The sequence below is a fragment of the Acinetobacter brisouioides genome, from assembly GCF_004331075.1.
GTDB lineage: Bacteria > Pseudomonadota > Gammaproteobacteria > Pseudomonadales > Moraxellaceae > Acinetobacter.
This window is the reverse complement of the sequence record NZ_SJNX01000009.1, coordinates 1-57,671: the sequence shown is the minus strand read 5'-3', so window position 1 is coordinate 57,671 and position 57,671 is coordinate 1. Positions and strand designations below refer to the sequence as shown.

Annotated in this window: 56 protein-coding genes (1 of these 56 running past the window's edge); 36 read left to right on the top strand and 20 right to left on the bottom strand. The window is 40.9% G+C overall.

What is annotated here, in order from left to right:
• From dnaX to E0H77_RS12275, 7 genes are all read left to right on the top strand, one after another.
• Positions 1-44, top strand: partial view of a DNA polymerase III subunit gamma/tau gene (gene dnaX, locus E0H77_RS12305; protein ID WP_131378395.1) — the 3' portion only. It extends 1,924 nt beyond the left edge of the window; only the last 44 of its 1,968 coding nucleotides appear in the window; its start codon lies off the left edge, out of view; it ends in the stop codon at positions 42-44.
• A gap of 149 nt (positions 45-193) precedes the next feature.
• Complete coding sequence (locus E0H77_RS12300) at positions 194-697, top strand: low molecular weight protein-tyrosine-phosphatase (RefSeq protein WP_131378393.1); 504 nt, start codon at positions 194-196, stop codon at positions 695-697.
• Positions 698-712: 15 nt separating this feature from the next.
• A complete protein-coding gene (gene murB, locus E0H77_RS12295; RefSeq protein ID WP_171478351.1) occupies positions 713-1,750 on the top strand; it encodes a UDP-N-acetylmuramate dehydrogenase in 1,038 nt (345 codons plus the stop codon).
• Positions 1,751-1,752: 2 nt separating this feature from the next.
• A complete protein-coding gene (locus E0H77_RS12290) occupies positions 1,753-2,883 on the top strand; it encodes a YdcF family protein (RefSeq protein WP_131378389.1) in 1,131 nt (376 codons plus the stop codon).
• On the top strand, positions 2,883-3,914 hold the full coding sequence (locus E0H77_RS12285; RefSeq protein ID WP_045793082.1) for an alpha/beta hydrolase: 1,032 nt from the start codon (positions 2,883-2,885) through the stop codon (positions 3,912-3,914). Before E0H77_RS12290 ends, E0H77_RS12285 begins: the two co-directional genes overlap by 1 nt.
• Before the next feature lie 345 nt (positions 3,915-4,259).
• Positions 4,260-4,979, top strand: a complete 720-nt coding sequence (locus tag E0H77_RS12280; RefSeq protein ID WP_131378387.1) for a hypothetical protein — start codon at positions 4,260-4,262, stop codon at positions 4,977-4,979.
• 72 nt (positions 4,980-5,051) lie between these two features.
• Positions 5,052-5,636 carry a hypothetical protein gene (locus E0H77_RS12275; protein WP_228258335.1) on the top strand — a complete coding sequence of 195 codons (585 nt, stop codon included), beginning with the start codon at positions 5,052-5,054 and terminating at the stop codon, positions 5,634-5,636.
• Between the two features lie 45 nt (positions 5,637-5,681).
• Here the strand turns inward: E0H77_RS12275 and E0H77_RS12270 are convergent, their stop codons facing one another.
• Genes E0H77_RS12270 through E0H77_RS12260 form a run of 3 tightly spaced genes read right to left on the bottom strand, consistent with a single transcriptional unit; the run spans position 5,682 to position 7,846 of the window.
• The gene (locus tag E0H77_RS12270; protein WP_131378383.1) at positions 5,682-6,851 is read right to left on the bottom strand and encodes a ribosomal protein uL16 3-hydroxylase; all 1,170 of its coding nucleotides are present in this window, start codon (positions 6,849-6,851) and stop codon (positions 5,682-5,684) included.
• A gap of 18 nt (positions 6,852-6,869) precedes the next feature.
• Entirely contained in the window at positions 6,870-7,463 is a 594-nt protein-coding gene (locus E0H77_RS12265; RefSeq protein ID WP_131378381.1) for a Maf family protein, read from the bottom strand.
• Positions 7,463-7,846, bottom strand: a complete 384-nt coding sequence (locus tag E0H77_RS12260) for a DUF2237 family protein (RefSeq protein WP_131378379.1) — start codon at positions 7,844-7,846, stop codon at positions 7,463-7,465. The genes E0H77_RS12265 and E0H77_RS12260 overlap by 1 nt, the downstream gene beginning before the upstream one ends.
• A 146-nt stretch (positions 7,847-7,992) precedes the next feature.
• Between E0H77_RS12260 and E0H77_RS12255 the strand changes: the two genes are divergently transcribed.
• The 4 genes from E0H77_RS12255 to E0H77_RS12240 all read left to right on the top strand — a co-directional run bounded on the left by E0H77_RS12255 (position 7,993) and on the right by E0H77_RS12240 (position 12,035).
• Positions 7,993-9,180, top strand: a complete 1,188-nt coding sequence (locus tag E0H77_RS12255; protein ID WP_131378377.1) for a phosphoglycerate kinase — start codon at positions 7,993-7,995, stop codon at positions 9,178-9,180.
• Between the two features lie 18 nt (positions 9,181-9,198).
• Positions 9,199-9,432, top strand: coding sequence for a hypothetical protein (locus E0H77_RS12250; RefSeq protein WP_131378375.1), 234 nt, complete (start codon positions 9,199-9,201; stop codon positions 9,430-9,432).
• Positions 9,433-9,552: 120 nt separating this feature from the next.
• Positions 9,553-10,587, top strand: coding sequence for a class II fructose-bisphosphate aldolase (fba, locus tag E0H77_RS12245; protein WP_131314664.1), 1,035 nt, complete (start codon positions 9,553-9,555; stop codon positions 10,585-10,587).
• Positions 10,588-11,180: 593 nt separating this feature from the next.
• A complete protein-coding gene (locus tag E0H77_RS12240) occupies positions 11,181-12,035 on the top strand; it encodes a DMT family transporter (protein WP_131378373.1) in 855 nt (284 codons plus the stop codon).
• Between the two features lie 45 nt (positions 12,036-12,080).
• On the opposite strand, the gene nfsB is transcribed toward E0H77_RS12240, so the two are convergent.
• On the bottom strand, positions 12,081-12,734 hold the full coding sequence (gene nfsB, locus E0H77_RS12235; RefSeq protein ID WP_131378371.1) for an oxygen-insensitive NAD(P)H nitroreductase: 654 nt from the start codon (positions 12,732-12,734) through the stop codon (positions 12,081-12,083).
• Between the two features lie 394 nt (positions 12,735-13,128).
• On the opposite strand from nfsB, the gene cysD reads away from it, so the two are divergent.
• Entirely contained in the window at positions 13,129-14,037 is a 909-nt protein-coding gene (gene cysD / locus E0H77_RS12230; RefSeq protein ID WP_131314998.1) for a sulfate adenylyltransferase subunit CysD, read from the top strand.
• A 39-nt stretch (positions 14,038-14,076) separates the two neighbouring features.
• Positions 14,077-15,693: a sulfate adenylyltransferase subunit CysN gene (gene cysN / locus E0H77_RS12225; protein ID WP_131378369.1), complete on the top strand. Its 1,617-nt coding sequence runs from the start codon at positions 14,077-14,079 to the stop codon at positions 15,691-15,693.
• Between the two features lie 267 nt (positions 15,694-15,960).
• Here the strand turns inward: cysN and E0H77_RS12220 are convergent, their stop codons facing one another.
• The 7 genes from E0H77_RS12220 to E0H77_RS12190 form a co-directional block, all read right to left on the bottom strand.
• A complete protein-coding gene (locus E0H77_RS12220) occupies positions 15,961-16,818 on the bottom strand; it encodes an ABUW_2363 family tetratricopeptide repeat lipoprotein (protein ID WP_131378367.1) in 858 nt (285 codons plus the stop codon).
• 102 nt (positions 16,819-16,920) lie between these two features.
• Positions 16,921-17,730 carry a serine O-acetyltransferase gene (gene cysE, locus E0H77_RS12215; protein WP_131378365.1) on the bottom strand — a complete coding sequence of 270 codons (810 nt, stop codon included), beginning with the start codon at positions 17,728-17,730 and terminating at the stop codon, positions 16,921-16,923.
• Entirely contained in the window at positions 17,723-18,565 is an 843-nt protein-coding gene (locus E0H77_RS12210) for an RNA methyltransferase (RefSeq protein WP_131378363.1), read from the bottom strand. Before E0H77_RS12210 ends, cysE begins: the two co-directional genes overlap by 8 nt.
• A gap of 15 nt (positions 18,566-18,580) precedes the next feature.
• The gene (gene dnaE / locus E0H77_RS12205) at positions 18,581-22,153 is read right to left on the bottom strand and encodes a DNA polymerase III subunit alpha (protein ID WP_131378361.1); all 3,573 of its coding nucleotides are present in this window, start codon (positions 22,151-22,153) and stop codon (positions 18,581-18,583) included.
• 223 nt (positions 22,154-22,376) lie between these two features.
• Complete coding sequence (locus tag E0H77_RS12200; protein WP_131378359.1) at positions 22,377-23,441, bottom strand: type II asparaginase; 1,065 nt, start codon at positions 23,439-23,441, stop codon at positions 22,377-22,379.
• Positions 23,442-24,179: 738 nt separating this feature from the next.
• Complete coding sequence (locus E0H77_RS12195; protein WP_131378357.1) at positions 24,180-25,481, bottom strand: dicarboxylate/amino acid:cation symporter; 1,302 nt, start codon at positions 25,479-25,481, stop codon at positions 24,180-24,182.
• 485 nt (positions 25,482-25,966) lie between these two features.
• Positions 25,967-27,397: a pyridoxal phosphate-dependent aminotransferase gene (locus E0H77_RS12190; RefSeq protein WP_131378355.1), complete on the bottom strand. Its 1,431-nt coding sequence runs from the start codon at positions 27,395-27,397 to the stop codon at positions 25,967-25,969.
• Positions 27,398-27,626: 229 nt separating this feature from the next.
• On the opposite strand from E0H77_RS12190, the gene msrB reads away from it, so the two are divergent.
• Genes msrB through E0H77_RS12170 form a run of 4 tightly spaced genes read left to right on the top strand, consistent with a single transcriptional unit; the run spans position 27,627 to position 30,026 of the window.
• Entirely contained in the window at positions 27,627-28,046 is a 420-nt protein-coding gene (gene msrB, locus E0H77_RS12185) for a peptide-methionine (R)-S-oxide reductase MsrB (RefSeq protein WP_131314989.1), read from the top strand.
• The gene (locus E0H77_RS12180; protein ID WP_131378353.1) at positions 28,043-28,540 is read left to right on the top strand and encodes a glutathione peroxidase; all 498 of its coding nucleotides are present in this window, start codon (positions 28,043-28,045) and stop codon (positions 28,538-28,540) included. The genes msrB and E0H77_RS12180 overlap by 4 nt, the downstream gene beginning before the upstream one ends.
• Positions 28,541-28,559: 19 nt before the next feature.
• Positions 28,560-29,366 carry an AraC family transcriptional regulator gene (locus tag E0H77_RS12175; RefSeq protein ID WP_131378351.1) on the top strand — a complete coding sequence of 269 codons (807 nt, stop codon included), beginning with the start codon at positions 28,560-28,562 and terminating at the stop codon, positions 29,364-29,366.
• 51 nt (positions 29,367-29,417) lie between these two features.
• Positions 29,418-30,026: a LysE family translocator gene (locus E0H77_RS12170; protein WP_131378349.1), complete on the top strand. Its 609-nt coding sequence runs from the start codon at positions 29,418-29,420 to the stop codon at positions 30,024-30,026.
• Positions 30,027-30,071: 45 nt separating this feature from the next.
• Here E0H77_RS12170 and E0H77_RS12165 read toward each other — a convergent pair whose 3' ends face one another.
• The 6 genes from E0H77_RS12165 to E0H77_RS12140 form a co-directional block, all read right to left on the bottom strand.
• A complete protein-coding gene (locus E0H77_RS12165) occupies positions 30,072-30,806 on the bottom strand; it encodes a COG4705 family protein (protein ID WP_131378347.1) in 735 nt (244 codons plus the stop codon).
• A 204-nt stretch (positions 30,807-31,010) separates the two neighbouring features.
• Entirely contained in the window at positions 31,011-31,760 is a 750-nt protein-coding gene (locus E0H77_RS12160) for a YebC/PmpR family DNA-binding transcriptional regulator (protein WP_004752261.1), read from the bottom strand.
• A gap of 108 nt (positions 31,761-31,868) precedes the next feature.
• Positions 31,869-32,432 carry a 1-acyl-sn-glycerol-3-phosphate acyltransferase gene (locus tag E0H77_RS12155; RefSeq protein WP_131378345.1) on the bottom strand — a complete coding sequence of 188 codons (564 nt, stop codon included), beginning with the start codon at positions 32,430-32,432 and terminating at the stop codon, positions 31,869-31,871.
• Between the two features lie 109 nt (positions 32,433-32,541).
• Positions 32,542-33,177, bottom strand: coding sequence for an OB-fold-containig protein (locus E0H77_RS12150; RefSeq protein WP_165491524.1), 636 nt, complete (start codon positions 33,175-33,177; stop codon positions 32,542-32,544).
• 7 nt (positions 33,178-33,184) lie between these two features.
• Entirely contained in the window at positions 33,185-33,490 is a 306-nt protein-coding gene (locus tag E0H77_RS12145; protein WP_165491531.1) for a Rieske (2Fe-2S) protein, read from the bottom strand.
• Between the two features lie 17 nt (positions 33,491-33,507).
• The gene (locus E0H77_RS12140; protein WP_131378340.1) at positions 33,508-34,512 is read right to left on the bottom strand and encodes an adenosine kinase; all 1,005 of its coding nucleotides are present in this window, start codon (positions 34,510-34,512) and stop codon (positions 33,508-33,510) included.
• On the opposite strand from E0H77_RS12140, the gene E0H77_RS12135 reads away from it, so the two are divergent.
• Positions 34,488-34,793: a hypothetical protein gene (locus tag E0H77_RS12135; RefSeq protein ID WP_131378338.1), complete on the top strand. Its 306-nt coding sequence runs from the start codon at positions 34,488-34,490 to the stop codon at positions 34,791-34,793. The two genes, E0H77_RS12140 and E0H77_RS12135, sit on opposite strands and share 25 nt — an antisense overlap.
• 227 nt (positions 34,794-35,020) lie before the next feature.
• On the opposite strand, the gene E0H77_RS12130 is transcribed toward E0H77_RS12135, so the two are convergent.
• Positions 35,021-35,383 carry a hypothetical protein gene (locus tag E0H77_RS12130; RefSeq protein WP_131378336.1) on the bottom strand — a complete coding sequence of 121 codons (363 nt, stop codon included), beginning with the start codon at positions 35,381-35,383 and terminating at the stop codon, positions 35,021-35,023.
• Between the two features lie 173 nt (positions 35,384-35,556).
• Here E0H77_RS12130 and E0H77_RS12125 point away from each other — a divergent pair, with 173 nt between their 5' ends.
• Entirely contained in the window at positions 35,557-38,499 is a 2,943-nt protein-coding gene (locus tag E0H77_RS12125) for an insulinase family protein (protein ID WP_131378334.1), read from the top strand.
• Positions 38,500-38,518: 19 nt separating this feature from the next.
• Positions 38,519-39,715 carry a phospholipase A gene (locus tag E0H77_RS12120; protein WP_131378332.1) on the top strand — a complete coding sequence of 399 codons (1,197 nt, stop codon included), beginning with the start codon at positions 38,519-38,521 and terminating at the stop codon, positions 39,713-39,715.
• 446 nt (positions 39,716-40,161) lie between these two features.
• On the opposite strand, the gene ilvA is transcribed toward E0H77_RS12120, so the two are convergent.
• On the bottom strand, positions 40,162-41,706 hold the full coding sequence (ilvA, locus tag E0H77_RS12115; protein WP_171478349.1) for a threonine ammonia-lyase, biosynthetic: 1,545 nt from the start codon (positions 41,704-41,706) through the stop codon (positions 40,162-40,164).
• A gap of 110 nt (positions 41,707-41,816) precedes the next feature.
• On the opposite strand from ilvA, the gene rpiA reads away from it, so the two are divergent.
• The 7 genes from rpiA (at position 41,817) to E0H77_RS12080 (ending at position 48,241) form a co-directional block, all read left to right on the top strand.
• Complete coding sequence (rpiA, locus tag E0H77_RS12110; RefSeq protein WP_131378327.1) at positions 41,817-42,503, top strand: ribose-5-phosphate isomerase RpiA; 687 nt, start codon at positions 41,817-41,819, stop codon at positions 42,501-42,503.
• A gap of 2 nt (positions 42,504-42,505) precedes the next feature.
• Entirely contained in the window at positions 42,506-43,174 is a 669-nt protein-coding gene (locus E0H77_RS12105) for a M48 family metallopeptidase (RefSeq protein WP_131378325.1), read from the top strand.
• A gap of 120 nt (positions 43,175-43,294) precedes the next feature.
• Positions 43,295-44,344: an N-acetyl-gamma-glutamyl-phosphate reductase gene (gene argC / locus E0H77_RS12100; RefSeq protein ID WP_004905015.1), complete on the top strand. Its 1,050-nt coding sequence runs from the start codon at positions 43,295-43,297 to the stop codon at positions 44,342-44,344.
• A gap of 63 nt (positions 44,345-44,407) precedes the next feature.
• Positions 44,408-45,163 carry a DUF6776 family protein gene (locus tag E0H77_RS12095; RefSeq protein WP_131378323.1) on the top strand — a complete coding sequence of 252 codons (756 nt, stop codon included), beginning with the start codon at positions 44,408-44,410 and terminating at the stop codon, positions 45,161-45,163.
• Positions 45,164-45,189: 26 nt separating this feature from the next.
• Positions 45,190-45,594, top strand: a complete 405-nt coding sequence (gene clpS / locus E0H77_RS12090) for an ATP-dependent Clp protease adapter ClpS (protein ID WP_165491530.1) — start codon at positions 45,190-45,192, stop codon at positions 45,592-45,594.
• Positions 45,595-45,607: 13 nt separating this feature from the next.
• Positions 45,608-47,878, top strand: coding sequence for an ATP-dependent Clp protease ATP-binding subunit ClpA (gene clpA, locus E0H77_RS12085; protein ID WP_131378321.1), 2,271 nt, complete (start codon positions 45,608-45,610; stop codon positions 47,876-47,878).
• 3 nt (positions 47,879-47,881) lie between these two features.
• On the top strand, positions 47,882-48,241 hold the full coding sequence (locus E0H77_RS12080; protein WP_131378319.1) for a YnfA family protein: 360 nt from the start codon (positions 47,882-47,884) through the stop codon (positions 48,239-48,241).
• A 316-nt stretch (positions 48,242-48,557) separates the two neighbouring features.
• Here E0H77_RS12080 and E0H77_RS12075 read toward each other — a convergent pair whose 3' ends face one another.
• A complete protein-coding gene (locus E0H77_RS12075) occupies positions 48,558-49,484 on the bottom strand; it encodes a LysR family transcriptional regulator (protein WP_131378317.1) in 927 nt (308 codons plus the stop codon).
• Positions 49,485-49,596: 112 nt separating this feature from the next.
• Here E0H77_RS12075 and E0H77_RS12070 point away from each other — a divergent pair, with 112 nt between their 5' ends.
• The 9 genes from E0H77_RS12070 to E0H77_RS12030 form a co-directional block, all read left to right on the top strand.
• Positions 49,597-50,706: a muconate/chloromuconate family cycloisomerase gene (locus E0H77_RS12070; RefSeq protein ID WP_131378315.1), complete on the top strand. Its 1,110-nt coding sequence runs from the start codon at positions 49,597-49,599 to the stop codon at positions 50,704-50,706.
• 20 nt (positions 50,707-50,726) lie between these two features.
• Positions 50,727-51,017 carry a muconolactone Delta-isomerase gene (gene catC / locus E0H77_RS12065; RefSeq protein ID WP_131314966.1) on the top strand — a complete coding sequence of 97 codons (291 nt, stop codon included), beginning with the start codon at positions 50,727-50,729 and terminating at the stop codon, positions 51,015-51,017.
• Between the two features lie 117 nt (positions 51,018-51,134).
• Positions 51,135-52,055 (top strand): catechol 1,2-dioxygenase, encoded by a 921-nt coding sequence (catA, locus tag E0H77_RS12060; RefSeq protein WP_131378314.1) that lies wholly within the window; start codon positions 51,135-51,137, stop codon positions 52,053-52,055.
• An 89-nt stretch (positions 52,056-52,144) separates the two neighbouring features.
• Complete coding sequence (benA, locus tag E0H77_RS12055; RefSeq protein ID WP_004752223.1) at positions 52,145-53,530, top strand: benzoate 1,2-dioxygenase large subunit; 1,386 nt, start codon at positions 52,145-52,147, stop codon at positions 53,528-53,530.
• Complete coding sequence (gene benB, locus E0H77_RS12050) at positions 53,527-54,018, top strand: benzoate 1,2-dioxygenase small subunit (protein WP_131378312.1); 492 nt, start codon at positions 53,527-53,529, stop codon at positions 54,016-54,018. Before benA ends, benB begins: the two co-directional genes overlap by 4 nt.
• A gap of 90 nt (positions 54,019-54,108) precedes the next feature.
• Positions 54,109-55,125, top strand: a complete 1,017-nt coding sequence (gene benC / locus E0H77_RS12045) for a benzoate 1,2-dioxygenase electron transfer component BenC (protein ID WP_131378310.1) — start codon at positions 54,109-54,111, stop codon at positions 55,123-55,125.
• Between the two features lie 40 nt (positions 55,126-55,165).
• Positions 55,166-55,948, top strand: coding sequence for a 1,6-dihydroxycyclohexa-2,4-diene-1-carboxylate dehydrogenase (locus tag E0H77_RS12040; RefSeq protein WP_131314962.1), 783 nt, complete (start codon positions 55,166-55,168; stop codon positions 55,946-55,948).
• Between the two features lie 40 nt (positions 55,949-55,988).
• Positions 55,989-57,200: a benzoate/H(+) symporter BenE family transporter gene (locus tag E0H77_RS12035; protein ID WP_131378308.1), complete on the top strand. Its 1,212-nt coding sequence runs from the start codon at positions 55,989-55,991 to the stop codon at positions 57,198-57,200.
• Positions 57,201-57,212: 12 nt separating this feature from the next.
• Positions 57,213-57,671, top strand: a 459-nt coding sequence (locus E0H77_RS12030; RefSeq protein ID WP_131378306.1) for a 3-oxoacid CoA-transferase subunit A, incomplete at its 3' end; no start/stop codon positions are given.

Genomic DNA, 57,671 nt, shown 5'->3' with positions numbered 1-57,671 from the left:
CTTTCGACGGTGATATTCAACAGATTCAACTCAAACATGAATAGTAGTTTGTCGGTTTTTACGGCCATGAGATGCAGCACTGTTGATTTTTTGACAAGAAATAGCATTTGTTTAAATAAAGTCTATCGAGTTGTATTTCATCGTAGAAATGAAAAGAATACAATTGATATTTAAGCCATTATTGAGGTCTGACATGTCTTCGCAACAACCTTATAAGGTTTTGTGTGTGTGCTTGGGAAATATTTGTCGTTCTCCCACTGCCGAAGCTGTATTGCGGCATTTTTGCCAACTGCACCAATTGAATGTACATGTCGATTCTGCTGGAACGGCAGCCTACCATATTGGCGAAGCACCTGATGCACGTAGCCAGCAACATGCACATCAGCGCGGTTATGATTTGTCGGTGTTACGTGCGCGTCAGTTATCTCTCAACGATTTTCTGGATTTTGATTTAATTCTGGCAATGGATGAACAAAATTTAAAAAATATTCAGAAAATTGAATATCAAGCTCAACAAGAGTTTACTCAGCTTCGTGCACAGATTTATATGATGACCGAGCATGCAACTGAGTTGCAGCGTCAAGCGATTGCCGATCCGTATTATGGTGGTGCAGAAGGGTTTGAACATGTGCTCGATCAGTGTGAAACTGCCAGTCAAGCATGGGTAAATGTATTTAAATCTTCACAAAAACAATAAGGTTCTGTGTCAGTGATTCAAATTCAACAAGAGTTTCAACTGCAAGCATTCAATACATTGCATTTACAGGCTGTTGCTTCGCATTATGTCAAAGTGACTTCTGTACAAGCGTTACAGGAAGCATTGAATTACGCCAACTCACAGCAGCTAAATGTGCTGATTTTGTCTGGTGGTAGTAATATTTTATTGCCTGAATATGTACATGCCTTGATTATTCATATGGATATTCAAGGAATAGAGGTGCTTGCAGAGACCGATTCGCATGTTTCGGTACATGTCGGAGCAGGGCAAAACTGGCATGAGTTTGTATTGTATAGCACAGCGCATCACTGGTTTGGCTTACAAAATCTAGCGTTGATTCCAGGACTAGTCGGTGCATGTCCTGTGCAGAATATTGGCGCATATGGGGTTGAAGTTGGAGAGTTTATTGAGCAGGTACATGTCTATGACCGTGAGTTGCAACAGTTAACGCAACTTGCTGCCGAGCAATGTCATTTTTCTTATCGTCACAGTATTTTTAAACAACAGCCAAACCGTTATGTGATTGTTGGCGTGACATTTAAGCTACGTAAAACACCAGATTTACAATTGGCATACGGTGATTTACGTCATGCAGTGGGTGAAGAACTAACCGCAGAAAATCTACAGAAACAGGTTATTGCCATTCGCCAAAGTAAGCTGCCAGATCCAGCAGAGTTTCCAAATGTGGGGAGTTTCTTTAAAAATCCACTCATTTCACAAACGCAATATCAGCAGCTTGCTCAGTTATATCCTAACTTGCCCCATTATCTGCAAAAAAATGGTGCAGTCAAAATTGCAGCAGGTTGGTTGATTGATCAGGCAGGTTGGAAAGGTAAGCGTTTGGGTGCTGTCGGTATGTTTGCCCGTCAGGCACTAGTTTTAGTCAATTATGAATCGACTAGTTTGACCGATGTACAACAGACTTATCGTGCTGTTCAGGCGGCGGTTCAACAAAAATTTAATATTGTTCTTGAGCCAGAGCCTGTATTGTTTAATGAATCTGGTTTAATTCAATCGCATGTGAGCGTGTAGCGATGACTAACAAACAACATTGGATGATCAGCTTTGTGCGGATAGCTGCTGTGCTATTTGCGCTGTTGGCATGTCTGACAGTGTTGATATACACTCCGTTTTATTCCAAATTTATTGTTTTCCTGTTGAATCGCTTTGCCCCTGTTGAAGTCAATACTGTGGCAGCACGTAGTCAGCAAATGGCGGCCTTGAGTGAGCATGATGATTTAGAACCTGGTTCTGACTTATGGGTTGCTCGACAAGCATATTTAAAAGTCATGCAAGAAGCAGCACGGCGGCAAGATGCAGCAAGCCTGAATCTGATTCAGGCACGTTATGATCTATTGCAGTCAGAGATTAAGCGTAATCAGGAACACGAAGATAGCTTACAACCTGATCAGCAGATTGAGCAGGTACTCAAGCATAAAAAACATGAGTTACGTGAGGAGCTTGAAGCCGATAACACCAAACTTGCCAGCGAAATAGCGAGTTTGGATATGCCTGATAATTTGGCACTCATGGACAAATACATTCATTTTTTAAAAACTTTCCCTGTCAATACCAGTGCAAGTCAAGCTGTAAATCAACAGATGTATAGTGAGTTACAGCAGGAAAATAACAGCCAATCTCGCCGCATAGATACAACGCAACCCTCGGCAATTGTTGTTTTGGGTGGTGGTTTAACTTTAGCGAAAAACCGTAAAGATATTGTAGTCAATGATTATACGCGGTTGCGTTTAGAAACAACCTTAGCATTAGAAAAACAAAATAATTTACCGATTGTACTGAGTGGTGTAGAAGCTCCTTATATGCAAACTTGGCTCAACCAGCATGGTGTTTCTGCGAAACTATTAGAAAATCGTAGTATGAATACCTGCGAAAACACTCGGTTTAGTTCACTATTATTACAAAAGAAAGGCGGAGCACCCAAAGTGATGCTAGTCACTGATGAATATCATATGCCGCGAACTCGGCGTTTATTTGCCATGAATGGGATTGCGACGATTCCAGTCAATGCACCCATGCCGATGCCATTGACCACTTGGAAACCATCGGTACAAAACTATGACCATAGCCGCCGTGCCAACTATGAATTACTTGCTACCATTCGTGATGCAGTGTTTGGGGTGAGTGATTGTCGGGAGGTACCCTAATGGCTGACATTCCATTTTTAACGCCATCAATTTTAAAACAGCTCAAACTGCCTGTACCGAGTCGGGAAGTCACATCAAGTTTATTACCTGCGCTCAATTTAAATCGTCCTTATGAGCCTTCGGATGATTTGCTGGCTTATCAGAAACTGTATGGTTTAGACCAACTACAATGTAATCACTGGCAGGGGTATATTGAAATGCCTTTGTTTAAATTACATACTCAGGTTTTTGAGCCAAAAATAACACCTGTACGCGGTACGGTATTTTTGCTACATGGTTATTTGGAACATAGCGGAATTTATCAGCCGATTATTCAGGAAATTTTATCGCAAGGCTTTAGTGTTCTGGTGTTCGATTTACCTGGTCATGGCTTAAGCAGTGGTTCACCTGCGAGTATTCAAAATTTTGACCATTATCAGGATGTACTTAGTGCTGTTTATCATTATGTAAAAAATGCTGATCAACTTCCAAAACCGTGGTTGGGTATTGGGCAAAGTACGGGTGGTGCAATTTTTATGCATCATTTACTAGTATATGCTGAGCAGCGTAAAAACCCATTTGTTGATCGAGTCCTGTTGCTGTCGCCATTGGTTCGACCTGCTAAAACGGCATGGTGGCATAACCCTGTTGGGCTGGGTATTATTCGCCGCGTGCGCCGTCAAGTGCCGCGCCATTTTCGTCGCAATAACCATAACCCAGAATTTTTGCGTTTTATCCGTTTAACTGACCCATTGCAACCACGCATCATGGGTATGGACTGGATTTTAGCCATGTCGAAATGGATGCAAGAAATGGAGGATCGCCCAGCTTGTCGTATTCCTGTATGGCTGGCACAAGGTGCGCTCGATCAGACCGTGGACTGGAAATACAATATTGAATTTGTTCGTAAAAAATTCCGCCTACAGACTTTATTGATGCTTGAAGAAGGTTCGCATCAATTAATCAATGAGCGTGCTGATATTCGTGCTGCACTCACAGGTCTAATTCCTGCTTTTTTACATGCCAGTCATAGCCAACTTTACTTTGAATAATCAAAAGTGATTAATATTTATAAGATGCTGAGTTCTAAAAGGATTCGGCATTTTTCATGAAGAAACCAACATGCGCCATAATTAGATAATTTCTTAAAATTGAATGGCGAAAGAAAGAGCTGTTGAGTCAATGCTGTCGAATGGTTTGTGCTGTGCTTGCCATTGTTTTTTAACCAGTGAAAATATCAGTTAACTTGCCAATAAGAGTAGGAGATACGCTCTAACTTGTTATTGATGAGAAAATTTCTAAATCACTTGAAATTAATATTTTATATATTGTGTTTTTGTATTTTTATTTATGTTAATGTTTTGTAACCAATAATAACACTATATATTCATTGACTTATGCGAAATTTATTTTTAATTGTCGGCGTGATTTTTGCGATTTTTTATGGATTAAATCGCTTTTCACAATCAAACTCAGATCAAATGCCTCAAAATAACCCGATTGCACAACGTGAGCAAAAGCTCGGTCAGTTGGTACTGTTACAACCATTGAAGCAGCATGATGCTAAGTATTATGAAGAAGCCTTGCAAATTGCCAATTCGGCACAGTCAAAGGAAGCCGATACGGCGGTAGCGAGTTCATTGTGGTGGTCGTTGCGCCGTGTGATTGAGCAACAGGCAGATGATCAAGGACAATATCTTTGGGCGCAAGCCTATGTACAACAATTATATGATGCTCGACAAGCAGATCGTTGCTTTTCGATCTCATTTCCTTTGTATAGCAAAAATACACCACAGCAATTGCATGAATTTATTGCAGAATCAACCCAAAAGCAGTCTGCTGATGCCTTGACTTATATATTGACTCATTCGGGGTCACGGTCTGTGGTTGAGCGTATGCAAACCCCAGATGCATGGTTGGGTATTGCTCAGCATTTGCGTCAAGAATATGGTGCAGACGCAGACATGATTAATCAGGGCGAAGTGGCTACAGATAAGCGCAAGCAATGTGATGTGGTGATTCGAGCCTTTGAATATAGCTTGTCTTTACCCGAACAAGAACGTGGCAAAGTACTACGTTGGTTGTTAGGTGGACATATTAGTGTGGCTGTATTTTGATTGAACGATGAAAAATAGAGTAACAATATGAATCTTAATATTATAAAAATACCAGTTCGCTTATGGTTATGTATGATTTTTTCTGTATTACTTTCGGGATGTGTTCGAGTCGATCATGAGCCACACGCTGGAGAATATGGTCAGACTTTAGTGAACTCAATTCAGTTGACATCTGAACAGATTACAGCCATTAACCGTAGTGAAATGCCGCGAATACAAGATGTATTTAAACGCCCGAATATTGCAATTGACTTTCCAACCAGCCAAGAGAACCCTTATCGTTTTGTCATTGTGGTGAAAGGACATGCATTGCAACAAGGAAAAGTGAATATGCGTTGGCTTGGCGGAATTCGCCCAAGTGAAAGTGCTCAATATCATCCTCAAGTATTTGCTGGTGAAGATGATCATCGTTATAAGATCAATGAGCCAGTATTGCTGGTGATCAGTTCAGATCCATTTTCAATTGCTAAAGAAAATTTCAATATACATTATACGGCGTTGGCAGAACTGACAGAACGTGAAAATTTGGCAGTGGACTCTATACAGCTACAAGTCTGGCAGGGCAAAGGTTCACAGTATTCGTGGGTACGCTACGCAGGATTTTTTGTGATTCTGATGTTGGCATTAATGCCAATCTATCGATTACTTAATCGTTAATTGGATGGTGTGACCTACAGTAAATTTAGGTCACACCGCTGTTCGTTAAGCGTCTTCGTTAGGTGGTAACAGCATGAGAATCGAGTCATTTAGTAATTGTGCTAAATCCACCAAAATTTCTTCTGGAGCAAATTGCTGATTCAATTCAAAACGTTGACCATCGGCAATCGCTGCCAAAGTTTCAGCAAATTCAGGTGAAATGCACAGTGCTTCACCATTACCCCAAAACAGCGTTTCATCGTCCTGTTGTTTGTAGAGTAAGCGTGAAGCAGGTTCGAGTTGTAGCAAATAGCCTTGATCAAGTACAGCTTCTAAATCAGCCACTTCAATTTCGTCAGGTTCAGGGACATTGTCAGGGTATTTAGGTTCACTCATCAGCGACATAATCGCAGCATCGAGCAGAGGTGAATCTTGTAATTGGGCGAGAACTTGTTGCTTCAGGTAGCTGAGTTCTTCTGCGTCAATTTGACCAACTCGGTGAGGGAGTGTGCGCTGAATATCTGCCAATGGGTTTTTGAGCAGCGCAGTGTCGGCAAACTGGTCACTGACGCGATCCATCATATTTGCGACATTTGGCATACGGAAACCAAATGAGAAGGTTAAGCAATCATCTTCTGCGACACCATAGTGTGACAAGCCTGGTGGTACATACAACAAGTCACCTGGTGCAAGCACCTCATCAAAATTGATGTCCATTTCAGGCAAGAGTTTTAGTGGCTGATTGGGTACAAATGCAGTATCTGCATCACACATTTGTCCAAGCTGCCAACGGCGGTGACCATAACCTTGTACTAAAAATACATCATAAAAGTCGAAGTGTTTGCCAACTGAACCACCTTTTGGCGCATAAGAGACCATAATGTCATCACGACGCCACTGTGGAATAAAGCTGAATTGTTGCCAAAATTCGGCTAAATCCATGGAGTAATGGTCAACTGCCTGAACCAGAAGTGTCCACAATTTTGGCATTTTTTGGAAATCACTTTTCGCTAAAGGTGAAGATTTCACCGACCACTGGTTTGGATCACGGTCTTTTTGTTTGATCAAACGTGCGCTGACATGGTCTTCGAGTGCCAGTTCTAAAACATCATTGGGTTCTAAAATGTTGGTAATTTCAGGCAATGCACCACGAACCAATAGTGGTTTTTTTTGCCAGTATTCATTGAGAAATTGTTCTGCGGTGATACCGCCTAAAATGGTTAAAGGTTGAGACATGCGAGTACCTTTAAAAAATTAAGGAATTTGAATATGAAGTTGGCGCAGTAGTGTACACAATTGAATCATCGGTAGCCCCATCAAAGTGGTTTGATCTTGCCCAGTCATGCTGGCAAATAGGCTAATTCCTAGACTTTCACATTTAAAACTACCTGCGCAGTGTAATGGTTGATCTTTTTCAATATAGCGCTGAATTTCGTTGAGGCTGAGTTCTCGGAACTTAACTTGGTAGCGTTCAATCAGCGTGTGCTGAAAACCTGAAGCCAAACACTGTACGCTCAAGCCCGTACTGAAATAAACAGTTTTACCCGAATTGAGTTGTAACTGCTGAATGGCATTTTCAACACTCAATGGTTTGCCGATAAAGTCTTGTGGTGCAGTTTCACGCCATGCTACCTGATCTGAACCAATTACAATCGCATCAGGATATTGCTCAGCAATCACACGTGCCTTTTCAAAAGCCAGACGTTTTGCCAAATCATCGGCGTGTGTTTCGTTTTGGCTTGACTCATCAATGTCAGGAGCGATTGCAAGATAATCCAATCCCAAGCGATCCATCAACGCTTTTCGAGTCTGACTGCTTGACGCCAAAATAATTTGAGGTTGTTTCATTAGACGGCAAAATCCATGAGTACGTCGAGGGGGACATAACTCAGCACAGATTGATGACAAGCCTGTAGTTTGAGTTTGGGTGCATGACCTGCTTCATAGGCTTCTACCCAACGGGTGACACAGATACACCAAAAATCACCAGGTTTAAGTCCAGGAAAACCAAGTTCAGGCAATGGCGTAATGAGGTCATTACCAATTTTTTGTGAAAAATTCAGAAAGTCTGCACTCATTTTAGCGCAAACCGTATGTTGCCCTAAGTCAGTCGTTGCCGTATGGCAAAAACCATTGCGAAAATAGCCCGTAATCGGGTCAAAACAGCAACTTGCCAAGGCGTCACCAAAGACATTCAGGCGGTTGATTTTTGGATCTGGATGAATAGACATACATGTTAATTTTTTTTAAAGATGCTTTATCATAATCAAAACCGCATATTTCTACAGCTTTTCTACTAAAGAAGCTAATTTTTTTTTGAATAATCATTTAAAATGGCGCGATTTTTAATTTCCACAAACGCAAAAGAGAGCATTCCATGAATTTTCAGCGCATGACAGACCTTGATTTAACGGAGAAACGCGTCCTTATTCGTGAAGATTTAAACGTGCCTGTAAAAAATGGTGTGATTACCAGTGATGCACGTTTACGTGCTGCACTTCCAACAATTAAAGCTGCACTTGAAAAAGGTGCTGCGGTCATGGTGTGTTCACACCTTGGTCGACCAGTGGAAGGTGAGCCAAAACCTGAACAATCTTTAGCTCCTGTTGCCGCATACTTAACTGAAGCACTCGGTCAAAATGTGCAACTGATCACTGAATACCTAGATGGCGTTGAAGTTCAGGCAGGTCAGGTGGTATTGCTTGAAAACGTTCGTTTTAATCATGGCGAAAAGAAAAATAATCCTGAACTTGCACAAAAATACGCTGCACTTTGTGATGTATTTGTGATGGATGCCTTTGGTACAGCACACCGCGCGGAAGCTTCAACTGAAGGTGTAGCACGTTTTGCTCCTGTTGCCGCAGCAGGCCCATTGCTTGCTGCCGAACTTGATGCTTTAGGTCGTGCATTAAAAACACCAGCTAAACCAATGGTGGCAATTGTTGCGGGTTCTAAAGTGTCTACTAAGTTAGATGTATTAACTTCACTTTCAACACTTTGTGATCAGTTAATCGTAGGTGGTGGTATTGCCAATACCTTCTTGGCAGCAGCAGGTTTCAATGTAGGTAAGTCATTGTATGAAGCAGACTTGCTGGACACAGCAAAAGCCATTGCTGCAAAAGTATCTGTACCTTTACCAACTGACGTTGTGGTTGCTGATGCGACTCAAATTAACTTTGAAGATTTCTTGGGGTCTTTAGCCAATACGCCTGCGGTTGTGAAAAAAGTTGAAGATGTTGCTGAAAACGACATGATTTTGGATGTTGGGCCAGAAACAGCTGCAACTTTCGCAACATTATTGAAACAATCCAAAACTATTCTATGGAATGGACCTGTTGGGGTGTTTGAAGTCGATCAATTTGGCGAAGGCACAAAAGCATTGTCGTTGGCGATTGCAGAAAGTGAAGCTTTTTCAATTGCAGGTGGCGGTGACACATTGGCTGCGATCGATAAATATAACGTTGCATCTCAAATCAGCTATATTTCGACAGGCGGCGGTGCGTTTTTAGAATTTGTAGAGGGTAAAACTTTACCAGCAGTTGCAGTTTTACTTGAGCGTGCCTAAGCCTATTAGGAGCGTTTCATGAAAAAGCAACTGATCATTGTATTGGCATGCCTTGTCCCATTTGCACTCACTGCGTGTTCAAAAAAGTCAGAGGAAGCTCAAACTGCTCAGACATTTGCATCGACAGATGACAAACCAACGACAGCAGAGCAGCAAGCGCAAATCAATGCTTTGGACAAACCTGTACTTGATGAAAAAAATACAGATGTTAAGGATGCTGATGCATCAGCTTCTGAAGCAAAAGCGCAATGATTTGTTGATTTTTTAATAAAAGTCCCTGCCTATGCAGGGATTTTTTTTTAAATGATGTTTTTTGATGCTGAATTGCAATCAAGCAACATGTAGAATAACGCCACTACCTGGGAGGATACTATGGCACTTATTTCGTTGCGCCAGCTCTTGGATCACGCTGCAGAACATAACTACGGCGTACCAGCATTTAACGTAAACAATCTAGAACAAATGCGTGCAATTATGTTAGCTGCGGATGCAACTAACTCACCTGTTATTGTGCAAGCATCTGCGGGTGCACGCAAATATGCAGGCGCACCATTCTTGCGTCACCTGATTTTGGCAGCAGTTGAAGAATGGCCACATATTCCAGTGGTTATGCACCAAGATCATGGTACTAGCCCTGACGTGTGCCAACGTTCAATCCAGTTGGGCTTTAGCTCAGTCATGATGGATGGTTCTTTAGGTGCTGACGGTAAAACGCCAACCAGCTATGACTATAACGTTGATGTGACTCGCCGTGTTGTTGCAATGGCACATGCGTGTGGCGTTTCTGTTGAAGGTGAAATTGGCTGTTTAGGTAGCCTTGAAACAGGTATGGCTGGCGAAGAAGATGGCGTGGGCGCAGAAGGCGTACTTGACCATTCTCAATTGTTGACTTCTGTAGAAGAAGCGACTCAGTTCGTTGCTGACACCAATGTTGATGCCTTGGCAATCGCAGTCGGTACTTCACACGGTGCATACAAATTTACTCGTCCACCTACAGGCGACATTTTGGCGATTGACCGTATTAAAGAAATTCATGCGGCATTACCAAACACACACCTTGTGATGCATGGTTCAAGCTCTGTACCTCAAGAATGGTTGAAAGTGATCAACGAATTTGGCGGTAACATTGGTGAAACTTACGGTGTGCCAGTAGAGCAGTTGGTTGAAGCAATCAAACATGGTGTCCGTAAAATCAACATCGATACCGACTTACGTTTGGCGTCTACAGGTGCGATTCGCCGTTTCTTGGCAGAAAACCCTGCTGAATTTGACCCACGTAAATACTTCGCGAAAACTGTCGATGCAATGAAACAAGTCTGTATTGATCGTTATGAAGCATTTGGTACTGCGGGCAATGCTGACAAAATTCGTCCAGTGTCTTTAGAGAAAATGGTTGAACGTTATTAAACGTTATTAATTGAGTCTTTGACTTGATTTTAAAAACCGCCTGAAAGGGCGGTTTTTTGTTTTAAAGCGCACTGGCAATTTTATGAAAATGCAGTCGATATGGATCTAGAAATTAGGGATTAAAAAAATCTTTAAAAATTAAATAATCGCATTCATTCTAGATTGGTGTGAGGGCAGAAAAATACATTTTATGCCATTAAACTCTTAGCAGTAACCTTGCGGTTATTGTGATCAATAACATACGTGATAAGCGATTAGCTTTGAGAATTCCTGTTGGTCAGGTCTATAATTCAGATCATATTTATTGGGGTGGATTTGCTGTTTAGCGGTTTATCTGTATTTTTGCTTAACCGCAGTTACAGCGATCTGCTGTATGAATGCTGAAGAATTGGTAATTCAACGAAAACTGATGCAAAAAGTAGTAAATAGGAACTTAACGCTTCGTCACTGCACTTGTTGAGCATTTTCTATATACAGGCATTTTAAAAATGAAAAATCGGCGGTTGTAATCATCGCCTTTTTTATGATGGACCATTTAGCAAACTACACCAATATTTTTCTCCCAACTGATAAAAATCTGGATGCGTGTATACATGAGCCTCATTTTTTTTGCTGCACTATGTAGCGTTGCCGTGTCTATGGTGTTGAAACAATTTAAGCAACGTAATTACTCAGCTTTGCAAATGATTGTCTGGAATTATATAACTGCGAGTATTTTGTGCTGGTTGTGGTTTAAACCTGACTTTACCCATTTGAGTATTCAAGCTACGCCGTGGTGGCTGATTGGTTTACTGGGCATGTTATTACCGAGTATTTTTTTCTGCTTAGCTAAATCTTTGCAACATGCAGGCATTATAAAAACCGAAGTTGCCCAGCGTTTGTCAGTCGTTCTGTCGTTACTGGCAGCATATTTCGTCTTTCATGAGCAATTTTCTAGCCTGAAACTATGGGGTGTGACACTGGGGATTATGGCAGTGCTGAGCCTGATTGTTGCTAAAACACAGGTCAGACCACAAGCACAATCCAGTAAAGCAGGGCTGTTTCTTGCCAGTGTTTGGGTGGGTTATGCACTGATTGATATTTTATTGAAATATAATAGTAGTCTGGGGCAGCAGTTTGCCTTAAGTCTAAATCTGATGTTTATGATTGCAGGAATTGCATCGGTAGTTTTTGTGAGCTTATCTAAGCAGCAATGGCAACCGAAAAACTTACCCGCGGGCGTGTTACTTGGCGCACTGAACTTTGCCAATATTGCCTTGTATATTCAAGCCCATCAGCTACTCAAAGATGCACCTGCAGTGGTGTTTGTGGTGATGAATGTTAGCGTGGTAACTTTGGGGGTGTTGAGTGGTGTGCTGTATTTCAAAGAAAAGCCAAATCTAATGACTGTTGTGGGTTTGCTATTGAGTCTTGTTGGCGTGGCGTGTTTAGCGATGAGCATGGCTTAAGCTTAAAAATAGCCTAAGCCATACTGTAAGACGAAATTAGTAAAATCAAAGAATAGTAAATAGCTGTTCTTTGCTTAAACGTGATTTCGGTAATTTCGCATTAAAGTCTTGCTCGCTGCGATAGCCCAAAGTTAACACGACTGAACTATGATAACCTTGATTGACTAAATCAAATTCTTGATTCATCACTGCATCATCAAAACCGCCAATCGGAGTGGCATCAATCCCTAAAATCGGCGCAGCCAAAAGCAATTCACCGAGTGCAATAAAGGTCTGGGTTTCCATCCAGTGTCGAATATTGCCTTTTTCGTTGCGGTAATAGTCGATATAACCTGCACGAGTTTCACGCTGTGCCTGTTTAGTCGCTGCATCTTTGAAACGACCCAATTCATCATCGCGCTCAACCAGTTGTTCCAAATAGGCTTCAGTAACGTCATTACGTGTACACAACACAATGGTATGTGAAGAGTCGAGCACTTTAGGCGCATTGTAGGCATATTTTCCAGTCATGGCTTTGGTTGCGCGTTGTTTCGCTTCAGGGCTTTGTATCACCAAAAAATGCCAAGGCTGAATATTAATCGATGAAGGGGCTAAACGTAGTATTTCAAGGAGAAGATCAATCTGGTCTTGCGGGATTTTTTTATTTGGGTTGTAAGCTTTGGTGGTATAGCGTTGTTGAGCAAGGGCTAAAAGATCCATGTTGTATCTCGATGTGATAAAAATAGAGTGAATCGTTTCATGATATGTGGTCACTTGGTTAAAAATCAAAGAAGATTTTTAGTATTCAATACTGCTCTTTGTATATAAGTTTTTATAGAATTTTGAATGTTATTTTTTCTATTTATTAAAAGCGCATTTGTTGGGAGTAAAATGAACGATTTTTATAGGTTGAGATTTATATGAAATAATGCATAGCTTATGAATAAAACTGCAAATGACCTTAATGCTTAATCAATAAACTGTTGAAAAATAAAACCTCTAAAGTAGAAAAAATGATTTAGGTATTCAGAAATCGTAATGAGTTAGAGTCGCGCTATTATGCTTCAGACATGCTAACATAAAGCGCAAAATTTCCGTGTAGCTGGGTATATCAATGACTGAGGAAAGATTAACTCACCTTAAACAGCTTGAAGCTGAAAGTATTCATATTATTCGAGAAGTCGCTGCGGAATTTGAAAATCCCGTGATGCTTTATTCGATTGGTAAAGATTCAGCAGTAATGTTGCATTTGGCAATGAAGGCTTTTTATCCTGCAAAATTGCCATTTCCATTATTGCATGTGAATACTGGGTGGAAATTCAAGGACATGATCACTTTCCGTGATGAAATGGTTAAGCGACTTGGTCTTGAATTGATTGAACATAAAAATCTGGAAGGTATCGCGCAGAATATTAACCCGTTCGATCACGGTAGTTCAAAATATACTGACATCATGAAAACGCAAGGTTTAAAACAAGCGTTGGATAAATACAAGTTCGATGCTGCTTTTGGTGGTGCGCGCCGTGACGAAGAAAAATCACGTGCCAAAGAGCGTGTGTATTCATTCCGTGATAGCAAACACCGTTGGGATCCAAAAAACCAACGCCCAGAGCTTTGGAATATTTACAATGGTAAAGTCAACAAAGGCGAGAGCATTCGTGTTTTCCCATTGTCTAACTGGACAGAACTAGATATCTGGCAATATATCTATTTGGAAAATATTCCATTGGTTCCATTGTATTTGGCTGCAGAGCGTCCTGTGGTTGAACGTGATGGTACATTGATCATGATCGATGATGAGCGCTTCCCGTTACGTGAAGGTGAAGTTCCACAAATGAAATCGGTACGTTTCCGTACGCTTGGCTGTTATCCGTTAACAGGTGCGGTTGAATCAACTGCGAACACCTTGCCAGAAATTATTCAAGAAATGCTTTTAGCCACAAGTTCTGAACGTCAGGGTCGTATGATTGACCATGATGAAGCAGGCTCGATGGAAAAGAAAAAGCAAGAAGGCTATTTCTAAGCGAATACTGATTTCTAACGAATTTGTGGAGTTTGAGCGATGTCGCATCAATCGGATCTAATTAGCCAAGATATTTTGGCGTATTTGAAACAACATGAAAACAAAGACTTACTGCGTTTTTTAACCTGTGGTAACGTCGATGATGGTAAAAGTACCTTAATTGGTCGTTTACTGTATGATTCAAAATTGATTTATGAAGATCAATTACAAGCAGTAACCCGTGACAGTAAAAAAGTCGGGACAACAGGGGATGCACCTGACTTGGCTTTATTGGTGGATGGCTTGCAAGCAGAACGCGAGCAGGGCATTACCATTGATGTAGCTTACCGTTATTTCTCAACTGAAAAACGTAAGTTCATCATTGCCGATACCCCAGGGCATGAGCAATACACACGTAACATGGCAACAGGTGCATCTACCTGTGACCTTGCGATCATCTTGATTGATGCGCGTTATGGTGTACAAACCCAAACCCGTCGTCATACTTACATTGCCAGCTTGCTTGGCATTAAGAACATTATTGTTGCGATCAACAAAATGGACTTGGTCGAGTTCTCTGAAGCCCGCTTTAACGAAATCCAAGCGGATTATGCGAACTTTGTTAACCAATTGGGTGACCGCAAGCCAAGCAACATCATCTTTACGCCAATTTCTGCACTGAATGGCGATAACGTGGTGAATAAGTCTGCGAATACGCCGTGGTACACAGGCGAAACGCTGATGGGTACGCTTGAATCCGTTCAGATTAATCGTGATACCGCGAAGCGTGATTTCCGTTTCCCTGTACAGTACGTGAACCGTCCTAATCTTGATTTTCGTGGTTTTGCAGGCACAATTGCGCTTGGTGAAATCAATGTGGGCGATAAAGTTGTGGCTTTACCATCGGGTAAATCTTCAACCGTCAAAGAAATCGTGACTTTTGATGGCAATTTGCAACATGCATTTGCAGGTCAAGCGGTGACATTGACCTTAAATGACGAGATTGATATCTCTCGTGGCAACATGTTGGTACGTGCAGATCAAGCTGCTCCAACCATTTCACGTTCAGTGAAGGCAACCGTGGTGTGGATGGCAGATCACCCGCTGGTGGTTGGTAAGTTGTATAACTTAAAAGTGGGCACACAAACTGTTCCTGCAAAAGTGACAGCGATTAATTTCCGTACCAATGTCAACACACTTGAACATGTTCAAGTTGAAGCATTGGAATTGAACGCAATTGCCAATGTGACTGTTGAATTTGATGCGCCAGTGGTATTTGATCGTTATCAAGACAGCCGTTACACAGGTTCATTTATCTTTATTGACCGCCTCAACAACGTCACTGTTGGTGCAGGTATGGTTGAAGAGTCGGTTGAATGGACTGCGCATACCAGCCCAGTGACTGCTGAAGAACGTGCTGCACGTTTAGGTCAAAAACCTGCGGTATTGGCTGTGACTGCTGAAGTGTTTGCTCAGGCGCAACAGCTTGAACGTGCATTGCTTGAAACAGGTGTGGTTGCAGTCGCTAAAGCAGGCTTAACGGCTGAACAAATCAGCTTGTTACGTGAAACTGGCGTGGTTGTGATTGTTGATGATGCTGAACAGGCAGATTCGACCGTGACATTGACTGAGTTCGATGCCGCGGTTCAATACATCCAAGAACTTGTACAACTCTAAGTTTTGGTTTTAGTTGATATATTGACATATCAACTGAATAAACGAAAAAGCCCAATCAAATGATTGGGCTTTTTTATTGCATTCTAATCATGCCTTGAAATAGGTTTATCTATTTGAATCTTATTTTATCTGTATCCGTAAAGGCTTAAATCTGCTTAGGTCAGATCCCACTGCCTGAAAAAATAAAAACCGAGTCAATCGCTTAACTCGGTTTTGTATGCAAGACTGTCAAACGATTTTAGGTCATGACAAGACTTGAAGCATATTTTAGTAACGGCCTTGTTTCATGGCAGTCAGGTTTTCCCAAACGTTGTTGCGACCTTGTTTTTGAATTTCCATCAATAAACGATCGGCAATTTGACGTTCTTCAGGGTATTTAGATTTATAACTTGATAAAGTTGCAAGCGCATTTTTGCGTTGTTCAAGGAATAAATAGTTGTTGACGGCAGACAAATAAGCTTCCTGTACACCACCTTTCATGGCTTTGTCTAAATAAGGAATAGCTTCATGCTGACCACCGCCTTCAGATAAAGAAAAACCAAACCAGAAGTTTGTGGTTGGATCATTTGGGTTCATCTTGATGAGGCGTTGTGCATATTTGAGTGATTTGGTGGTGTACTGTGTCCCCATATCTAGATTACGCGCCATGACACTGACTTTAAATGCACGTACTAGTACATCATAAGAAGCATTATCATTGGCCGCAAGCGCATCTAACTGAACACTGATTTCGCGTAATTTTGATTCATAACCACGACGTTCATTACGGTTTGTAAATTGTGGTGGATAGTGGCGTGCTTTTCCTTCAGCGAGTTGTAAGAAATCATCAATCTGTGTGACATCCAGCTCATTTTGACCTGCTGAAACCGCATATTTCATGTTGGCTTGCTTATTACCAATTGTTGGTACAATAAGCTTGTTGGTGTTTGCATTTTTTAAGTCCATTTCAAATGCAGGTGGCGCAGTATAGTTAAACGGGTTCAACGCATAAAATGGCGGGCTGACCTCTGGTTCAGTAAAAACAATCGGGGTATTTTGAGAATTATTATTTTTTACAGCAACAGGGCTACATGCTGAAAGAAATGTTGCTGTCATCAGCAGAGTTGCTATAGATTTTAATCTCATTTTGGTTTCCAATGTGGTTGAGGGCAAACGATATTTTAGAAGTCTAAAAAAAAGAAAAACTGCATACAAGCACAAGCGTGTAACAGGATGCTATTCACGACTTTAGCTTTTTGACTGGCGGGTTTGAGATTCACACTCGCGGCGTACTTCCTCAATAATTTTCAGCTCTTCTTCACTATACGGTTGCTGTTCAGTTTGTTGTTTTTTAAAGGTTGGGTCAAGCAAAGACAGGCGCTGGCATAGTGTATTCATGCGTTGCTCATTATTTTGCATGCGATCAAGTAAAACTCGAATACCTTCTAAAATTGGATCAGTTTGATCTTGCGATGCTGCATAAGGTTGGAAGCCGATTTGTTCAGCATAGTCACGGCGACGTGCCTCTTCAGCATTTTTGTCTTTATCTTTAAAGATGTAGCGAGCAGGGTTGCCCACTGCAGTTACACCTTCAGGAACTTCTTTAGTCACAACAGCATTTGAGCCGACTTTGGCATTTTTATGTACAGTAAATGGCCCTAAGATTTTTGCACCTGCACCAACAATTACCCCATCTTCAAGGGTTGGGTGGCGTTTGCCTTTATTCCATGTAGTTCCACCAAGCGTTACGCCGTGATATAGCGTTACATCATCGCCAATTTCCGCAGTTTCGCCAATCACCACACCCATACCGTGGTCAATGAAAAAGCGCTTACCAATTTTTGCACCTGGGTGAATCTCAATCCCTGTCACAAAACGGCTAAAAGAGGATAAGGCACGCGCACTTCCTTTACAGTTTTTCTTCCACAATTCATGTGCCATGCGGTGCATGATCAGCGCATGAATTCCGGGGTAAGTCGTCAGAACTTCCAAAGTATTGCGTGCGGCTGGATCTCGAGCAAAAACAGCATTGATATCTTCTTTGAGCTGCTTAAACATGGGGCTGATCCTCCTTATCTGTCGATTTTTTCCATTTGCCTTGGCTGAGCGCCTGTACACGGGTAAAGATACCGCGTAATAAATTATATTCCATACGGTCAAGCTGAATTCTGCCGAATAACCGTCGTAAACGTAGCGGCAGTAGTCTTGGATTATTTAGATCTAAAAATTCAATTTCTTCAAGCATTTTTTCAAGATGCGGGTAAAATTGTTGCATCTGTTCCTGAGTCACCAGTGGCTCATCCCAGTGCATGTCAATCTGGTTATTGACAGGCATGCTTTGTGCGTCGTTATCGTCTTGTTGTTCGTATGCAAGCGTTGCCATCCGCAGTTCATAACAGATAATCTGAATCGCCTGAGCAACATTTAACACGCCATATTCTGTATTGACGGGAATGGTGACATGGTAGTTGGCAAGCGACAGTTCTTCGTTGGTCAAACCACGGTCTTCACGTCCAAAAACAATCGCAACTTCCTGTTGTTGCTGTACCACAGCTTGCAGAGCTTTTTCACTGGCAGGGCGTACATCAAGTAGTGGCCAAGGAATAGTGCGGCTACGCGCACTGGTTCCAAACACCAAATGACAATCGGCAATCGCTTGTTCGAGTGTTTCTACAATCTCAATTTTTTCAATTAGATCGGTTGCACCTGCGGCCAAAGCATCAATGTCAGGATGCGGATAGATCTTTGGTGCAACCAGTACCAGTTTGCTGAGCCCCATGGTTTTCATGGCGCGCAAGGCGCTACCAATATTGGCAGGTAAAGTGGTGTTAACCATGACAATACGCACATGGTTTAAATGCGATGACACCATCGCATTATCAAAAGTTTTCATAAATTTTCCAAAATTTTACGAATATTGACTGACTTCAGCCTGATATAAATCAAGGGCTTCATCCATGCTCATATCGGCAGGCGGAGGAGGCACATTTGCCACCTGAGCTTCTTCAAGACTAATGGCTTTAGCTGCTTTGGACTTGACATGGTATTCCACATATAGCGCATCTTTCCCAAAATAATCCCGCAGCTTACGCAAAGCATCATCGGTGGGCGCGATTTTCCAGTGTTCAGCAAAATGCAATTCTGCCTGTGCATAACTAAAATCGAGTTTTAAAATCACAGGAATGTGCTGATATTCGGGCAATTGCTTAAAGGGTTGCAGTAATTGCTGTAAATCCGTCGATAAGTTTGGTGTTAAAGTCTGTTGATCAAGCTTGATTTGAATGTTTTGTGCACGTTTTTGCCGAACTTCATTGAGGTTAAATGCTTTGGTTAAACGCGCCATAGGGCGTTCAAAGCCTTCACGCTCATAAATTTCACCTTCAATAATTATCACACACTCATTTTGAATGATCTCTTTGAAGCGCTGGAAGCGTTCATGGTTGCAACTGACTTCTATACGGGCCGTGCCATCATCAAGCGTAATCATCATTCGGTTTGGGAAGTTGGCAACATCCATGACCAGACCAGCAAATACCGTGGTTTGTCCTCGGCGTGTCGGACTAAGCTCACTAATTTTGTTTGGAATAAAAGCTTTCAACTCAGGGCGATAAATATCAATCGGATGACCTGTCAGGTACAAGCCCAGCGTATCTTTTTCACCTTTTAAGCGAACTTCATCTGACCACGGTTTTACGGGTTTTGCAGGCTTGCGTTGAACTTCTTCGACTTCACCAAATAAGTCCATAATGCCCGTTTCACGGTTTTGGCGTGCCTGTTCCGCTGCTTGCACCGCTTCAGGAAGCTGTGCCATCAGGCTTGCACGTTCAATACCTAAACAGTCAAGCGCACCTGCACGAATCAATGCTTCAAGTGTGCGTTTGTTGATTTTTTTCAGATCAATACGGTGACAGAAATCAAATAAATCCTGATAAGGCCCATCTTTCTCACGTGAGTCAATCACCGACTGCATGGCTTGTTCACCGACGCCTTTGATCGCGCCCAAACCATAAACAATAGTACGTTCCGCGCTGGCATGGAAATGATACAGTGACATATTGACCGATGGTGGTAACACTTCAAGTCCATTGCTACGACAGTCATCAATCAAGAACACCACGTTGTCGGTGTTCTGCATTTCCGATGACATCACTGCTGCCAAAAACTCAGCAGGATAGTGTGCTTTTAACCATGCAGTGTGATAGGCAACCAGTGCATAGGCTGCTGCGTGCGATTTGTTAAAACCATAGCCTGCGAACTTTTCCATATAGTCAAAGATATGATTGGCTGTGGCTTCATCAATCTCTTTTTTGGCAGCACCTTCAATAAAGATTTGGCGCTGCTTGACCATTTCTTCGGGTTTCTTTTTCCCCATCGCGCGGCGTAGCAAGTCCGCTCCACCGAGCGTATAGCCCGCACAGAATTGCGCGGCCTGCATAACCTGTTCCTGATAGACCATAATGCCATAAGTTGGTTCGAGGACACTTTCCAACAGTGGGTGCAAATACTCGAACTCACCACCGTGCATACGGTGAATAAAGTCAGGAATCAGATCCATTGGGCCTGGACGGTACAAGGATACAAACGCAATAATTTCTTCAAACTTGCTTGGGCGTGCTTCTTTGAGCATGCGCTTCATGCCGACGGATTCAAACTGGAATACCGCAGTGGTGTTGGCTTCAGCAAAAATTTTATAGGCGTGAGGGTCGTCTAAGGCAACATTCGAAATGAGCAATTGCTCATCTGCTGCGCGGTGTTTATTGATATTTTGGATTGCATCTTCAATTACGGTCAGGTTACGTAAACCCAAGAAGTCGAATTTGACCAGACCTGCCGATTCAACATCGTCTTTATCGTATTGAGCAACGCGGTTAGTGCCATCTGCATCACAAAGCACCGCAGAAAAGTCAGTAATTTTGGTCGGTGCAATCACCACACCACCCGCATGTTTACCTGTATTTCGTGTGATGCCTTCTAATTTAAGCGCCATTTCCCAGATTTCAGAGGCATCGTCATAGTCAGGATTGGAAGGGTTGGTGACAACATCTTTGAGTTGTGGTTCCATTTCAATCGCTGTAACTAAGTCCACACCCAGTGGTTTAGTTGGCACCAGTTTAGAAATACGGTCTGCCAAACCATAAGATTTACCCAGTACCCGTGCTACGTCACGGATCGCACCTTTAGCTGCCATCGTACCGAAGGTGGCAATTTGTGATACTGCATCGCGTCCATAATGACGTGCAACGTAGTCAATCACGCGGTCACGCCCTGCAATACAGAAGTCGACGTCAAAGTCAGGCATGGAAACACGTTCAGGGTTTAAGAAACGCTCGAAGAGTAGGTCATAGCGCAATGGGTCAAGGTCAGTAATTTTTAGACTGAAAGCAACCAATGAACCCGCACCTGAACCCCGCCCAGGCCCAACGGGAACCCCATTGTTTTTTGACCATTGAATGAAGTCCATCACGATGAGGAAGTAGCCTGGAAATCCCATTTTAAGAATAATATCGATTTCGTAACGCAGACGTTCATCATAAGGTTGACGTATTTCTGCCCAGTCCTCATCACGCTTTACACTTGGATAAAGCTGTTCAAGGCGTTCTTCCAGACCTTCTTTGGCTAAATGCTCAAAATAACTGTCAGTGTTGAAGCCTTCAGGAATTGGGTATTCGGGCAAGAAATATTTGCCTAACCGCAAACTGACATTGCAGCGTTTGGCAATTTGTACAGTATTGTCAATTGAGCTTGGAATATCCGCAAACAGCTCAATCATTTGCTCAGCAGTTTTAAAATATTGCTCAGGGCTGTATAAACGTGGGCGTCGATCATCTGCCAAAACATAACCTTCGGCAATACAGACGCGAGCTTCGTGTGCTTCAAAGTCTTCTTCGGTGATAAAGTGCACATCATTATGTGCAACGATACCCACTTGATATTTTGCAGCAAGCTTGATCGCCTCGGAAATAAAAATTTCTTCATTTGGGCGATTGGTGCGCGTAATGGCAAAGTAAACTCGATTACCAAATTTTTCATGCCATTCTTGAAAGAGTGGCTCCGCTTTTTGCGGATTGGACGAGCAGAGCAGTTGACCAACATCACTGTGCAGACCTAGCAGCACGATAATGCCTTCATTTTGATTGAGTACCCAATCTTTTTGCACACAAGGTATATCGAGTTGTTGCCCTTCAATATAAGCTTGTGACACTAATTCGGTAATGCTGCGCCAGCCGTGATTATCCATGGCGAGTAACGTTGCTTTATGCTCAGCATCGTTTAAGCGAATGGTACTGCCTAAAATGGGTTTAATCCCTTTGCCTAAGCAGGATTTATAAAATTTGACCGCAGCATGCAGGTTCGACAAGTCGGTCAATGCTAAAGCGGGCATTTCTTGTTTTACCGCAGCTTTAATTAAATCAGGTATACGAACAATCGATTCGGTAATCGAAAACTCTGTATGGATACCAAGATGTACAAATTGCTGCATAAAAACGTCCTTCGCGAAAGCAACGCTTATTTTAACATGCTATTTCTACAATATAAGCCTGTAATTTTTCTTTGTGGAAAATCTACGCAATTTTGATAAAAAAATCCCGAAGTCAATAACTTCGGGATTTATACATTCGACTTCTTTCACTCGTTCTTTCTCTCTGTGTGAAAACACAAAAAGAGGGTAAATCGTGATAAAAAGAAGTCTATTTGTTTATAAATTAGTATTCATAGAACATACGTTGAATTTCTTTGGCATCTTTGGTTTTTGTTAATGCTAAAGCAGTCAAAATGCGCGCCTTTTGAGGATTTAAATCATGTGCTGCAACCCAGCCATATTTGTCATCTGGTTGTTCAGCATTACGAAGTACAAAACCTTGCGGTACACGAGATGAACGCACGATTTGTACGCCTTCAGATTGCAACTTATTCAAGGTTGGTACGATGTAGTTAGCAACCGAACCGTTCCCTGTACCTGCATGAATAATGGCTTTTGCACCTGCTTGCTGAAGTGCAAGGTATGATTGTGGCAACATATTATCTGAACCATAGACAATACCAACTAAATGCAAGCTGTCACCTTTAATGGATTCAATGTTGAATTCAGAAGAACTGTTGTGGCGTTTAGGGGTTTCGCGGAACCAGTAAGGTTTGCCTTCAACGACAGTGCCTAAAGCACCCCATTGGCTCGCAAAAGCATTGGTATGAATGTTGATGGTTTTGCTGACATCACGCGCAGCAAAAATACTATCATTCATCATCACCATGACGCCTTTACCTTTGGCTGACTCTGAAGATGCTAACGCGACTGCGCTATACAGGTTCAGTGGGCCATCGGCAGACATTGCAGTACTTGGACGCATAGATCCTACGATTACAATCGGTTTATCTGTATGTACGACCAAATTCAGGAAAAAAGCAGTTTCTTCCATGGTGTCTGTGCCATGGGTAATCACAATACCATTTACATCTGATTTTTTAACTAAATCATTAACTTGTCGTGCAAGGTTTAATAATTCTTTGTCGGTAATGCTTTCGGATGCGATCTGTAAAGCTTGTACACCACGTACATTTGCCAAATCCTGAACTTGAGGAACGGCATTAATCAGTGCATCGACAGGAACTTTTGCGGCTGTATAAGTTGCACTGTTGGTTGAACTTGCACCTGCACCTGCAATTGTACCGCCTGTCGCAACTACAACAACATTGTTTTTTGCATAAAGTGGAAGAGAGCAGGCAAACAAGCCCATTGCTAAACCTAAAGATTTAACGGTTTTAGTCAACATCGAAAATATCCTTATGAAGTGACGAAGGTAAATGGTGTTCAAACATCTTTGCATTTAAGCGAAATACATACCATATTTAGCATGTTTAAACATTGGTCAATAAAAAGCAGTATTGAATAATATTTTGTTTTAACAAAATGCCTGTGTCATTGCTTTTATTTGCGAGTAATAAATAACATGGAATAATAAAAAAATCTATTAATTTTTTCTAATTGTTATAAAATTGATCAGTTGTTGCTTTAATTTTAAATGTTAAAATAATAAATGATATTTTATACTTTTTAATATTATGTGGTTGATCGTTTTTATATCATTATTTTTGTATAGAAACACATTAAAGCGATTTGTAAAATGCATAAAATGATCTTTTTAATATTTTTATATAATTAATTTTGTTGGTTTATTTTTTAATAAAATTCATGGTGATAAATGGTGGTTATGCGGTATGAGTAGCCAGAAAATCTTAAAATAGGTAATGCAGGGCGTATAAATTTTTTGAAAATTATTTCATTTAAAATCTTGCATAATGATATTTTATGACCCTTATTTTTTATCATAAAAATAAATAAAAATAGGTTGATTGAATTGTATTATTTATATAAATTTTCTTAATGATAGGATTTGAATTGTTTGAAACATGAGTATAAAAATTATAAATTTTAATATTAATTAAAAATGTAAAAAAAGAGCAATTTTATATAACCATAATAAAATTGCTCTGTTAAGGAGTAAAATAAATTAAGCGATATTTTGTTCTTGTTGTGGGGTAATTAATACTTGCTCTGGAGCTTCTTCAGTTTCTACTACTTTGTCACCTTCGAGTTTTGCAACGACAGCAGTCGCAATACTATTTCCGACAACATTGGTTGCAGTACGTCCCATATCAAGGAATTGGTCAATCCCGAGGAGTAACAAGATTCCTGCTTCTGGCAAGTGGAACATGGTAAGAGTTGCTGAAATCACAACAATAGATGCCCGAGAAACACCCGCAATCCCTTTACTTGTAACCATGAGTGTCAACAAGATTAAAATCTGTTGGGTGAAACTCAATTCAATATGATAAGCCTGAGCAATAAAGAGTACTGCAAAGGTGGTGTACATCATTGAACCATCAAGATTAAATGAATAGCCTAAAGGTAGAACAAAGCTGGTGATTTTTTTTGGCACACCAAACTTGGTGAGCGCATCCATGACTTTTGGGTAGGCTGACTCGCTTGATGCTGTTGCAAAAGCCAGTGTGACTGGTTCACGAATGAGTTTGCCTAAACGGAAGATATCTTTTTTAAGCACGATTGCACCCACAGTGAATAGTACAATCCAAAGTAGGAATAGACCGAAATAGAATTCGGCAATCAAAACGCCGTAATCAACAATAAGACCTAAACCTTGCAACGTAATTGCAGATGCCATTGCAGCAAAGACTGCAACTGGGGCAAATGACATGACATAATCCGTGATGCGGAACATCACTTTGCTGAGTTCTTCTGTTAAACGGATAATGGTTGATTCTTTGCCATGGCTGACATAGGCAAGCGCAGAACCAAAGAAGATTGAAAAAACCAAAACTTGTAAAATATCATTATTTGCCATCGCCTCTGCAATACTGCGAGGGAATACATGGGTCATAAATGATTGTAGGGTAAATCCTGTTGTCGCGGGGAGGGCGGCATTACTGACTTGCTGTGCTGTCGGCAAGACTAAATGTAGTCCTGCACCTGGTTGGAGAAAATTGGCAAGTCCCATACCAATAGCCAGTGAAACGAAGGACGCGGTAATAAACCAAGTCATGGATTTAAAGGTAATACTGCCTAGAGAAGCAGATTTCCCCATTGATACAATACCTGAAATGATGGTCGCAAATACCAATGGTGCAATGATCATTTTGATCAAGCGTAAGAATACATCTGTGATGATATTAAAATAAGACGCGATTTGCTTAAGTTGCTCACCTTGATTGAAAAAATGATGGCAGATCCAGCCCGTCAAAATTCCAAGCAAAATAGCAAATACAATATACTTGAGCAGCTTTTTTTGATTCATGCGAACCTCTATCCATTTGATTCAATCACCTTCTAGAGAGTAGCAGTCTAGGAATGATTGAAAGCTTTCCTTGTAAGTTCGGTCAGTTTTACGGATTCTATTCCTGAATCTGTATCTGCTCTGACCGAATTCGGGTGTCGTAATATTATTGTGCAGGTGGGCATTGTTGCTCGATTTTGAAGCAGTGTTAAATGCAAAAAAAGAAAGTAGTATGCATTTTTTACATGGTATTTGTTGCTTATGGCATGGAATATATTAAAAATTTTAATGAATAGTAAAAATTAAACATGAGGAATAAGAGAGATGATAATTGTTTTTTGTTTCCTATATTTTTGATAAATATATTATTTATTTTATTCTTGGCTTTTAATTGAGTAATTAAGTTAATTAATTATTATTTATAATCGAAGAAATTGGCTTGGGTTTAGTATGAAAAAAAAGCAGCGTCTATTTTGAGCGCTGCTTTTTTTATTGCATCATTTAACTTAACGCAAAGTGGCTAAGAAACGTCCCATTCGAGTGATTGCTTCTCTTAGTTCATTTTCTGCAGGCAAGAATACAACACGGAAATGATCTGGTGTTGGCCAGTTAAAACCTGTGCCTTGTACCAGTAAGACTTTCTCGGCACGTAACAGGTCAAGCATTAACTTTTCATCGTCCTTAATTGGATATACTGTTGGGTCAAGGCGAGGGAAGCAATACATTGCACCTTCAGGTTTGACACAACTCACACCAGGAATTTCATTCAGCATTTGCCATGCAATATTACGTTGTTCATACAGGCGACCACCTGGGCGAATCAAATCATTAATTGACTGATAGCCACCCAGTGCAGTTTGAATCGCATATTGTGCCTGATGGTTTGCACAAAGACGCATTGATGCCAGCATGTCCAAGCCTTCGATATAGTCGGTTGCACGAGACTTGTCGCCCGTAATTGCCATCCAGCCTGCGCGGAAACCAGCGATACGATAGGCTTTAGATAATCCATTGAAGGAAATGCACAGGTGATTGCCCGCTAAAGATGCTAAAGCAACATGTTCAATTCCGTCATAAATGATTTTGTCGTAGATTTCATCAGCAAACAAAATTAGATCATATTTTTTTGCAAGAGCAACAATCTGCTCCAGAATATGGCGCGGATAAACTGAACCCGTTGGGTTGTTCGGGTTAATCACCACAATCCCGCGAGTATTTGGCGTGATTTTTGATTCCATATCGGCAATATCTGGATACCAGCTATTTTCTTCATCACATTTATAGTGAATTGCTGTACCGCCCGATAAATTGACTGCGGCTGTCCAAAGTGGATAGTCTGGCATTGGAACCAGCATTTCATCGCCGTCATCAAGCAAGCCTTGCATTGCCATCACAATCAGTTCAGATACGCCATTACCAACGTACACGTCATTCACGTGCATGTTGAGAATGCCTTTTTGCTGATAATACTGGCAAATCGCTTTACGTGCGGGGAAAATGCCACGTGAATCTGTATAACCAATCGCATTGGGTAGATTTAAAGCGACATCGTTAATAATTTCTTGTGGCGCTTCAAAACCAAACGGGGCAGGGTTGCCAATATTGAGCTTAATAATCTTGTGCCCTTGTTCCTCCATCTCGTTGGCCGCTCGTAACACTGGTCCACGAATGTCATAGCAAACATGCTCAAGTTTTGATGACTTTTTAATTTCTCGTGGGGTTTGGATAGTGTTCGTCATTTTGATGCTCTCAGAAGGAGTGGGGTTCACTTTTGCATAACGATATAAATAACTTTTGAATGTTTCAGTTGTTACTAGGTCAAGGTCATGTTGATCTCTAAGTAATGTAACAATTTTTTCATGCGTAAATCCTGCCTGTTGATATTGTTTAATCACGGGCAGTAGATTTTTAAAAATAACGCTCTTTTTTTGCGACATTTTTTAATCCTAAGCAAGAATGGTTGTAAGAGTAACACTAATATTGCTCACAAAAAAGCACTTACAAAATAAAATTGCTTACTTTTATTGTTAGTATTGCTTTCTTTTTGCTTTTTTATTGTTTATACATGTTTTGTAAATTGTGAATTAAAGACTAGAAATTTTAGAATGAATAACGTAAATATAGGATTATCCTATTGTAAACAGCAAAATAGACAGGGAAAGAATAATGGGAAAACTGAATAAAACACCAAGAGAATGGCAAAGAGAGTTATCGCCAGAAGAATATAGAATTACACGCCAAAAAGGTACAGAAGCTCCATTTACAGGTAAATATTGGAATACCAAACAGTCAGGAACTTATACTTGTCGTTGTTGCGGTGCGCCGTTGTTTGAGTCAGATGCTAAATATGATAGTGGTTGTGGTTGGCCAAGTTTTTATAAGCCAATTAATACGACTGCAATAGAAGAACATGATGATTTGAGCCACGGAATGGTACGTGTCGAAATTGTTTGTCATCATTGTGATGCACATTTGGGGCATGTTTTTGAAGATGGCCCACAGCCAACAGGTCTACGCTACTGTGTAAATTCCGCTTCTCTGGAACTCAAAACACAAGAAAAAAGTGATGAGGAAACTTATCCATGACAAAAATTTATCAATTTGAAGCAGAACGCCTAGATGGTCATATTCAGTCTATGGCTGATTATGAAGGCAAGGTACTGCTGATCGTCAATACTGCAAGTAAATGTGGTTTCACTCCGCAGTTTTCGGGCCTAGAAAAGCTCTATCAAAAGTATCGGGATCAGGGTCTGGTTGTATTGGGCTTTCCATGTAACCAGTTTGGTGGGCAAGATCCTGGAAGCAATGAAGAAATAGATAACTTTTGCAAGCGTAATTATGGTGTCAGTTTTCCAATGTTTGCTAAAGTTGATGTAAAAGGCCCTGAAGCACATGCAATTTTTCGCCTGCTCACCCGTGAAGCCAAGGGGATTTTAGGTAGTCAAAGTATTAAGTGGAATTTCACTAAATTCTTGATTGGAAGAAATGGTGAAGTGCTTAACCGCTACGCACCAACAACCAAACCTGAAAGCTTAGAGCAAGATATTGAACAGGCCCTTGCAGTGACCCAATTTGCTTGAGTTTTGGTCAGATCCTCGCATGCCTTATGTGGAAACACGGCGGGCATGTCAGAGCCGTATTTGTTACAAAGCGCATAGTCACGCGACCTTATCTATTGGTGCGGTGGATGCGGGGCAGAGTACTTTCTATAGTGCTTTTACCGATGAAGTAACCATTCAGCAAGAAAGCCTCGTCGTTATTCCTGCACATATTGAGCATTCTTGTAATCCAGCAGATCATCAGCACTGGAGTTACCAAATGTTGCATGTTGATGCAACTTGGTTAGAACACTTATCAAGTGAAGTGCATTTCTTATTGCTTGAAAAAATGCCTATACCGCAACTCAAACCTTTTGTGCTGTATGATTCTGTAGCTTACGAAGCTTTTGGTCAGATGAATCAGACATTGTTTGATCCAAGTGTGTTAATTACAGAAAAAGAGCAAGTATTAATCGAATGCCTCACACAGCTATTATTTCCATATATCGACTGGCAGAAATTACCGCAACATGCTTATTTTCATCAACATTTACAAATGCTGATAACCCTTTGCCAAAATGCCCAAGGTTTTTTATCTTTACAGCAACTTGCAGAGAAAATTGGTGTTAGTCGTTATGTGGTCATTCGCTTATTTAAAGCCAATCTTGGTTTAACCCCGCATTTGTTTCAAGTTAATCTTAAAATTCATCAAGCTCGTCAAGTCTTAAAAACAGGCGCGAAAATCAGTACACTCGCAACCGATCTGGGCTTTAGTGATCAAAGTCATTTTCATAAAGTCTTTAAAGCACATACTGGTGTGACCCCGAAACAATACCAGCAAGGTTTTTCTCGCACTTTTTTACAATAAAATTGATCAGCAATTTCCTAAGCTTAAGTCACGTCAGTATTTGAGTGTGCTATGAATTTTTTTGTTGTTATTGCCGTTACACATTTTCTTGCTTTGCTTTCCCCTGGTCCCGATTTTTTCCTGTTGTTAACGACATTGTTGCGTTATTCACATCGGGCAGCTCGTCGAGTCGCTTGGGGTGTTGCTTTGGGTAATGCTCTCATTCTTGGGGTGGTGATGCTGCTGCTTAATACCCTTGGGCAGTTGAGTTCAGGTTTCTTGTTTGTGTTGCGCTATGTGGGAGCGCTGTATTTATTTTATCTTTCAGGCGTATGTATCCGCTATGCTCACCACCATTTGAAGTTAGAGCAGCCAGCATGTCAGCAGGTGAATGTTGATGTGAGTTGGCAATCTTTGATTGGGCAGGGGTTGCAATCAAGCTTACTTAATCCTAAAAACTGGATGTTTTATAGCAGTTTAATGATTCTACTTCCAACGCAGACCAGTGTTGTTTATAAAATTTCCGTAAGCATCTGGATGGTGATGGTGGTTTTGATCTGGAATATGGGCGTGGTGGCATGGTTGACACGGTCACAATGGTTGCAGCGTTATACGCCACATATTTATTATTTGTCAGGAATCTGTTTTTCTATTTTTGCTGTAGCGCTGTTGTGTATTTAAAATCAAGGAGATCAAATCAATATGATCTCCTTATTTATTTCTGATTTATGTATTTGTTTTTGAAGCACGTGTGGAAATGACAATAAATATAAAAATAAATAAAATAAGAACGAATGATGCCCCAAAACGGCTTAGGTCTAAACCACCATGAGAAATGGGTTTATCCAAGAAATCGCCTAAAACTGCACCTAATGGGCGAGTGAGAATGAACGCACTCCAAAACAGAAAGGTGTGTGAAATCTTTGTCCAAAAGTAGCTCAGTGTTAGCAGTAATAACATGCTGCCAAAAATAATCGCAGAATATAAATAGCCTAAACCTTGTGTGTCTGCAACCCAGTCTCCCAAAGCTGTTCCCAGCGTTTGCGAAAACATAATGGTAACCCAATAAAATATCTCGGTTTTCGTAGATTGAATGTTTTGCACAGAAAGAGAGCGATCACTGTAATACCAGATTGCGAGCGAACACAATAACAGTGAAAGTAACATCAGGCTTCCGCCGAAGTATCCAATGCCCAGTGAACGATCGACAAAATCAGCAATGGTTGTGCCTAATGTTGTCGTGGTAATAATGGTGAGCCAGTAAAGATATGGGTGATATTGTTTAGCTTTAATCTGTAGACTCACAAAAAAAGCAAAAAGTAAGAAAAAAATGCTACTACTGAGAATATAGCCCAAATCTAGCGACATTGAGAGAGCATCACCCGCTGTTTCACCAAGCGTTGTGGCCGCAATTTTAATGATCCAGAAAATTAAAGTGACCTGAGGTACTTTATTGAACATGTACAAATTCCCATTTTTTATGAATGGGCAATAGTGTAAAGGTCGGATATGAGCTGAAGCTTAGCGTAATTTTGTTGATAAGTTATTGATAATAATTGTTTTTTTATAATTCCTAATGTTGCTTAAGTTTTATATATTGATTGTGTAAGCATAAAAAAACGAGATTTAAAATTTTAAATCTCGTTTTTAGCTGAAGCGAGCGAATTAAGCATCTAACTGTGCAAGCACGTCATCAGAGAATTCAACATTGGTATAAACGTTTTGAACATCATCTAGATCTTCAAGCATATCAATCATTTTCATGATTTGTTTTGCTTGGTCGATGTCTGTAATTTCAGCTTTAGTCGATGGACTCATAACCACTTCGGCATTGTCTGATTTTAAGCCAGCCGCAGTTAAAGCATCTTGTACGTCACCAAAACTTTCAGGTGAGGTAATAACCAAGATTTCGTCTTCATCAATTTCGATATCATCTGCACCAGCTTCTAAAGCCACTTCCATGATTTTGTCTTCTAAAGACACATCTTCAAATGTGATTTCACCACGTTTAGTAAACAGATAAGACACAGAACCATTGGTCCCTAAATTACCATTGGTTTTGCTAAAACAATGACGGACATCAGGAACAGTACGGTTTAAGTTGTCAGTCATGGTTTCAACCAATACCGCTACACCACCTACGCCGTAACCTTCATAAGTCACTTCGTTTAGGTCATCGTTATCTTCACCACCAGCACCACGTTGAATGGCGCGGTTAATTGCCTCACGAGTCATATTTACCGATAAAGCTTTTTCAACCACAGCACGTAAACGAGGGTTGCTTGCAGCATCGCCACCGCCCAATTTTGCTGCGGTTACAATTTCACGGATATATTTGGTAAAAACTTTAGCACGGCTGGCATCTTGTTTTGCTTTACGATGCTTTGTGTTTGCCCACTTTGAATGACCCGCCATGTAAATATGCTCCTTAAAAGATTGGTCTATACCAGATCAAAAAACTGCGTAATTTTAGCATAATCGCTTTTATTTCACCAAGAGGATTTCGGTAAATCCCTATAAAGCTTATGTGTTTTTGGCTTCAGGAATAACAATATCCAGCCCTGCTAGTTTTTTGTACATGTCTTTAATCGTTTGCATATCCTGATCAAAATCATGTGGGTAAATTTTTCCAATGATGCCACCTTGTTTGGTTTTTGGGTTGGCATACATGAGAACAATTGGAACATTTGCTGCTTTGGCAATATGCCAAAAACCTGTGCGGATTGGTTTGCGTGGTTCACCATTTTTAGCACGCGTGGCTTCAGGTGCAATCACCAGATTGAATTTGGTATGACTTTGAAAAAGTTGCACCATTTGGGAAACGGTGTCTTGTTTGGCTTTGCGGTCAACAGGAATCGCACCCATAGCTTTGAGTAATGGTGCAACAGGACCTTTAAAGAGTTCCTTTTTCACTAAGGTGTGAGTTTGTAAACCTAAAATTTGAAAGAGTGACCAAGACAATACACCGTCAAGCATGGATGTATGTTCAAAACCAATAATCACTTGTTTGTCTTCAAGAATGCTGTCTTGAAGATGATATGTCCAACCTGAAAGTTTAAAGGCGAGCTTTCCAAGTTGTTTTTTCATGAGATTACCTTGCATCTTGTATTTTAGTGACAAATGGCGACAACCGCCAAAAAAGATGCTGGATTGTATGACTCAAATCGGGTTTCGACAAGTGAAATTGTGATTGTACTTAGGCATCGTGAGGACTAAACATATCATCGTCAAATAAATGATTAGATTCGACAATTTTTTTGGCAATATAATAAGATTCGCGTCTACGAATTAAAATAATTTGCGAGTTTAGTTCAATTTCTCCAAACTCTGAACGAACTTGTACATAATGCAATTGCCCATATTCATCGCGTACACGAGCTTGAGCTGTACTTTCAGGGCGAGCATTGCCATTGCAGATCGTAGCAAGTCGACCAATCAGGTTTTTTTGTTTGCTTTCAAATTTTGGTCGAATCACCTGATCTAAACAATGAATCATAAACACAGTAAAGAATAGGGCAATGACCAGTGCGGGTAAAAGCAAATAAACAACAGGAGCAAAATGGTTTTGATAGGCAAAAAAGAACAGTTGCAGAAAATAACCAGCAAAGCTGAAGTTAATCAGAAAAAAAACCACAATCAGGATTTTTGAAAATTTGATGTCTAATAGTGGTGTTTTGATGATATGTGGAATCAGGTGTTTTAACGAGGCGAAAGGTCGCCCACCTAAATAAAACCCAACCGTTTCAACCAAACTCAAAAGCACCAATGCCATCACACTGGCGTGAAATGGCATCAATTCATAACTGGTCAGAAAGGCATGTAAACTGATCATGAGCGACTCAGGACAAGTAAATACCGCCATCGGAATGTACCCGAAGCTCTACTTTTTGTAGAGATTCGCCCAGACATGGTCCAGAAATACATTCGCCTGTTTCTACATTAAATAATGCACCATGAGTAGAGCACTGGATAAATTCCTGATCTTGATCTAAAAATTGATTTTCTAGAAATTCAAGTTCAACTTGCAAATGTGGACACAGGTTTTTATATGCGTAAAACATTCCATCACGTTGAGTAACAAAAACGGTTTCGCCTTCACGACTTTCAAAAGCACGTGCTTCGCGTTCAGGAATATCTTCAGTCATACAAATTTTGTGGGTCATTATGCAAGATCCAGTTCGATGCTTTGCTGTAGTCTAGCATATTTTTCAATCGCAAGACGTGGGCCAAACTGAGCCACAACTTCACTTGAAATTAGAATCGCAAGTTCAGCTGCTTGTTCTAGGTTTGAACCTTGGTGAATGGCATATAAGAATGCACCTGCAAAAGCATCGCCAGCACCGTTGGTATCAACAGCTTTAACTTGACGGCCTTCTACATGAATTTTTTCGTTTTGACTCGCAACCAATGCGCCTTTTGCGCCTAAGGTAATGACAACATTTTGATTACTTTGTAATAAAACTTGTAAAGCTGCATCAAGTTCAGTCGTTTCAGTAAACATGAGTGCTTCTTGTTCGTTACAGAACAACAAGTCAACACCTTCAGCCAGCATTTCTGTTAAACCTGTGCGAGCATATTGCACCATTGCAGGATCAGACAAAGACAATGCAACTTTCACATCATTGGCTTTGGCAACGTCACGTGCTTTTGCAACAGCTTGGCGAGCAGTATCACTGGTCGATAAATAACCTTCAATATATAGCCACTGTGCTTGTTCTAAGGGTTGAAAGTCGATTTGATCTACAGAAAGTTCTGCGGTAATTCCTAAATAGGTATGCATGGTGCGTTCGGTATCTGGTGTAATCAGAACCATGCAGGTTCCTGTTACGCCTTCACTAACAGACTGCTGTGCAGTAAAAATACCTGCTTCATTTAAACCATCAAGGTAGATCTGACCGAGTTCATCATGACCCACGCGGCAACCATAAAAGGCACGACCACCTAAAGCACTAAAAGCTACAGTTGTGTTAGCTGCTGAGCCGCCACTTGCTTGACCTTTATAGACTTGAGAGACTTGTAAGTTTTGATAGAGATTTGCTTGAGTGTCACCATCGGTCAATTGCATGGTGCCTTTTTGCAAGTTTTGTGTAGCTAAAAATTCATCCGAAACCTGAAATTCTTGGTCAATCAGGGCATTACCAAGTGCAAAAAGGGCAATTTTTGACATGTGTGGGCTCATTGCAAGTTTTTAAGGCTGAACATTTTACACTAAGCCAAAACAATACAGTAGTTAAGATGAATAAAATTCAGGTTTTGACTATAAAAACGGATTTTTATTCAAAAATAATGAATCAAGCAACAATAATGGCTTGGTTTCCCGTTGCGCTGATCACTTTTAAAGTTATAAGCAGTGGCTCTAATAGCCTAAGCAGTACTAATTTAGAACCAATTAAGTCTAAAGTGATCAAAAGTAATAACGATTTACTCTCTTTATCTTTCTTCTCATAAGGGAGAATAGAAAGGGCTTATGAAAGAGATCTAATGAAAAACTGTTTAATTTTTCTTGTCCTATATAGTTATGATTTTTTTACTTTAAAAACCATAACTATTGAGATCGCAGAGGCCGTATTTAATGCAAGTATAGATAAATGATTTGAGCTTTATCTATGTCAGATAGCATTCTTAATTTTGCATTCCAATTTTTTCTGAAATCGTTTGAATCAAGGTGTATGCAATTAATTTGGACTGATTCGTCCTGAAACCTTAAAGTCTTTTGCTTTCACCCAACCCTCAGTATCGACACCATTGTTACTGATATACATGACATATAGCCAAAGCTCGTTCTCATTTTTAAATTCTTGGTAAGCAATCACCGAATCTTTCGGAATGATAAAAATATTCTTCATTTTACATTGCTCGGAAGGTGCAGTGTGAAAGTAGCTGCGATAACCTTTAGGCCCTTTGACCGTATAGCTGTATTTTGTGCCATAGTTTGCACCATTATCATCAGCAATTTTGGCAAGCTGATCGCAGTTGGGGCTTGCATATAAGCTGCTTGAAATAAGACAAGAGATTGCGAATAAGTAAGATTTTTTCATTGTCATCTACACTTTGTATTTTTACATGGATTAAAGGGATTATTTTCGTTGTAAATCTGATCTGCGCTTGCACGAGATAAAACCAAAATACTCAAGTTTTTACATGAAAATCTATGACATCTGTCGCATAATACCAAAATATTATTGATGATGATTTTTATTTAGGAGAGCACATGACTGTAGATGTCACTGAAACCATTACTCAAACGATTCATCCCGCGTTTCAGCTGTTACGTCAGCATCATGTTGAGGCTTTAGACATCGATGTTTATGAATATAAACACAAAGTGACTGGTGCTGTGCATTATCATTTAGCCAGTGAAAATGATGAAAATGTATTTTTAGTTGCGTTTCGTACCCAGCCAATGGATTCTAAAGGCGAAGCCCATATTTTAGAACATACGGCGCTTTGTGGTTCAGAGCGTTTTCCTGTGCGCGATCCGTTCTTTTTAATGATTCGCCGTTCATTAAATACGTTTATGAATGCGTTTACCTCGGCTGACTGGACGGCTTATCCGTTTGCAACACAAAACAAAAAAGACTTTCAGAATTTGCTGGCAGTTTACCTTGATGCGGCATTTGCTGCGAATCTCAACCCATTAGATTTTGCCCAAGAAGGGATTCGGGTTGAGTTAGATGAGCAAGGCAAGCCTGTATTTAAAGGCGTGGTGTTTAATGAAATGAAAGGCGCAATGAGTTCGCCTTCAGATCAGCTTTACCACCAACTGGCGCATCATTTGTTTCCAACCACGACCTATCATTACAACTCTGGCGGTGATCCAAAAGATATTCCAGATTTGACCTATGGCGAACTGCTTGAGTTTTATCAAACACATTATCACCCAAGTAATGCGGTGTTTATGACCTTTGGTGATCAAACTGCATATGAGCTACAAGAGCAGATCGAAACTCAGGTATTGCATAAATTTCAAGCAGGGCGAACTTTACACTCGACTCCAGAACAGCGCTTGGCCGCACCGATTGAAGTCACTGAAACGTATGCGGTTGATGCAGAAGACCTCAAAGGAAAAACGTATCATGTACTGGCATGGTTATTACCTGAAGCCAGCGATATTAAACTGCGTTTAGGTATGCGTCTGGTTGAAGGGATTTTACTGGAAAATTCTGCATCGCCACTGCGTCATTATTTGGAAACGTGCGGTTATGCTGATTCTACAGGCCCATTTATGGGAGTCGATGACAGCAACTTTGAAATGACCTTTTACTGTGCTGTACAGGGTTCAGATCCTGAACATGCTCAAACTTTTAAAGAAGGTGTATTAAAAGTACTGCAAGAAGCTGCTTCTAAACCTGTTGATTCTGAAATGGTCGATTCAATTTTACATCAGATTGAATTACATCAGCGTGAAGTCGGTGGAGATGGTACACCGTATGGTTTAAGTCTGATTTTAAATGGTTTAAGTAGTGCGATTCATCACAGTGACCCTATACATGTATGGGATGTTGATGCTGCTATGGAAGCTGTGAAAGAAGAACTGAAAGACCCAATGTGGTTGTCTAACCTAATACAAACCTATTTGCTCGATAACTCGCATCGTGTACAGCTTACTTTAGTGCCAGATGCCAATAAATCGGCTCAGGAACAACAACAGGAACAGGCACGTTTAGACCAGATTGAAGCAGGTTTAACCGAAGCCGATCGTGTTGCAATTCTTGAAAATACACAAGCGTTAAAACAGCGTCAGGAAACACCAGATAATCTTGAACTGTTACCTAAAGTCGGTCTAGAAGACATTCCTGCGGAAATCCAGATTGTACAAGGTGAGTTGCGCGAAATTATTAGCAATAACCACGATATGCCGTTGCATTTATACCATGCAGGAACCAATGGTTTGTACTATCAACAAGTGATTGTTGAAATTCCAGAAGCTGTGGTGCAATCGCCATATTTTAATTTACTGTCGATTTTGGTCGGTGAAGTTGGTGCTGGTGAATATGACTACTTAGCACTTCAACATGTACAAACTGCTGTGAGTGGTGGTTTGGGCATGGGAGCATCGTTGCGTAGCGGTTTGAACGATAAAAATCAGATCAGTGCATTTTTAACTTTAACCACTAAGTCTTTAGCAGATCGTTTTGATACGATTGGTTTATTGAAACTGGCGTTTGAAAAGCTACGTTTCGATGAAAAAGACCGTATTTTAGAATTGCTGCAACAGCGCAAAACACGTTGGCAATCGCGTTTGTCTGGTTCAGGACATAGCTATGCCATGCAGATTGCTTCACGTCACATGAGTGCTTTAGCAGAGCGTGATTATTTCAACACGGGTCTGGGTGCTTTAAACTGGCTGATAGAGCTGATTGAAAAAATTCAAAAAGATGAACAGGCTTATACTGATTTTATTCAGGAATTAAAAAATATTCATCAATTGTTATTGCAAGCGCCAAAACAATTTTTGCTTGTTTGTGAAGATATGCACAGTCAGGTGCTGGTAGAGCATGTGCAGGATGTTTGGAATAAAGTTGAATTTTCTCGTGAGCCAATCGAATTAAGCACAGTACGCCGTGAGGATTCTAAGCAAGATCAGGCATGGCTCATTCAGACCAATGTACAATTTTGTTCGGCTGCTTATCAGGCTGTAGAAGTATCACACCCTGACGCTGCAGTATTTATGGTCTTGGCAGGTTATTTGCGCAATGGTTTCTTGCATAGCGCCATTCGTGAAAAAGGCGGTGCGTATGGTGGGGGAGCAAGCTACGATGGTAATGCGTGTTCATTCCGTTTCTATAGCTACCGCGATCCACGTTTAACTGAAACTTTTCAGGATTTTGAAGCGAGCTTGAATTGGTTGATGACTGCACCACAGTTGCCGCATCAGCTTGAAGAAGCAATTTTGGGCTTGATTGCAGGTATGGATAAACCAGGTTCTCCAGCAGGTGAAGCGATTACTGCATGCTATGCTTTGTTACATCGACGTTCACCTGCATTTAGAACCCAGTTACGTGCGCAAATATTGGCAGTCACATTGGATGATTTAAAACGTGTTGTAGAGCAGTATTTGCTCAACCATAAAGCAGTAAAAGCGGTTGTTGCACCGTTTACTAAACGAGAACAACTGGAACAACTAGGTTTTGAGATTCAACAAGTCAATTAATCTGTTGGAGATTCAACATATGCCGTTCAAAGCGATTGGACGTACTTATCGGGCACTGCGATTTATTCCAGTGCTTGGTGGTGGGTTATTGTGTTGCTCTATGAGTTTTGCTGAAGAAAAAGCGTCAGAAAATTTCCATCCTACCAGTGGACAGGCATGTGCAGGAGTTATCGGTGATTCTGATCGCCTTGCCTGTTATGACAGTTACTTTAAACCGAAGCAGTCACAAGATAATGCGCCTTTAAATGCTTTGACCGAGACAGTTGTTCAAACAAATCAAGCAATGCCTTTGTCTGCTACAACAATAGAGAAAAGCACAGAAGAAGCTAGCCTAAAAGAAAAGTTAACTCGTTCTTTGCGCTATATTTATTCAAACGATGCACGCCAACCTTTGAATACCCAAAACTCTTTGCTAGACAGCCGTTGGGAATTGTCTGAAAAAAGTAAATTGGGTACATGGAATATTCGGGGGTATAAGCCGATTTATGCGTTACCAATTTTTTGGACAAGCAATCGTAATGTATACCCGAGCAGCCCAAATCCGCTCAACACTGTGACTGAGCGGCAAGATCTGAATTTCACAGAATCCAAATTCCAGTTGTCTTTAAAAACCAAAGCATGGGAAAACATCTTTGGTGACAATGGTGATTTATGGGTTGGTTATACTCAGTCGTCACGGTGGCAAGTCTATAACGCTCAGAACTCACGTCCATTTCGTGAAACCAACTATGAACCTGAAGCAAGCCTGATTTTTCGCACCAACTACAATTTAGTGGGGCTGGATGGTCGATTATTTGGCGTAACATTTAATCATCAGTCCAATGGACGTGCTGATCCATTTTCGCGTAGTTGGAATCGTGTCATGTTGAACTTTGGTTTTGAACGTGACAATTTTGCAATTATGATTCGGCCGTGGTATCGAATTCCTGAAAATACACGGGATGATAACAACCCCGATATTGAAAATTATATGGGGCGCGGTGATATTACGGCGTTTTACCGCGTAAATGACAATGACTTCTCTTTAATGCTACGTCACTCTTTACGTACAGGCGATGCATCACATGGTGCAGTACAGTTTGACTGGACATTCCCAATTAAAGGTAAATTACGTGGTCAGATTCAGTACTTTAGTGGTTATGGTGAGAGTCTTATTGACTATAACCATCGCGCCAATTATGTCGGGGTGGGAGTTTCCTTGATGGATTGGTTCTAAATTTTTCACATTAAAAAACCATGCTAAGCATGGTTTTTTATCAACAAAATTTAAATAGCCTAAGTAAATTAGAGGTTAAATTTACTCAAAAACTGAAATTAAACCATCAATTAATTCGAGTCATAAAATAATTCAAAGGGCTTTTCTTCAATGCTGCGGTTAAATAAGTCAAATAAAGAACTAAATACCTTAGTAATGAGTTTAACTGTAATTCCTGATCATCATTCAGCCAGCAGACATACCGCAGACATGACTGCAAACAAACAGCCAATCTAAAAACTTTTATTGAGTTTAAATATTGGCATGATATATAAACTACAAAAAATCAGTATATAGATAGTTAAAGCTATAGTCAGAGCTTCAGTTTAATGCAGTTTATAAGCAATAATTTTTCGCCAAAAGTAAAAAACCGATGCATGAGGCATCGGTTTTTTGTTTCAAGCAACTTATTTTAAGAAGCGTTTGTAGCCTAAGTTTTGGCTAATTTCTTCATACGGATAAGTAATCTTTTCTAATGTTTCAATCAATACATCTGGTTGTTCATCTGCATCTGTCGCCTGTAAACCAACAAGTACACGACCTTCAGCCGCACCGTGATTACGGTAGTGGAATAAGGTAATGTTATGGTTTGGTCCTAAACGCTCTAGGAAAGTGAGTAATGCACCTGGGCGTTCAGGGAATTCGACACGGAACAGACGCTCATTGTTGATGTTGGCATGCCCACCAATCAAATAACGAATGTGTAATTTTGCGACTTCATCATCAGATAAATCGTCCACATCGTAATTGGCTTTGAGCGACTCAAAGATTTCTTTACGTTCAGCCTGACCACCTTTTAAGCTAATGCCGACAAAGACTTGTGCTGAATGTTCATCATTACAACGGTAGTTAAATTCGGTAATGTTGCGACCTTGCAATGCACGGCAGAAGTTCAGGAATGAACCTTTTTCTTCAGGAATAGTCACTGCATAAATTGCTTCGCGATGTTCACCAAGCTCGGTACGTTCCGCAATGTAGCGTAAACGGTCAAAGTTCATGTTGGCGCCACACACGATAGACACCATGTTTTTGCCTTGAATACCGGTTTCAGCCACAAATTTTTTGATTGCTGCAAGTGCCATGGCACCCGATGGCTCGACAATACTGCGAGTTTCATCATAAGTGTCTTTGATTGCCGCACAGATTTCATCAGTATTGACAGTAATGATTTCAGGCTCAATGATTTTTCCTGAACCATCTGATTTGTCCATACGCAAAATATCAAATGGCAATGCACCAATTTGTGCAACTGCTGTACCGTCGGCAAATAAACCCACTTGAGGTAGAATCACACGCTCATTGGCTGCTAATGCTGCTTTTAAACAGGCAGATTCATCGTATTCAACGCCTACAACTTTAACGTGAGGTGCAACTTCACCGAAGTAAGCGGCGATACCTGAAATTAGACCGCCACCACCAACAGCAACAAAAATGTAGTCGACTTCGCGCCATTGACGGTGAATCTCATTGGCAATTGTGCCTTGACCCGCAATCACCAGTTCGTCGTCATACGGAGGAATAAAGGTGAGAGCTTCTTCTTGAGCGCGTTGCTGTGCGTATTTGTTGGCAGCATCAAAGGCATCGCCATGTAAAACTACTTGTCCACCAAGGCGTTTTACAGCTTGAATTTTAATATCTGGCGTGGTTTGCGGCATGACAATAATTGCTGGAATACCGAGTTTTGCGCCAGACAATGCCACACCTTGTGCATGGTTACCTGCCGAAGCTGTAATCACACCACGTTGTAACTGTTCTTTAGGAAGTTGGCTGATACGGTTATAAGCACCACGCAGCTTGAAAGAAAAAACAGGTTGTAAGTCTTCACGCTTGAGACGAATGTTATTGTTAAGTTTTTGACTAATTCGTGGTGCCGCTTCGAGAGGAGATTCAATTGCAACGTCATAGACTGTTGCTTGTAAAATTTGTCTTACCAAGCGAAACAACATGTTCATCTTCCATTTAACAGTTTAAAATAGGCTTACATTGTAACAAACCGCTTGTCTTTTGGGCGGCTAAATTACGCTAAATCTTTCATCATTTGAGATATTGAGTTAAAACCATTATGAGTCTATATGCAACCCAAGATGCGAAAAAACAAGCTGCAGCACAAGCCGCATTGAAACATTTGCCTAGAGGCGGCATTTTAGGTGTTGGTACAGGCAGTACAGTTAACTTTTTAATTGACTTGTTACCAGAACTACAACTTGAAGCTGCTGTGGCAAGTTCAAAAGCAACCGCCGAGCGTTTAACCAAGCTAGGCATTGAAGTTGTTGACATGAATCAGGTGGGTAGCCTCGATGCCTATGTTGATGGCGCAGATGAAATTGACCGTCATTTGCATATGATCAAAGGCGGCGGTGCTGCATTAACTCGTGAAAAAATTGTGGCATCTATTGCCCGAAAATTTGTATGTATCGTTGACGATTCAAAATGGGTTGAGCAACTTGGACGTGATTTTCCGCTTCCTGTTGAAGTGATTCCTATGGCGCGTTCAGCTGTTGCACGTAAACTGGTGTCTTTGGGTGGTGATCCTGTATTTCGCATAGATGATCAGGAACAAGCAGTGATTACAGACAATGGCAATGTGATTCTGGATGTTTATAACTTAAATATTCTAGATGCACTAGAACTTGAGAAAACCATCAATAACATTCCAGGTGTCGTGACTAATGGTATTTTTGCGTTAAACAAAGCTGATATTGCGATTGTTGCCACTAATAATGGCATTGAAGAGCGTGTCGCAGTTTAATCATGTCACAGGTTACGCTACCTGAAATTAAAATTGTACGTCATGCAAGAGCAACTCAGTTGCGCTTGCGTGTCTACACGCATGAGATTCGTTTAACCGTTCCATTGCGCTGTAAACAAAAACAGGTTCAACAATTCCTAGAAGACTCACAGCTTTGGCTACAGGACACTTGGCAAAAAATTCAGCAACAAAAAATTAGTAATTTTCCTGAATATCTAGATTTGCTTAACTTTCCTCAACTGGCAATTGTCCCTCGCTTACAGCAACAAAATTTTGTTTTTGAACCTGCAAATAACTGTGTTTATTTACATCAGCAACAGGCTGCCAAAGCTTTAAAAAGTTTTGTGATTGCCCATGCTAAAGATACGTTGCCAGAATTTCTTGAAGATGTGAGTCAGCAGATCGGCTTGCCTTATCAGTCTTATCAGATACGTTTTGCCAAGTCACGTTGGGGAAGTTGTAGTAGTCAGCACAAAATTATGCTGAATGCCGCATTAGTTTTATTACCCAAAGAAATTATTCGCTATGTCTGTGTGCATGAGCTTGCACATACACGCCATTTTAACCATAGTGCAGAATTCTGGCAGGAAGTTGCTCGTCACGATGCTAATTTTCAGCAACATCGGCAGATATTGAAAAAGTTTCAGTGGTCAAATTGGTGGCTTGGTTAAAGCGATTTTGATTTAAGGCTTGAAAAATCTATCCAGTTGATTATGAAATAGGTTTAGAAAAGCCAATCTTCCTGTCATACTAGACCTATTTTTTAAAAGTACAATATGAGGTAACACAAAGTGATTTCAGTGGGTATTGTGGGTGGCACGGGTTATACAGGTGTTGAACTTTTGCGTATTTTACTTCGACATACGCAAGCTCAAGTGCAAGTTCTCACTTCACGGACTGAAGCTGGTAAACGTGTTGCCGATATGTTTCCAAATTTACGCGGACATACCGATCTAGAATTTTCTGATTTAGATATTGACGTGTTGAAACAGTGTGATGTGGTGTTTTTTGCAACACCGCATGGGGTTGCCATGCAGCATGCACAAGCACTGACCGAAGCAAATACCAAAGTGATTGATTTGGCTGCTGACTTTCGCTTACAAAACCTTGAACAATTTGAGAAATGGTATGGCATGCAGCATGCTTGCCCTGAGTTGTTAAAAGACTCGGTCTATGGTTTGTCCGAGTTAAATCGTGACAAAATCAAACAAGCCAATGTGATTGGCAACCCTGGTTGTTACCCAACAACAGTACAGCTTGGTTTGGCACCTGTGTTGAAAGCAGCACAAGACCTCATTAAACCTGAGAGTATTATTATTGATGCCAAATCTGGTGTTTCAGGTGCAGGGCGTAAAGCCAGCCTTGGCATGATCTACTCGGAAAATGCCGATAACTTCAAGGCTTATGGGGTTGCAGGACATCGTCATCATCCTGAAATTGTAGAGGCACTTGAAAATATTTCGGGTAAAACTGGCGTATTTGAACACGTTATTTTTATTCCACACTTGGTGCCGATGATTCGTGGCATGCTGAGTACCATTTATGTGGACTTGACTGAAGCGGGTGCGCAGACCGATTTACAAGCCTTGTACGAGCAGTTTTATGCTAACGAGCCATTTGTCGATGTTATGCCAGCGGGTAGTTCACCAGAAACGCGTAGTGTGCGTGGTGCAAACCAGTTGCGTATTGCTTTGCATAAACCTCATCCAAACAAATTAATTGTGTTGTCTGCACAAGATAACTTGGTGAAAGGTGCAGCAGGGCAAGCTGTGCAAAACATGAATATTATGTTCGGTTTTGCAGAAGATGAAGGTTTGGCAGGTATTGGTTTATTACCATAATTTTTTTAAAGCAAAAAGAAGTGCCATTATTGTGATGGCACAGTAAAAAATTGAGCATTCGAGATGACAGATCAAACTACAGAATCGAATAATCCTTTAGACTCATACTCTGAGCCAAAAACTCCCTTTTTACAATCCAATAAATTTTTGATATTGGCTGGTATTGTGCTGCTATGTGGCGGAACCATACTTGGGTATTCTGTAGGGCATCGACAAGGCTTGTCAGTGGTTGGTTACGATGCCGATGCTCAGGAGTTAGTCAGGGTTGTACAAAAGCAAAAAGACAGCCTGAGTGGCCTCAATAAAAATTATAACATGGCAATTCAGGAACGGGATATAGCTGTGAGCAATACGAATGACTTAACGGCGGTTTTAAAGAAAACTAAAGATGATTTATCGATTGCACAATCACAAAATAAAATTTATCGCGATGTTTTACGTCAACGCGGCGGTTTAAGCTTAAGCATCCAAAATTTAAGTGTTAAGCCATTACCTGAAAATGCCTATGAGTATCAGCTCGATTTAGCACAAGTCAGCCCAAATAACCGCCGTGCGGTTGGCTCAGTTGAAATTCGTCTGATTCGTGGCTCTGAAGTGTTGGCTGTACCTATGGAAGACAGTCAATTCAACTTTATGGACTTTGAACGGCTTACGGGGCGTTGGACGATGCCAAAAGACTTTGTGCCACAATATATTGAAATTCACGTAAATGGTTCTGTGTCGGAAGTCAAACGCTTTAGCTGGTTAAAAGGAGAAGAAGTACAAAATGCAGCTGCTTTTGTTTCCGAAGTTCCACAAGCAGAAGCCCGAGCAGAATAACCATGAAATTAGATGTTACAGCAAACATGAAACGAAAAATTTGTCTAAATGATGTCAAAGTGACTTTTCAGCAATCGGGATATGTAGATTGGCATTTCAATCCATCTTTGCATGATCAGCCTGACGAACACCCTGATTCTGACCTCGCTGTCAAAACTGCTCCGCCTGAACTAAAGCGTCCTCCGTTATATGCTGTGGTGTTATTGAATGATGATTACACCCCTATGGACTTTGTTATTGAAATTTTACAAGAATTCTTTGCAATGAATCTTGACCAAGCCACTCAAGTAATGCTAACTGTACATTATGAGGGGAAAGGTGTCGCAGGCGTCTATCCTCGAGATATTGCTGAGACAAAAGCAAATCAGGTAAATAATTACGCTCGGTCACAAGGTCATCCATTACTTTGCCAGATTGAGCCAAAATCATAATAAGGGGGTCAACATGCTCAGTCGCCAATTAGAAGTATCATTGCGTTTAGCTGTAAGCATGGCTCGGCAAAAGAGACATGAGTTTTTGACGGTTGAACATTTACTCCTTGCATTGCTCGACAATGATTCTGCGGTCAATGCCTTAAAAGCATGTGGTGCAGATGTTGTTACATTGCGCAAAGAGTTAGAAGAATATGTTGAACAGCATACGCCAAAACTTGGCGAAAATAGTGAGCAGGCACCACATCCAACTGAAAGTTTTGATCGTATTTTGCAACGTGCGATTTTCCATGTGCAATCTAGCGGCGGAGACCGTACTGTAGAAGGTGCAGATGTCCTTGTTGCCATGTATTCTGAACGAGATACTTTTGCAGTTTATTTATTAAAACGTCATCAAATTAATCGTTTAACTTTGACTCAATATCTTTCTCATGGTTCGCGTAAAGAAGAAATTCAGGTTGAAGAAGAATCTGATGATCTTGAAGGTGAGACCACCAATACAGCAGCAGGTCCTCTAGAACAATATACAACCAACTTAAATGCTGAAGCTGCCAAAGGCAAAACTGATCCGCTCATTGGTCGTGAAAAAGAAATTGAACGTACCGCACAGATTCTTTGCCGCCGTCGTAAAAATAACCCGCTTCTTGTGGGTGACCCTGGTGTTGGTAAAACCTCAATTGCCGAAGGGTTGGCTTGGTTGATTGTGAATGGAAAAGCGCCACAACCACTCAGTAAAGCTGAAGTTTATAGCCTAGATATTGGTGCATTGGTTGCAGGAACCAAGTATCGTGGTGATTTTGAAAAACGCTTGAAACAGTTATTGACTGCATTGAAAAAAAATCCAAATGCAATTTTATTTATTGATGAAATTCATATGATTATTGGTGCAGGCTCAAGCATGGGTAGCACAATGGATGCATCAAATTTGATTAAACCAGCATTGGCAAATGGTACATTGCGTTGCATTGGTTCAACCACATTCCAAGAATACCGTCAGGTATTTGAAAAAGATCATGCTTTATCTCGTCGTTTTCAAAAAGTTGATGTCAATGAGCCAAGTATTTCAGAAACCATTGATATTCTTCGTGGTTTGAAAAGCAAATTTGAAGAATTCCACCATGTAGAATATGACGACAAAGCGCTTGTTTCAGCTGTTGAACTCGCGGCTAAGTTCATTACAGATCGTTTCTTGCCAGATAAAGCCATTGATGTCATTGATGAGGCAGGGGCACAGCGCCGTTTAAAACCTAAAGATGATAATCTGATTACGGTTGAAAATATTGAAGATATTGTCGCTAAAATTGCCCGTATTCCACCAAAAACCGTATCGAAAGACGATAAAACTGTCTTGGAAAATCTTGAACGTGATTTGAAACGTGTGGTTTTTGGTCAAGATGAAGCAATTACTGCCTTGGCTTCTGCGATTAAACTGTCACGTGCTGGTTTAAAATCACCAGATAAACCTGTGGGTAGTTTTGTGTTTGCAGGCCCAACAGGGGTCGGTAAAACTGAAGTCACTAAACAGTTGGCAAAACTTTTAGGTGTAGAACTAGTGCGTCTTGATATGTCTGAGTACATGGAGCGTCATGCCGTTTCTCGTTTAATTGGTGCGCCTCCTGGTTATGTCGGCTTTGATCAGGGCGGTTTGCTCACAGATGCGATTCATAAAAATCCGCACTGTGTATTGTTGCTTGATGAAATTGAGAAAGCGCATCCAGACGTTTATAACTTGTTGTTGCAAATTATGGATCATGGTTCATTAACCGATAATAATGGTCGTAAATCTGATTTCCGTAATGTCATTTTAGTGCTTACAACCAATATCGGTGCGGAGAGTATCTCACGAAGCAGTATTGGTTTCACTGAGCAAGACAACAGCAATGACAATCAGGATGCAATGAAACGTGCGTTCTCGCCTGAGTTCCGTAACCGTTTAGACAGTGTGATTCAATTTAAAGCCTTGCCTCCAGTGGTAATCGAATCTGTGGTTGATAAATTCTTAACTGAATTGCAAGCACAGCTTGATGATAAAAGAGTAGTGCTTGAAGTGGATCAAAGTGCACGTGACTGGTTAGCAACGAATGGTTATGATCGTCTAATGGGTGCTCGCCCAATGCAACGCCTGATTCAAGAACATTTGAAAAAACCATTGGCTGAAATGATCCTGTTTGGTGAGTTAGCCGAATATGGCGGCAATGTTGCTGTGACTGTGAAGAAAGAAAATGGCAAGGACATCGGTTTACAACTCACTGTATTTGAAGATCAAACTGCAGAACCTGCATAATTTATGAATGAAATTTTACCTATAACCCAAATACTTCGTGTGTTTGGGTTATTTTTTATTACAGCAATTGCCGAACTACTCGGATGTTATTTTCCTTATTTGATTTTGAATCAGGGGAGGAGTGCTTGGCTTTGGTTACCAACAGCAATTAGCTTGATGTTATTTGTTTGGTTACTGACATTGCATCCTGCTGCTTCAGGTAAAATTTATGCGGCATATGGCGGAGTCTATATTTTTACAGCCTTGCTTTGGCTACGTTTTGTAGATCAAGTCACTTTAACTCGTTGGGATATTTTTGGTGGGATCGTTGTCCTTGTCGGTGCAGCAATCATCATATTACAGCCACAAGGTTTATTACGTTAATTCTTAAAATGAGTTAAATAGCCTAAGTATAATTTTATAAGAAGCAAAGACCAACATATTTAAATACCTAACTATAAAACTCTAAATATAGATTAGACTTTTTTCATAAATCCACTTTATTTCTCAGTATAAGAAAACAAAGAAAGGGATAGCCAATTATGAAAAAAGTCTCTTTATCATATATATAGTTGATAGCTTAATTTAAGAGCATACAATAACCTATTATAAAATAGCTTCTTATAAGAATACTTCTGCGCTACGATCTTTAGAATTTAGCAGCCATAAAATATGTTTTGATTAAAATAGCCTAAGTAAACTAATAATTATTTATTTCAGTATCATCATAACGAATACCTTCATAATCATAAATTTGACGAATTGTTTCAAATAAAGCATAAATATAACTGCTATCTTCCATATTTCGAATCGTAATAAAAATCGAGCTAAGTGCATTTGGATCAATTAATGGTAAATAATTTAACTGAGCCAACTGAATACTATTTGTACTCTCAGGCACAATACAAACTCCTTCACCAGCAGCAACCAAACCTAAAGCAAGCTGAATTTCTCGTGTTTCAGTCAAATTTTTCGGTTCTAAACCATGTTCTGAAAAGATAGAAAGCACGTGTGTTGAAAAATTTGGTTTGGCAGTAGAAGGGTAAAGTAAAATATTTTCATCAACTAAATCTGCCAAATGTACACCTTGAGTTTTATATTGATTAAAAGGGTGACTGGCATGTGTCGCTACCACTAATTTTTCATTACGCAACAAAACTCGCTTAATTGCAGGATCGCTGATTCTAAGACGTCCAAATCCAGCATCAATACGCCCATCTTTTAGAGCTTCTACCTGTGCTTGCGTACCCATTTCAATCAGTTCAATTTTTAAATGTGGGTGTTTTTGCCGATATAAATAAATAATTCTGGGTAATAAACCAAATAATAATGAGCTAACGAAACCAATACGAATGGTGGTCTGTACAGCATTAATGCGCTGAGTCATCGACACCATTTGCTCTGCATTCGACAAAAGTTTAATGGCATGCTGATAAAAGAAATCACCTGCAGGAGTCGTTTTTAAAGGACGGCTTCCTCGTTCAAATAGCTGAATTCCAAGCTCTTGCTCTAAGTTTTGAATTTGCCGACTTAGCGGAGGTTGAGCAATAAACAATCGTTCGGCTGCTTTTGTGAAGCTTTGCTCCTCTACCACCGCCACAAAATAGCGTAGATGACGTAATTCCATACCCTTACTCCATACTTAAAAGATATATAAAAATGCAAAAACAGTCTTTCACATAATTTAATCATTCCTTTAAAGTATATACAAGCAAGAATATCTTGGACGCTAAAAGACCATGTATAAATCCATTGAAACAATTCTGATTGATATACCAACAATTCGTGCGCATAAACTTTCTGTTGCAACGATGAGTACACAAACATTGGTTTTGGTAAAAATCACAACAGACGATGGTTTTACAGGCTGGGGTGAAGCAACCACTATTGGCGGTTTGAACTACGGTGAAGAAAGTCCAGAAAGCGTAAAGACAAATGTCGAAACTTATTTCGCACCTTTATTGAAATCAGTAAAAGGTTTGAATATTGCACAAACATTAAAAATGATTCGTAAAAGTATTAACGGTAATCGTTTTGCGAAGTGTGCGATTCAAACGGCTCTGCTTGATATCCAGGGCAAGCGTCTAGGTGTTCCAGTGAGCGAATTGCTTGGTGGTCGTTTACGTGATTCCTTGCCTGTACTTTGGACTTTAGCTTCTGGCGATACTGAGAAAGATATTGCTGAAGCACAGCAGCTTATTGAGATTAAACGTCACAATGCATTCAAATTAAAAATTGGTGCTAACAAATTACAACAAGATGTTGATCACGTTATTGCGATTAAAAAAGCACTTGGTGATGACATCAGTATTCGTGTAGACGTCAATCGTGCTTGGTCTGAAATTGAATGTATTAAAGGAATTCAACAGTTACAAGATGGCGGCATTGATTTAATTGAACAACCTTGTGCAATTGAAAACACGAATGCACTTGCTCGTTTAACCCAGCGTTTTGATGTTGCCATTATGGCAGATGAAGCATTAACTGGGCCAGATAGTGCATATCGTCTTGCTAAACAGCATGGTGCAGATGTTTTTGCAGTCAAAATTAACCAGTCTGCTGGTCTGATTGAAGCATGTGAAGTTGCCAAAATTGCCAAACTGGCAGGTATTGATCTATATGGCGGTACGATGCTGGAAGGTCCTATCGGGACAATTGCTTCAGCGCATGCCTTTGCAACATTTGAATCGCTTGCCTATGGCACTGAGTTATTTGGCCCATTGCTACTGACTCAGGACATTCTCAAAACTCCACTGCAATATGAAAACTTTGAACTTAAAGTTCCAACAGGTTCAGGTCTTGGAATTGAAGTGGATGAAGACAAAATCGATCAATTACGTCGCCAGTAAGGTTTAAAGGAGTCGCACATATGCTTTTTCAGGTACGCATGGATGTCAATATTCCATTAGATATGCCAGTAGATAAAGCAGCTGAAATCAAAGCTGTTGAAAAAGCCTACTCACAGGAATTACAACGTCAAGGTAAATGGCGTCATATTTGGCGTATTACAGGGCAGTATTCCAACATCAGTATTTTTGATGTCGAGAGTAATGAAGAATTACACCAGATTTTACAAGGGTTGCCATTATACCCATACATGAATGTTGAAGTGATGGCTCTGAACCGTCACCCGTCATCTATTCGTGAAGATGATCGCTAGTCGATACCAACACGAACAGGATTAGTTTTTTAAACAAGGATGTGGTTAGCAAAATTTGCCAGCTTTTAGGAATAGCTCGCCACAATTAGCCAGTATTCATATTCAAGGAGAATTTATATGGATCGCCAAACAATTGAAAATGTAGTTAAAACATGTAACGTGGACACTTCTGAAGGTCCAGTCAATCCACGTGTACAACAAGTTCTTGTACGTTTGGTTACTGATTTGTTCCAAGCAATCGAAGATCTTGATCTCAGCCAGTCTGAAGTTTGGAAAGGTATCGAAACTATGATCGATATCGCTAAAGCTGATGAACTTGCACTTATGGGTTCTGCGGTAGGTCTTGAACACTTCCTTGACCTTCGTGCCGATGAAGCTGATGCTAAAGCTGGCTTGACAGGTGGTACGCCACGTACGATTGAAGGTCCTTTATACGTTGCTGGTGCGCCTGAATCTGTAGGTTTCGCTCGTATGGATGATGGTTCTGAAGAAGGCCAAATCGCAACTTTGATCATCGAAGGTACAGTAACAGATACTGATGGTGACATCATTCCTGGTGCGAAAGTTGAAATGTGGCATGCAAACAGCCATGGTAACTACTCGTTCTTCGACAAGTCACAGTCTCACTTCAACCTACGTCGTACAATCTTGTCTGACGAAAATGGTAACTACACTGCGCAAACAACTATGCCAGTAGGTTATGGCTTGAACCCTAAAGGCCCACTACAAGGTGTGTTGAACCAGATTTCTCGTCACGGTCAACGTCCTGCACACGTGCATTATTTCATCTCTGCACCAGGTCACCGTAAATTGACCACACAGTTCAACATCGAAGGTGACAAATACCTTTGGGACGACTTTGCATTCGGTACACGTGAAGGTCTAGTTGCAACTGCTGTTGATGTAACTGACGAAGCTGAGATTGCGCGTCGCGGTTTGAAAGGTCCTTTCAAACACATCCAGTTCAATGTTGTGTTGCAAAAAGACAAAGCTGGCGCTCCTTCTACTGAAATTGAACGTCGTCGCGCAAGCGCTTAATTCACTATATATTAAGGAACCAAAACGCTTAATTTTTAAACTAAAGCGTTTTGGTGACTTCCTAACTTTTGGAAAGTCGGAGAACGGACATGCCACGTATTCCTGTAATCAATACCAGTCACCTAGATCGTATCGATGAATTACTTGTTGAAAATTATGAAACAGGTGAATTTAAACTCCATCGTTCTGTTTTCACCGATCAGGACATTTTTGACCTTGAAATGAAATATATTTTTGAGGGCAACTGGGTATACTTGGCACACGAAAGCCAAATTCCAAATAATAACGATTTCTACACCACGTATATCGGACGCCAGCCAATCATTATTGCACGTAACCGTAATGGTGAACTTAATGCAATGATTAACGCTTGTTCGCACCGTGGTGCACAGCTTTGCCGTAATAAACGTGGTAATAAAGCCACTTATACCTGTCCATTCCATGGATGGACATTCAATAACTCAGGAAAATTGCTTAAGGTTAAAGACCCAAGCGATGCAGGTTATTCAGACTGCTTTAACCAAGACGGTTCGCATGACTTGAAAAAAGTTGCTCGTTTTGAAAGCTATAAAGGCTTTTTGTTTGGTAGCTTAAACCCTGATGTTCCTTCTCTTGAAGAATACTTGGGTGAAGCGACTAAAATCATTGATATGATCGTCGGTCAATCTGAAGACGGTCTTGAAGTGTTACGTGGTGCGTCTACGTATACTTATGAAGGCAACTGGAAACTCACGGCTGAAAACGGTGCCGATGGTTACCACGTGTCTGCTGTACACTGGAACTATGCTGCAACTACGCAGCAACGTAAAGAAAAACAAGGTGGCGATAACATCCGTGCGATGAGTGCTGGTGCTTGGGGTAAACAAGGCGGTGGTTCTTACGGTTTTGAAAATGGCCACATGTTGCTTTGGACACAATGGGCAAACCCTGAAGACCGTCCAAACTTCCCGAAAAAAGACGAATACACCGAGCGTTATGGCGCTGCAATGGCAAAATGGATGATCGAGCGTTCTCGTAACCTTTGCTTGTATCCAAACGTTTACTTCATGGATCAGTTCGGTTCACAAATCCGTGTTCTTCGCCCATTGTCTGTAGATAAGACTGAAGTCACCATTTACTGTATCGCGCCTAAAGGTGAAGCACCTGAAGCACGTGCGCGCCGAATTCGCCAGTACGAAGACTTCTTTAATGCGTCAGGCATGGCAACTCCAGATGACTTGGAAGAATTCCGTGCATGCCAAGCAGGTTATGCAGGAATCGCCCTTGAATGGAACGACATGAGCCGTGGTGCAAAACACTGGGTTCAAGGACCAGATGATGCTGCGAATGAAATTGGTTTAAAACCAAAACTTTCTGGTATCAAAACTGAAGATGAAGGTCTATACCTTGCTCAACATGAATACTGGTTAAAACTCATGAAAAAAGCAATTGCGACTGAAAAAGAAATGGCTGTAACTGAAGGAGAAAACGCATGAGCGCGATGACTTTAGAAAATATTGCTCAGTTCCTCTATCGTGAAGCACGTTTTTTAGATGACGAACAATGGGATAACTGGTTGCAATGCTATGCACCAAATGCACAATTTTGGATGCCAGCTTGGGATGATGATGACAAGCTAACCGAAGACCCACAGTCTGAAATCTCATTGATTTTCTACCCAGACCGTCAAGGTTTAGAAGACCGTGTGTTCCGTATTAAAACTGAACGCTCATCTGCGACCATGCCAGATACGCGTACCAGCCACAACATTAGTAATATTGAAATTGTAGAACAAGATGGTGATTTGGTTACAGTTTGTTTTAACTGGAATACTTTAAGTTTCCGTTACAAAACTAGCTATAGCTATTTTGGTATGTCTCGTTATGTAATTGATTTTTCTGGTGATGAACCAAAAATCGTGAACAAATATGTCGTGTTGAAAAACGATTACATTAACCAAGTTATTGATATTTACCATCTCTAAAGCTGTTCGTACAGCAAGGAAAAACCTTTCAATCAAATGGAAAATTGGTTGAAAGGTCTAGTTTTAAAGCTTTATATAGGATATTCAGCCATGTCAAACCACAATGTTGCACTTCAATTTGAAGATGGCGTTACACGTTTTATCAGTGTTACAGATGGTGAAACACTATCTGATGCTGCTTACCGTCAAAAGATCAATATTCCGCTAGACTGCCGTGACGGTGCTTGCGGGACCTGCCGAGCGTTTTGTGAATCAGGTTCATATGACATGCCTGAAGACACTTATATTGAAGATGCATTAACACCTGAAGAAGCTGCGGAAGGCTATATTTTGGCTTGCCAATGTCGCCCTACGTCAGATGCAGTCTTCCAGATTCATGCGACTTCAGATGTATGCAAAACTGAAATTCATACATATCAAGGTACGTTAACTTCGGTTGAAAGTCTGTCTGACTCCACGATTACCTTTGGCATTGAGCTTGATGCAGCAGAACCTGACATCAACTTCTTGGCAGGTCAGTATGTCAATGTTGGTATTCCTGGCACAACCGAAACTCGTTCTTACTCATTCAGCTCTAAACCAGGCGACCGTCAAACTGGTTTCGTTGTTCGTAACGTGCCAAATGGCAAAATGAGCAGCTTCCTCAGCCAAACTGCAAAAGTAGGCGACAAAATGACTTTCACAGGTCCATTCGGTAGCTTCTATTTGCGTAGTGTGGCTCGTCCAGTGCTTATGCTAGCTGGCGGTACAGGGATTGCACCATTTTTATCTATGCTTTCAGTATTGGAAGAAAAAGGTTCTGAACAGCCAGTACGTCTTGTGTTTGGTGTAACCAATGACTTTGACTTGGTTGCAATCGAACGTCTGAATGAAATGCAAGCAAAATTCCCATGGTTTGAATACCGTACAGTTGTTGCTAACCCAGAATCTGCACATGAACGTAAAGGTTATGTGACTGGGCATGTCGACAATGAATGGCTCAATGGCGGTGATGTTGATATCTACCTTTGTGGTCCAGTGCCAATGGTTGAAGCAGTACGTGGCTGGTTAGATAAAGAAGGAGTGAAACCTGCTAACTTCTTGTTCGAGAAATTCTCTGCGAACTAAATTTTAACATGGTTCATTCATGCAAGATAAGGAAGTAAAGATGAGTCAACAACGTTTCAGCAATAAAGTGGTTATTGTCACAGGTGCGGCACAAGGTATTGGTCGTGGTGTAGCTCTACGCGTTGCCCGTGAAGGCGGAAAAGTTGTGATGGCAGATTTTTCTGAGTATGTCGAAGACGTCCTTAAAGAAGTCATTGATGCTGGCGGTGAAGCCATCACGGTACGTGCAGATCTGGAACAGTTCGAAGGTGCCGAGAAAGTTGTTCATGCTGCCTTAGAAAAATACGGTCGTGTGGATGTACTCCTCAACATCGTGGGTGGCGCAATCTGGATGAAACCTTTTCAGGAGTTCAAACCTGAAGAAGTAGAGAAAGAAATTCGCCGCTCACTGTTTCCAACCTTGTGGTGTTGCCATGCTGTACTGCCGAGCATGATCGCTCAGCAGTCTGGTGCCATTGTAAACGTATCTTCTGTCGCAACGCGTGGTATTAACCGTATTCCTTACTCTGCGGCAAAAGGTGGTGTGAACGGTTTAACTGCATCTTTAGCATTTGAACATGCTCACGATGGGATTCGCGTGAATGCTGTGGCAACTGGTGGAACTGAAGCTCCGCCACGTAAAGTTCCGCGTAACAGTGCGCCAATGTCTGAACAGGACAAAGCATGGATGCAAGAAGTTGTAGATCAAACTGTAGATCGTACGTTCTTTAAACGCTATGGCACAATTGATGAACAAGTCAACGTCATTACTTTCCTAGCGTCTGACGAAGCTTCATATATTACAGGCAGTGTTGTGCCAGTCGGCGGTGGTGACCTCGGTTAAATTCGGAATGATCATAATATCGTGAGCATGGAGGCATACGATGTCTAATCTGATCCAGTCCCTCAAACAAGATTGGTCAATTTCAGCCACCATTGCAGGTTTTCTGGCGGTATTGATTTCTTATTCTGGGCCACTGGTTATCTTTTTTCAGGCGGCTCAACAAGCGCAAATCGATTCACATATGCTCAGTTCATGGATTTGGGGCATTTCGATTGGCGCTGCCATTTCAGGAATTTACCTGTCGATTCGTTACAAAGTGCCTGTAATTACTGCATGGTCAGCACCAGGCACAGCGCTCTTGGTGACGTTATTTCCACATATTAGTTTAAATGAGGTCGTTGCCGCGTATATCACGGCAGCAGCCGTCATGCTGCTGATTGGTGTCAGTGGTTCATTTGACCGTCTATTGCGCTGGATCCCATCGGGTATTGCTGCAGGTATGATGGCAGGCATTTTATTTCAATTTGGTTTGGGTGTATTTCAAGCCACTAATCATATGCCGACTATCGTATTTACCATGCTCGTGGTGTATTTGTGTGCCAAACGCTACAACCCGCGTTATAGCATGCTATGGGTTCTCTGTACGGGCATTCTCCTCAGTCTATTTCTCGGAAAATTACATCCAGTTGCCTTGCAATTGTCATTGACTGTTCCTGAATGGATTAGCCCGCACTGGACATGGGCATCGACGCTTAATTTTGCTTTACCTCTCATCTTAGTGAGCATTACAGGACAATTTTTGCCAGGCATGGCACTGTTTAAACTGCATGATTATGAAGTGTCTGGGCGCACAGTGATTGGTACGACCAGTTTGGCATCATTGCTGGTGGCATGTACGGGTGGCATTAGTATTGTTTTGGCATCAATTACTGCATCGCTATGTATGAGCGAACATTGTCATGAACAGCCACAGCGCCGCTATATTGCAGGTATTGCCAATGGGCTGTTCTATCTGCTTGGTGGGCTGTTTGCCAGTAGCATTGTGTTGTTATTTAGCTTATTTCCCAAAGAGTTAATCGCAGCTTTAGCAGGTTTGGCATTACTTAGTGCCATTACCAATAACTTAACCATTGCACTGCGTGACGAACAGCAACGTGAATCTGCCGTGATCACATTTTTAGCTAGTGTTTCAGGTATGCATTTTCTCGGTTTAAGTTCGGTGTTTTGGGGCATTTGTATCGGTATGCTTGCCCATTTCATTTTGAGCTTCAAAACAACGCATTCTTTAAAATTCAAGCACAGTAAGGTTTGATTAGGAAATATTATGATTGACAAAAGCTCCGCTTCTATAACAGAAGTGCTTTCACACATTAAAGATGGTTCGACCATCATGATTGGTGGCTTTGGCACGGCAGGACAACCTGCTGAACTCATTGATGGCTTACTGGATTTGGGCATCAAAGACCTGACCATTGTCAGCAACAATGCGGGCAATGGCGACTACGGTCTGGCGAAATTGCTCAAAGCAGGCGCTGTGAAAAAAGTCATCTGTTCTTTCCCGCGCCAGTCTGACTCTTGGGTGTTCGACGAACTGTACCGTGCAGGCAAAATCGAGCTGGAACTGGTGCCACAAGGCAACCTCGCTTGTCGTATCCAGGCTGCAGGTATGGGCTTAGGCGCGGTATTTACCCCGACAGGCTATGGCACTTTACTGGCTGAAGGTAAAGAAACCCGCCATATCGATGGTAAAGACTATGTGCTGGAATATCCAATCCATGCTGAT

Coding starts and splice junctions, on each gene's coding strand:
- dnaE (WP_131378361.1), bottom strand. CDS start 22,153: ATGCAGCAATTTGTACATCTTGGTATCCATACAGAGTTTTCGATTACC.
- E0H77_RS12180 (WP_131378353.1), top strand. CDS start 28,043: ATGACAAAAATTTATCAATTTGAAGCAGAACGCCTAGATGGTCATATT.
- E0H77_RS12285 (WP_045793082.1), top strand. CDS start 2,883: ATGGCTGACATTCCATTTTTAACGCCATCAATTTTAAAACAGCTCAAA.
- E0H77_RS12195 (WP_131378357.1), bottom strand. CDS start 25,481: ATGAATCAAAAAAAGCTGCTCAAGTATATTGTATTTGCTATTTTGCTT.
- nfsB (WP_131378371.1), bottom strand. CDS start 12,734: ATGGATCTTTTAGCCCTTGCTCAACAACGCTATACCACCAAAGCTTAC.
- cysN (WP_131378369.1), top strand. CDS start 14,077: ATGTCGCATCAATCGGATCTAATTAGCCAAGATATTTTGGCGTATTTG.
- E0H77_RS12265 (WP_131378381.1), bottom strand. CDS start 7,463: ATGAAACAACCTCAAATTATTTTGGCGTCAAGCAGTCAGACTCGAAAA.
- E0H77_RS12300 (WP_131378393.1), top strand. CDS start 194: ATGTCTTCGCAACAACCTTATAAGGTTTTGTGTGTGTGCTTGGGAAAT.
- fba (WP_131314664.1), top strand. CDS start 9,553: ATGGCACTTATTTCGTTGCGCCAGCTCTTGGATCACGCTGCAGAACAT.
- E0H77_RS12095 (WP_131378323.1), top strand. CDS start 44,408: ATGACAGATCAAACTACAGAATCGAATAATCCTTTAGACTCATACTCT.
- E0H77_RS12130 (WP_131378336.1), bottom strand. CDS start 35,383: ATGAAAAAATCTTACTTATTCGCAATCTCTTGTCTTATTTCAAGCAGC.
- E0H77_RS12220 (WP_131378367.1), bottom strand. CDS start 16,818: ATGAGATTAAAATCTATAGCAACTCTGCTGATGACAGCAACATTTCTT.
- cysE (WP_131378365.1), bottom strand. CDS start 17,730: ATGTTTAAGCAGCTCAAAGAAGATATCAATGCTGTTTTTGCTCGAGAT.
- E0H77_RS12290 (WP_131378389.1), top strand. CDS start 1,753: ATGACTAACAAACAACATTGGATGATCAGCTTTGTGCGGATAGCTGCT.
- E0H77_RS12250 (WP_131378375.1), top strand. CDS start 9,199: ATGAAAAAGCAACTGATCATTGTATTGGCATGCCTTGTCCCATTTGCA.
- E0H77_RS12150 (WP_165491524.1), bottom strand. CDS start 33,177: ATGATCAGTTTACATGCCTTTCTGACCAGTTATGAATTGATGCCATTT.
- E0H77_RS12155 (WP_131378345.1), bottom strand. CDS start 32,432: ATGAAAAAACAACTTGGAAAGCTCGCCTTTAAACTTTCAGGTTGGACA.
- E0H77_RS12035 (WP_131378308.1), top strand. CDS start 55,989: ATGTCTAATCTGATCCAGTCCCTCAAACAAGATTGGTCAATTTCAGCC.
- E0H77_RS12270 (WP_131378383.1), bottom strand. CDS start 6,851: ATGTCTCAACCTTTAACCATTTTAGGCGGTATCACCGCAGAACAATTT.
- E0H77_RS12165 (WP_131378347.1), bottom strand. CDS start 30,806: ATGTTCAATAAAGTACCTCAGGTCACTTTAATTTTCTGGATCATTAAA.
- E0H77_RS12170 (WP_131378349.1), top strand. CDS start 29,418: ATGAATTTTTTTGTTGTTATTGCCGTTACACATTTTCTTGCTTTGCTT.
- E0H77_RS12145 (WP_165491531.1), bottom strand. CDS start 33,490: ATGACTGAAGATATTCCTGAACGCGAAGCACGTGCTTTTGAAAGTCGT.
- ilvA (WP_171478349.1), bottom strand. CDS start 41,706: ATGAACATGTTGTTTCGCTTGGTAAGACAAATTTTACAAGCAACAGTC.
- catC (WP_131314966.1), top strand. CDS start 50,727: ATGCTTTTTCAGGTACGCATGGATGTCAATATTCCATTAGATATGCCA.
- E0H77_RS12075 (WP_131378317.1), bottom strand. CDS start 49,484: ATGGAATTACGTCATCTACGCTATTTTGTGGCGGTGGTAGAGGAGCAA.
- cysD (WP_131314998.1), top strand. CDS start 13,129: ATGACTGAGGAAAGATTAACTCACCTTAAACAGCTTGAAGCTGAAAGT.
- E0H77_RS12200 (WP_131378359.1), bottom strand. CDS start 23,441: ATGTTGACTAAAACCGTTAAATCTTTAGGTTTAGCAATGGGCTTGTTT.
- msrB (WP_131314989.1), top strand. CDS start 27,627: ATGGGAAAACTGAATAAAACACCAAGAGAATGGCAAAGAGAGTTATCG.
- E0H77_RS12120 (WP_131378332.1), top strand. CDS start 38,519: ATGCCGTTCAAAGCGATTGGACGTACTTATCGGGCACTGCGATTTATT.
- benA (WP_004752223.1), top strand. CDS start 52,145: ATGCCACGTATTCCTGTAATCAATACCAGTCACCTAGATCGTATCGAT.
- catA (WP_131378314.1), top strand. CDS start 51,135: ATGGATCGCCAAACAATTGAAAATGTAGTTAAAACATGTAACGTGGAC.
- E0H77_RS12040 (WP_131314962.1), top strand. CDS start 55,166: ATGAGTCAACAACGTTTCAGCAATAAAGTGGTTATTGTCACAGGTGCG.
- benB (WP_131378312.1), top strand. CDS start 53,527: ATGAGCGCGATGACTTTAGAAAATATTGCTCAGTTCCTCTATCGTGAA.
- E0H77_RS12280 (WP_131378387.1), top strand. CDS start 4,260: ATGCGAAATTTATTTTTAATTGTCGGCGTGATTTTTGCGATTTTTTAT.
- E0H77_RS12160 (WP_004752261.1), bottom strand. CDS start 31,760: ATGGCGGGTCATTCAAAGTGGGCAAACACAAAGCATCGTAAAGCAAAA.
- E0H77_RS12275 (WP_228258335.1), top strand. CDS start 5,052: ATGATTTTTTCTGTATTACTTTCGGGATGTGTTCGAGTCGATCATGAG.
- E0H77_RS12125 (WP_131378334.1), top strand. CDS start 35,557: ATGACTGTAGATGTCACTGAAACCATTACTCAAACGATTCATCCCGCG.
- E0H77_RS12240 (WP_131378373.1), top strand. CDS start 11,181: ATGAGCCTCATTTTTTTTGCTGCACTATGTAGCGTTGCCGTGTCTATG.
- E0H77_RS12255 (WP_131378377.1), top strand. CDS start 7,993: ATGAATTTTCAGCGCATGACAGACCTTGATTTAACGGAGAAACGCGTC.
- E0H77_RS12210 (WP_131378363.1), bottom strand. CDS start 18,565: ATGAAAACTTTTGATAATGCGATGGTGTCATCGCATTTAAACCATGTG.
- benC (WP_131378310.1), top strand. CDS start 54,109: ATGTCAAACCACAATGTTGCACTTCAATTTGAAGATGGCGTTACACGT.
- E0H77_RS12140 (WP_131378340.1), bottom strand. CDS start 34,512: ATGTCAAAAATTGCCCTTTTTGCACTTGGTAATGCCCTGATTGACCAA.
- E0H77_RS12260 (WP_131378379.1), bottom strand. CDS start 7,846: ATGTCTATTCATCCAGATCCAAAAATCAACCGCCTGAATGTCTTTGGT.
- rpiA (WP_131378327.1), top strand. CDS start 41,817: ATGAGTCTATATGCAACCCAAGATGCGAAAAAACAAGCTGCAGCACAA.
- E0H77_RS12080 (WP_131378319.1), top strand. CDS start 47,882: ATGAATGAAATTTTACCTATAACCCAAATACTTCGTGTGTTTGGGTTA.
- E0H77_RS12190 (WP_131378355.1), bottom strand. CDS start 27,397: ATGTCGCAAAAAAAGAGCGTTATTTTTAAAAATCTACTGCCCGTGATT.
- clpS (WP_165491530.1), top strand. CDS start 45,190: ATGAAACGAAAAATTTGTCTAAATGATGTCAAAGTGACTTTTCAGCAA.
- clpA (WP_131378321.1), top strand. CDS start 45,608: ATGCTCAGTCGCCAATTAGAAGTATCATTGCGTTTAGCTGTAAGCATG.
- E0H77_RS12070 (WP_131378315.1), top strand. CDS start 49,597: ATGTATAAATCCATTGAAACAATTCTGATTGATATACCAACAATTCGT.
- E0H77_RS12105 (WP_131378325.1), top strand. CDS start 42,506: ATGTCACAGGTTACGCTACCTGAAATTAAAATTGTACGTCATGCAAGA.
- E0H77_RS12175 (WP_131378351.1), top strand. CDS start 28,560: ATGCCTTATGTGGAAACACGGCGGGCATGTCAGAGCCGTATTTGTTAC.